This is a genomic window from Winogradskyella tangerina (assembly GCF_003260205.1).
GTDB classification, from domain to species: domain Bacteria; phylum Bacteroidota; class Bacteroidia; order Flavobacteriales; family Flavobacteriaceae; genus Winogradskyella; species Winogradskyella tangerina.
Genome location: NZ_QERF01000008.1, coordinates 173,014 through 230,684, shown reverse-complemented (window position 1 = coordinate 230,684; position 57,671 = coordinate 173,014). Strand labels below are relative to the sequence as shown.

Below are 57,671 nucleotides of genomic sequence, written 5' to 3'. Positions count from 1 at the left end.
TCTTTTTGAGTAAAATTTGTTTCTTCAAGAGCCATAAGAAGTGTCATCTTTCTTCGAGCACCTCTTTTAATATTGGAAGAATTGGAATCTAAAACAGCACTGATATATTTTCGAAAAAGATTCTCATGATCCAAGGCGAGTTTATTATAATAGTCTTGTATTTCAAGTATCTTATCTTGGGTCTTATTGCTTTTTAAGTTTTTGAATAAATTCTCTGGACTTTCCGTACTTAAAGCAAGTCCTGCTTCAGCGGCTAATATGTCAATATTTGAAAAATATCTGTACACGGTAGCTCTAGAAATTCCGGTTTTCTCGGCTATGTCTTCAAGATTGAATTCTAATCCTTTATTGAGGTAATGTTGAGCACTAGCAAGGATTTTATTTCTAGTTTCTAATTTTTGACTTACCCGTCCAGAATTTAAATTTCTTTTATTCATGAGACAAATATCTCATAAAATTTGGTAAGAAAAAAATTTACGCTTATGTTTGTGAGACAAAAATCTCATAAAATGGACGCAAACAAAACAAAATGGGTACTTGGTCACAAGGTAACACCTCATGACACTTCTGGAGATTATGATCTAATGATAGCAGAAACACCTGCAAAAGTTCAGGGTCCACCTCCACATTTGCACAATTCATTTAAGGAATCTTTCCTTATTGTTGAAGGTGAAATGGAGTTTATGGTAAATGGAGATGTAAAGGTCGTTAGGGCAGGAGAATCAGTAGACATTCCGCCTAAAACCTTGCATACCTTTGCCAATAATAGTGAAAAACCATGTAAGTGGATAAATATTCACAGCCCGAAAGGTTTTAGAGATTTTTTCGAGCAGATGGGTGTGCCAGAGCACGAAGAAAATGCCATCGAAAAATCACTTGCTCCAGAGATTATTAATAGAGTGATAGCCCGTGCAGCAGAATTTGATATGATTATCAAAATTTAGCTTGTAGGTAATTAAATCGATCCACTTAAAGGGAAACTAATTATGGAAATAGGCTAGCAGTAGCAAAGAATTATAGCAATTGTTGTAAAGCATTTTTAATTTATTTGTTTCAATATTTTGCATCCCAATTCAATCCAACTTTTAGTTTCTTTTTGAGGGAAAACAACTTCTCCATAAAAACCTTCTCCTTTAATTCCGATTATACATTCTTCTGGAATATTCTTTCCAAACTCTTTTTTAGCGACTTGGAATAAGTCAACTTGATAGTCGTTTAGCAAATGAAATGCAGCAGATAAAACCATACCACGAGGGTCTTCATTTTCGTCTGCTAAGTATTTAATCAGAGCATGTTCTTCAAAAAGAGACCTTTGGTCAGTTACTCCGTCCAAATTATCGTCATCAAGTTCTTCATCGTCAATATCATTAGGCATTCTGGTGATATCATATAATTCTGAAAGTTTTTCGAATGCTATTTCTGCTTTTTCTGTAAGGGTATTGCCTGTCGATTCAATTGCAATGATTAGGTCATTGAGTTGCTTATCTGTATTTATCCAATGTTCAACAAGGTTCTGTTCCATATGTTTGGCGACGGTCTAAAATAACCGTTAGTTACGTGATTAAATTTACTAATTTTCAGCTAAGTACTGACATAAGCAACTCCTGATGGATTTGCTAGAGCCTGCCCTGAGCGCAGTTGAAGGGTAGAGTAGAATAAGTAATAAATTATAGACGTCGATATCCAATGTTTTAATCGTTTGCATTTTATTTTGAGCTTCAATGAAGAAGATTTCTTGGTTTTTGACGCAACCAATTTGTGACAATGGCATCTTAAATTAAAAAGAAGTAAAATGAAAAAAAGTATTCTTATCTGTCTTTCTGTAGTAATATTCTCCTGCGAGGTCGAAAATCTTCCTGAAAGTCTCTCAGAGAGTCCAAGCAGTCAAACCTTTGTTGGTAATGTATTCCTTAGAACACAAGAAGAGGTTGATAATTTCGGTATGTTAGATTATGACGCCATAGATGGTGTATTAATAATTGGTAACCAAGTCGGAGTTCATATTCCAACGGATATAGTTGACTTGCAACCATTATCTCAAATTACTAGTGTTTCTGGTGATTTAGCCGTTAGAACTAATCCTAGTTTAAGTTCTTTGCAAGGCCTTGATAATATAACTTCTGTAGGTGGTGAATTAGAACTATATGACACCAACATTACTGAAATAGAGTTACATCCTAATTTAACTATTGGTGGTTCTATTCAAGTTTGGGAAAATCACAATTTACAGAGTTCAGATTATTTTCAAAATATAACTTCTATAAATGGTCTATTAAGGATTGGAGATGGTCAATTCAGCACATTAGGATTTTCAAATCTGACATCTATTAGTGGGGCATTAATACTAAGTTCAACTTCTCTGACAACGTTATCGGAATTTAGTAATTTAAATTCGATTGGATCTGGATTGATTATTGAAAACAATCATTTACTAATGAATTTAAATGGTCTGGAAGGGATAACTAACATTGATGGGAATTTTGTAATAACCACAAATAATTCCTTACAGTCGTTAGAAGGACTAAGTAATAATTTAACGTCATTAGCCAATTTATCAATTAGTTGCAACCCGTCGCTAACGGCATTGAGTGGTTTGGAAAATCTGACATCGGTAAATAATTTATCAATTAGATGCAACCCGTCTTTAACGTCATTAGACGGTTTGGAAAACCTGTCATTGGCAAACGACATTTATATTGGGGTAAATTCCTCGGGAGCCATAACTCCAAGTCAGGATTTGCTGACTGATTTTTGCGCTTTAAATAATCTCATTTTGAATGGAAGTTATGACAGTTTGAATATTGATAATAACGCATATAATCCATCAGCAGAAGATATTATTAATGGTAACTGCAGTCAATAAATACTTTTAATCCAATTAATTCTATTGAAGTATATTTCTGTTAGTGTTAAGGGTTGCCTAACTATGAAGTAACCATATCACGTCTATTCCCATTATATAGATACGTCTAAAAATCCATATAATTTCATTTAATTATCAATGCTAACGGACTTTTAAAATAATTAAACGAGTCAACACAAAACTCCAAACGATAAGGAACAGGATATAGGCTAAGCCAAATGGTTAAATTCTGATATTCATAAATATATGAGTGTGCATAAGGCTTCATAATTTTTAAAAAAATAGACCCAATTAAATAAATTGAAAAAAAATCAAAAAAAATATACAACCTATTGATTTTTGATTTTATTTTGCACCTCGAAACGATACATATCGTTTTAGCTGAACATAATGAACCGTGTTTTTACGTTCGGGTTTTTGAAAATTAGGAAGTCAAATTCAAAAACAGCTTATGGTGTAAGCATCCGAAATTTAAAGCTAACTTCCGATGTCTTTTCAAGCCAACATTTGTATGGCTTTTTACCAACTACCCAAAATCAAATTCGAATTTGATATAAGCGATTATTTGAGTATTGCTAAGAGGATTACGGCGTAATCTTTCTTACCATAATTAACATTTAATCTTTATCAAATATTCGAAAATGAATACTAAATACATTGATTTAATCAATCAAACCTTTGATTTCCCTCAAGAGGAATTCACCCTTAATGATAACAATTTAAAGTTTCATGATGTTGATCTTATGAAATTGATCGCACAATATGGAGCACCTCTTAAATTCACTTATTTACCTCAAATTTCAAATAACATCCAACGTGCAAAAGGATGGTTTGCTGAGTCCATGAGGAAGTCAAATTATAAGGCCAACTATAACTATTGTTATTGCACCAAAAGCTCTCACTTTAAACATGTATTGGATGAGGCTTTAAAAAATGATATTCATATTGAGACCTCATCGGCCTTCGATATTAATATTATTGAAAACCTGAAGGGCGACAACAAAATAACCAACAAAACCTTCATAATTTGTAATGGTTTTAAGCGCGAACAATACATTACTAATATTGCACGGCTTATCAATAATGGACATGAAAATTGTATTCCAATTATTGACAACTATGAAGAATTAAACTTACTGACTTCCGAAATTAATAAGAAGTTCAAAGTAGGCATTAGAATTGCTTCCGAGGAGGAGCCAAAGTTTGAATTCTATACCTCACGTTTGGGTATTGGCTATAAAAACATCGTTCAATTCTATAAAGATCAAATTCAAAACAATCCTCAAGTAGAGTTGAAAATGCTTCATTTCTTCATCAACACAGGAATTAGAGATAACGCCTATTATTGGAATGAGCTTTTAAAATGTTTGAAAGTCTACATCAGTCTGAAAAAGATTTGTCCAACCCTCGATAGCTTGAATATAGGAGGCGGCTTTCCAATAAAAAACTCACTTGCCTTTGACTTTGATTACCAATATATGGTTGAGGAGATCATTAATCAGATCAAAACGGCTTGTGATGAAGCACATATAGATGTGCCGCATATTTTTACTGAGTTTGGAAGTTTTACAGTAGGTGAGAGTGGAGGCGCTATTTATAAGATCTTATATCAAAAGCAACAAAATGATAGAGAGAAATGGAATATGATCAATTCATCATTCATGACAACGCTTCCAGATTCTTGGTCTATCAATAAGCGCTTTATAATGCTTCCGATCAACAGATGGAATACAACTTATGAAAGAGTGATGTTAGGTGGTTTAACCTGTGATAGTGATGATTATTACAACAGCGAACAACATATAAACGCCATCTATTTACCAAAGTATAATAAGGACAATTCGCTTTATATCGGCTTTTTTAACACTGGCGCTTATCAAGAGACCATTGGTGGTTTTGGCGGCTTACAGCATTGTTTAATTCCAGCACCAAAACATATACTCATCGATAAAGATGAGCATGGTGAAATTAAAACTAAAGTGTTCAGCGAGCAACAAACGAGTGAGGCCTTACTATCCATACTAGGTTACCACAAAAACCAAAATAATAAAGAGATCAATAACATCTATAAAGAAACAGCTAACGTATAAGTGTAGCTAAAATTAAAATTAAAAATGAATACTAAAACTTATGCAGGTATCCCTGCAGAATACGCAAGATTAGATAAAGCTAATATTGTTTTAATACCTGTACCTTTTGATGGTACAAGCACTTGGCAAAAAGGTGCTGACAAAGGCCCTCAGGCATTTTTGGAAGCTTCAGAAAATATGGAACTTTATGATATTGAAACTGAAACAGAAGTTTATAAACAAGGTATTTTCTTAGCGAATGCGGTTACAGAAAATAGCACACCTGAAGCAATGGTTAATGCTGTTCATTCTGTGGTTAAGGAATATATAAAGAAGAAGAAATTTGTAACCATTTTTGGTGGTGAACATTCCATTTCCATTGGTACCATTAGAGCATTTAATGAGTGCTTTAATGATTTGACTGTTTTGCATATCGATGCGCATGCTGATCTACGCAAGAGTTATGAAGGCACCCCATATAATCACGCATGTGCGGTTTATGAGGCGAGTCAGACCACCAATTTAATTCAAGTGGGAATCCGTTCTATGGATGCCAAAGAATTAACGGTAATGGATAAAGAAAATGTATTTTTTGCCCACGATATGGCAATAGATGATAATTGGATGGATGATGCTATAGATAGCATGACCAATAACGTCTTTATCACATTCGATCTAGACGCACTAGATCCGTCCATTATGCCAAGTACCGGAACACCTGAGCCTGGCGGTTTATTGTGGTATGAAACCTTAGAGTTTTTACGTCGTGTTTTTGAGGAGAAAAATGTTGTAGGATTTGATATTGTAGAACTTTGTCCAAACCCAAATGAAAAATCTTCAGATTTTCTGGCGGCGAAACTATACTACAAAATGTTGAGTTATAAATTCATGGACCTCAATGAAGATGACAATTACCATGATGAAGAATTAGAATTAAACAACGTAGGTAATAACTTTAAATATAACGAAGATGACGACTACTAAGGGAGCCATTTCAAACTTTATTGAAAATTATTATTTGCATTTTAATGCAGCTGCTTTAGTAGACGCTGCTAAAGGTTATGAAGCCCAACTCGAAGGTGGTGCAAAGATGTTAGTTTCCCTAGCAGGAGCAATGAGTACTGCAGAATTAGGGAAAATATTTGCAGAAATGATTCGTCAAGATAAGGTTCATATTATTTCTTGTACTGGAGCAAATCTTGAAGAGGATATCATGAATTTAGTGGCACATTCGCATTACAAACGTGTACCTAACTATAGAGATTTAACACCTCAGCAAGAATGGGATTTGTTAGAGCAAGGTTTAAACCGTGTTACTGATACTTGTATCCCTGAGGAAGAAGCATTCAGACGTTTGCAGCAGCATATATATAAAATCTGGAATGACGCAGAAGCCAATGGCGAGCGTTATTTTCCTCACGAATTTATGTATAAAATGTTATTGTCTGGTGTGTTAGAGGAATACTACGAGATCAATCTGAAGGATTCATGGATGTATGCGGCGGCTGAAAAGAACTTGCCTATTGTTTGTCCGGGATGGGAAGATAGTACGATGGGGAATATTTTCGCCAGCTATGTACTTAAAGGCGATTTGAAAGCAAGTACCATGAAATCAGGTATAGAATACATGACATTCTTGGCGGATTGGTACACTATGAATTCTAAAAAGGGAATAGGGTTTTTTCAAATCGGTGGCGGTATAGCTGGCGATTTCCCGATCTGTGTTGTGCCAATGTTATATCAAGATATGGAACGTACAGATACGCCTTTTTGGTCGTATTTCTGTCAAATTAGTGATTCTACCACAAGTTATGGTTCGTATTCAGGAGCCGTACCTAATGAGAAAATCACTTGGGGTAAATTAGATATAGATACACCAAAGTTCATTATTGAAAGTGATGCCACAATCGTCGCGCCATTAATTTTCGCTTATTTATTAGACATGTAATTATGAAAAATAAGAGTAATCAAAATTTGAAAAGAGTCATTGTTGATTTCAAAAAATTAACACCAGAGATATTGGCCTTAGTAGTGGATAAATTTCCAGATGGCTACGGCGATAATGATATCATTACCTTCAGAAATGCGCAAGGCGAACTTATTGATGCTGTAGAGATTATAACGGAAGACACCAAATATCTCGTTAAGGTAAGCGCAAGATTAGAAAGGGTGATGATAGATTATGATGAGGATGATTATGAAGATTATGATGACGATGATCCTGAAGCAGTGAAAGACCCTTTTGATGAAGACAATCCAAGTGATGAAGACCTTGAATAAAATGAAATCTATTGAGACCGACGAATTCTATGATAATTATATGCAATTTATGCTGAACGAATTTGAAGCAATTGAGTTTGAAGTTGAAGGAAACGGGGATATTTTAAATTTAAAACACCAAAATCACAAATAGAGATGAAAACACCGTTTCACCTAGCATTGCCCTGCGAAGATATTGATATTACAAAGGATTTCTATGTATTTACCTTAGGAGCGAAATCTGGAAGAAGTTCAGATAACTGGATTGATATAAATCTATTTGGACACCAAATTACATTTACAAAAGTTGGTGATTTTGAATTCAATTATAAGAATTATCGTTTTGGCGAACACATTTTACCATCATTTCATTTCGGTGTAATTGTGGATACGGAAACATGGGGTAAAACCTATTCTCGTTTGCTTTCAAAAAATCTTGAAGTCACTACAGAAGCGACATTTTTAGAGCATAAGATCGGAGAACATTTATCTTTTTTTATTACCGATCCTAATGGCTATAAAATAGAATTAAAGAGTTTTAAAAATATCAACGAAATTTTCGAAACCTAAGCCATGTATAACGTTGTTGCCTATCAAATTGCGAGCGGTCTTCATATAGGCCGTTGCAAGCAACTTCTTAATTATGATCTGAAATTTCAGGATAGTGATGAGTTGTTTTATCAAACGGATAAAGCATCGTATATCTACGTGTTTCAGTTTGGAATGGTGAGTTTCTTCAACATAGAGGAAACCGAGATTAAAAGCATCATTGAAAATCTAAAGATGGCTTCTGCAAACTACTTTTCAGAAAAACTTTCCGAAGAGGTCACAGTAGAGGTAAGACCAAATACCACGAAGGTTGAGTTTAATAACATCATACTTCCGGAGTTAGATGATGAAATGATTCGTTTAGTTATGCTTAACGTGTCACAATCAGTGGCTTTAAATCGATATGGGGAGATTACAGAAGAATTACTAACTGAAACAAATCAGCATACTAAATATCTTGAAATTAATGGTAAGCTAGATATTTCAGGAAATAAGTTGAAACGTTTTATTGGTAAAGCATTGAATATTAAGAATGGTATATTAGAAAATCTATACATTTTTGATTCACCTGAAATTACCTGGGAAAATGAAGCCTTAAGCAACCTTAATAATAGTTTAAAGCTTGCTTTTGACTTAAAAGATCGCTACCGACGTATTTACGAACGCATAGAGATTATAAAAGAGAACTTAGAGCTGTTCAAAGATATTATGGAACATCGCGAGAGCAGCAGATTAGAATGGATTATCATCATTCTTATCCTTGTTGAGGTCATAGACCTATTTATTTTAAAGTTTGTATAGCCAATAAAAACAGAACTTTTAAGCCAAACCACGGTTACTATCAAAATTTGATAGTACTAAAAGCAACGGACTTGAGGTGGCAAAACATCCGATTAATCTAATAGACAACAATTAAAATTTTAAGAAAAATGAAAATATTTAGCATTGTTATTTTAGCATTGGTAACCATAGTAAGTAGTGATTTTAAACAAGAGACAAAATTACTAACGGCGACTTATGACGGGTTTGAAGATGGTATTTTTTACTTCACAGATAGTGTGGATGAAGATGAAACCTACGAATTTGAAAAAATTGAAGACGGTGTTTTAAAAACATTCGATTTGAAGGACAAGAAATTTGAGGGTAAAACTTTCAATATTTCTTATACCATCGAAACAAAAACTGATGAAACAGAAGATGAATATGAAATCTGGACCATCGTAAAATTAGAATTGGTTAAGTAGAAGATCTGAGATGGATGATGAAGGTTGATTAATGTTTGCAATTGATTGATTGAACGAAAAGGAGAGCAAAAAAGGCTCTCCTTTTTTATTTTTAATACTGAAATTCAAATAGTTAGGTTTCAATTTTTAGTAGAAAATAGAGTTATTGAAAATGAAATAAAAACGTTAAACTCTGTTAATGATTTGCATTTTTTAAAGGAAAATTTATTTTTAAGTTATGCAAAAAATCTATCTATCGTCATTTGTTTTCTAGGCTCTGCCTATTCTGTTCTTCGTACGCGATATTTAGTTCTATTTCATCACATTTCTTATCAACTATTATTTAAATAGATCATTCTATTCAATTAAATCAATAAAATTCATAATTATGAACAAAAACAATTATTTAAATCAAGCATTAAAGTGGGTCAATAAAAAACAAACAACAAACTTAAGGGCAAAACTTGAAGGCTATGAAGATCCTAAGGTATTTCGAAGTAAATCCAACAACGAGGAATTTCAAGCGGATTTCTCATTCATCACTCCAAAGGGAGCAAAACACTTCACGGATGTTGCTCTAAAAAACGAAAACCCCAGAAAGACGGTCGTTAAGTGGAAAATACTAAGTTTTATGGCCTCAATGAAAAAAGGCAAATTACATTTATTAGCACCGCGAGGGCATAAGGCTTTTACCGAGCGAATTGTAAAACGTCATAATATCAACGCCGTAATTCATTCAATTTAAAAAATCAAAGACCATAATAATCATGAAAATTGTTAGTATTAAGAGAAAAACAACAACAGAAAATTATTTCAGCCGACCTATGGGTAAACTCACTGCCCGGGTAACCTACATTAAAAGATACTTTTTTGGAGTCCCGATTAAAACGCTTCACAAATATCGAGAAACCTATTATGGCGAAGTGAAAGACTGTAAGGATTGTCACTTATTTATTTAATGACTTTAGTCTAAAGCATAGCCATCTGTAAGAAACGAAAAGGATTTATTGGCATAATTGCCAATCATAACAGCTTGAATTAAAGGTTTAATCTCTTCAGATTTTGCACTAACTTCAACAATGAAGTTTGCACCATTTCCACCAGAGTCATCCTCCTTTTCAATAACATAATTTACGGTTGCCATTGGAGGAAGATTGATGGTATAGTCTATAAACTTTTGTACAAGATTTCCGTTTGTATTGTAGTATTCAATTTTACTTATGAAAAGCGAATCGGTTAAATGAGTGTTTCTTATGCTTAAGGTTGCTGATAAAAGTTGCTTAGGATTTTGAGCATCCACATAAATATCTGAATAAATTGGCACATAAAATCTTTGATTGTAATTAAGGGCATCTTCTTCAGGGACAGAAGTAGCTTCGAGAGCCTTCAACTCGTCCTTACCTTCAGTGTCCAAATTTGGATTTTTATCTATACATGATGATAGGACTACGATTAATACAAATAATAGATTTCTTGTCTGTCTCATTTTAAATTCAAGTTTGGAATTGATTATAAAGATAAATAAATGATCCTAGTTAGGACCAAATGCGCTTTTGAAATATAATGAAGAACATCCAGATGTTAAGGTGTTCAAAAAATAGTTAAACCTTGTTAATCTTTTGGATTTTTGAGATATAGCTTTATATTAAAATTATGACATTACAACTATAAACGAAAGAAAAAGTGTTCTAGGTATCCTAGCTTAGATTTAATGTCTACACTCATTTTGAGTGACTATCTCATAACTAAAATCAATTACATAGAAATTAAATAATTCTGGCAAACCGCTTCGGTTATGTTAGGATTTAAGATGAGCTTACACCGTGAAACAATAGTTTAATAAAATAATAAAACCATAGACCTTGAGACAATTAAAAATAACTAAACAGATTACCAACCGAGAAACGGAGTCATTGAATAAGTATTTGCAGGAAGTAAGCAATCTAGAAATGATTACCGCCGATGAAGAGGTAGAACTTGCCCAACGAATTAAAAAAGGTGATGAAAAAGCACTGCATAAATTGGTCACTGCCAATTTGAGATTTGTGGTGTCCGTTGCCAAACAATATCAAAATAGAGGCTTAAGGTTAACAGATCTAATTAATGAAGGAAATATTGGATTGGTAAAAGCGGCCAGGCGTTTCGATGAAACTAGAGGATTCAAGTTTATATCCTATGCCGTTTGGTGGATACGTCAGTCTATTTTGAAAGCCATTGGTGAGCACTCCAGAACGGTTAGATTGCCGGTTAACAAAAATGCTGCAATAAATAAAGTGCTTAGTGCAAGAAGCCTTTTAGAACAAGAGTTTGAACGTGAACCATCGCCTGAAGAGCTTGCTCAGGCTACAGATTTGAGTAAAAATGAAATAAAAGGTGCTATTAAGCATGCGCGTCGTGCAATATCGATTGATGCGCCTTTATCAAGTGATAATGACGACTTTAATCTTCAGAGTGTACTAAACACTGACGACTCACCAAAACCAGATGCCAACTTAATAAAGGATTCGCTTCAAACTGAGATAAGCAGAAGCTTAAATTTACTGACTTCAAGACAATCTGCGGTGCTTCAACTTAATTTTGGCTTAGACGGTTATAGGGCAATGTCATTGTCGGAGATTGGTGATTTATTCAATCTTTCTAGAGAGCGGGTGAGGCAAATAAGAGATAAAGCATTGAACAAATTAAGAATAAAAGCATTGCATCAAAATTTAATTCCATTTTTAGGCTAAAATGGAATGGCTTCAGACAGAATGAACACCATAAAAATCACTTTATCTAGTCAACATTCATCTATTAATGTTAAGCCATTCTTAAAAACGTTAAACCCTGTTAATCTTTTGGAATTCTGATAGATAAGTGTATCTTTTACATATGACATCAAAACAATCTACAATAGAAAACGTGTTCTAGGCATCTTAGCCTAAACACTATGTCTGCACTCTTTTCGGGTGCCAAAAATCAAAAATTAAATTATGAATTGATCTATCCTAAACATTTGGGATAGCTTACAATTCTATTCGTTAAACAATTAAAACAAAAATAATATGGAAACTAAAGAAATAAAGAAAAACATAAAAACAAAAAAATTAGGATTCACCTTAGAAGAAGGATCAGAACTGGTAACTGGATTAAAACATTTATTAGCCAACTACCAAATGTTTTACCATAAGTTGAGAAACTTCCATTGGAATGTAGAAGGACCAGATTTTTTCGAACTACACGAGGAATTTGAAAATGAATATACCACGGTAGCGGCAAGTATCGATACCATAGCAGAACGTATGAGAATTTTCAACATTAAGCCAATGCTATCCTTAAAAGATATTTCAAGCATTGCAACAATTAATGATATTGAAAAACCATTATCCGCAACGGCCATGGTAAGTGAAATACTCAAAGACTACGAACTATTGCATGATGGTTTATTGAATGTGTTAAATATCTCCTTGAACATAGGAGACAATGCCACCGAACAAATGGTGACCGATTTTATGAGACGTATCGAGAAGAGAAACTGGATGTTTACTTCATGGTGTAAATAATAGATCGGATTCAATAAATAATTAATCAAATAAAATAATTGCAATGGAACAAGAAATAGGAACAACAACAAGCGCAGTCACAACTAAATTGGAGTCTTGGTTAGATACTCTGGTATCTAACCTCCCAAATTTGGGAATTGCACTTATCGTAATGGTGCTGAGTTATTTTATGTCGAGACTAGTATATAATGTGGTATTGAAACTAGTCTATAAGAGAATAAATCAAACAGCCGTAACGAAACTCATTGCCAGAGTTTCATCAGTAACAATTGTAATTGCTGGTTTATTTTTGGCATTAAGTGCACTCAATTTGAGTCAGACTGTTAGAGGCTTGCTTACAGGTGCTGGTATTTCTGGTATAGTGATTGGTTTGGCACTTCAAGGAACTCTGTCTAATACTATTGCCGGTATCGTATTATCATTTAGAAAGAATATACGCTACGGCAATTGGATCAATACCAACGGATATGAGGGTGAAGTGGTCGACATAGCTTTGAATTACTTAACCTTAAAAGAAGCGGACAATAACGTTGTTATTATTCCTAACAAGTCAATTATTGATAAACCATTCAAAAACTTTTCACTGACCAAAAAAATGCGTGTCTCCATTGAGTGTGGCGTTGGTTATAATTCTGATCTCGAAAATGTAAAAGAGGTCACCTTAAACGTAATCAACACACTTTATAATCAGGATGACATTGATGAAACTGCAGAGTTTTATTATACTGAGTATGGAGATAGTAGTATCAATTTCTTAGCGCGGTTTTGGGTTTATGGTGAAAATGGTTTAGCAAAACTAAGGGCAAAAAGCGACGTTATAATTGCTCTTAAAAAGGCATTTGACAAGGAAGGAATTAATATTCCATTCCCTATCAGAACGCTCGATATTGATAAGAATACCTTATCAGTACTCAATAAAGAGTTAGAAGTTTTTAGTCATAATTAATATGGTTAAAGATTGATTTTTTGATTGATTGTTTTTGAAGAAAAGCCACCGAATAGGTGGCTTTTTTCTATTTAAAAATTTCTGAATCGTAGACCATGCAGATAAAATTCTATGTAGAGACCTATAAATCCAAAACACTTTGGTTATATTTAAAAGGAAAAATCAACCACTATGGCTCGTTTTATAAAGGATCGCTCTGATACCAAAGGTCTTGCTCCAGGAACCCTCGTTTTTATCGGAACACAAAAAATGGAGAGTCCGATTGTTCAGGTTATGGATTATGACAAGAAAAAGCTCATCGAAAAAGACCTGTCTTCTGTTTCAGAGATCGAACCCAATATTACCCAAGAAGGCGTTACTTGGTTAAATATCTGTGGCTTGCATGAGATTCAATTAATAAAGGAGTTTGGAGATATTTTTACCATTCCTCCTTTACTACTCGAAGATATTCTTAATACAGATCAACGACCAACCTTTGAATGCTACGATAATTTTGATGTGTTTATCATAAAGATGATAAGGTTTGATGAGTCGAAAAAAATAATTATTGCTGAACAGATCACTCTCATTTTAGGGAAACATTTCGTAGTTACCATACAAGAGCGTAAAGGCGATGTTTTTGAGCCTGTAAGAGAACGTATAAGAAATAATAAAGGCAGAGTGCGACTCAATGATAATGATTATCTAGTCTATGCGTTAATGGACGCTATCGCTGATAATTATACGATAGCTATCGAAACCCTTGGAAGAAGAATCGATGAGTTGGAAGACCGAATATTTAAGACCCAAGAAAAGGGACTGGCGCAGGAAATATACAACCTCAAAACCGAGCTCAATTACTTAAGAAAAACAGTTCGACCTGTAAAAGATGTGATCATTGGCTATTTAAAATCTGAAAGCACACTATTTCAAGAGAAGAACAAAGTTTTTCTTCAGGATCTTAGTGATTTGGTTACCATGTCTTCAGAAGCCATTGAATTATATAATAATCTGGTCTCCGATCAGCTAAATATTTATAATACCAATATGAGTAATTCACTCAATAATGTCATGAAGGTGCTCACAATTTTTGCATCTATATTTATACCATTGACTTTCCTAGCAGGCATTTATGGGATGAATTTTAAATATATACCAGAACTTGAATATCCGTACGCATATCCTATTTTTTGGGTATTGGTAATACTTATTGGAGGTGGATTATTAATTTATTTCAAAAGGAAAAAATGGCTGTAAGGGCTATATAAAATAATAGAAGACATGTGCGTCGATTGTCGAGATTAATACTGACAATATCTATTTCTAGAATATAGGATAGAAAGAAATGTCAATGCTTAAAATTCCATTTCTCAACCAATACCGAACCTTTAAGGATGAAGGTATCGAAATACCTTGCACACATTTATCAATTTATATTGGTGAAGTAACATAACCCCTTCCAGTTGTAAAATCATTGATAAAGCGTAATAATTGTAAAAATCGAAAAGAGCGGAATTTTATTTCCGCTCTTTTCTTCCCTAACTGGAAATCAAATTAATGATCTCCTGATTAACTAAAGCTGGGCATTAAATAATGCCGCTATTAAAAATAAAGACAATTAATCTTAATTAATAACCGTATTTTGGGTATTCTTATACACTTACGAAAAAGTAAATAAGGTGGTTTTATAAATTTTGAATTTTTTTTCGGAAGAATTAAAAGTTGTGATGCATACTAAACTGTAACTGACCTTTTTGCCAGTTGACGGTAGTTTGCTCCATCCATCCGATTTGAAATCTAATATTTTCGTTCAGAACATAGCCGAGACCTAAATAGGTTCTATTTCGATCAAAGAATTGTACATTTTGATTATCACCAATTTGGCGCTCACCATTGATGAATATTTCATTATAAAATGCAAAATAGGTGGTCTTCGGACTTAAAGAAGTACCTTTTAACGGAATGTTTACAAACAAATTGTAACGATATCTTGTTCTAAAATCTTGGTTTTCTACAAACCGCTGCTCGTATCTAATTCTATGGGTGAGAAGTAGTTTTTTCCAAAGTGTTTGTCCGAATAGTGCTTCTTGGTAAATTCTATTTTCTGATACCGGAGCATCTAATTCTTCACCGAACCGACCAGTGGTAATATTTGCATAACCGAGTGTGAATTTAACATTAGCCTCTTTAGGTCTATAGGTTAATCCTGTACGCAGAAGTAATTGTTCTCTATCACCCAAGCCTCGCCAATCACGATATTGATAATCTCCTTGAATTCCCCATTGTGACTCGTTAAAATCGGCATTAAAGAAATACATATACCAGGCACCAAGTTGATCTTCATCAGGACCCTGTGCTGTTATAATATTAGAAATGCCGAAGCAGAAAACAAAAAGTAAAATAGTGTTCTTCATGTAATTAATAAGTTAAAACCCATCTCCAATCTAGAAGTTGGGTATTTGTAATTTTATTTTGACGTTCTATAATTAAAGATTCAAAATTATAGAATATTATGAATTCTTCTGGAATAAATTACTTCGCCGGTGTATAAGGCAATGAGGACTGATGTGCAACGGTTCTTAATTTCCCAGTCTTATCTTTCACATAAGCAAAGGTATATTCAATTTTAATTGCTGTCAGATCAGATTGAATATGCCCAATAATCTGATTAATAAAAATTTTTTAAAACCCCCTCGTAGATTTTTTCGTAGGTAAAACAGAGACACAATAATTAACAAAATCTCAAGTATTATGAAAAAATCAAAATTATTAGTTGCAGCGGCAGTTTTAGGCATCGCCACTTTCGTTGCAATTGCAGCAGATCATATTGATGCTCCTGCTGTTCAAGGTGGTACAAGTGATATCACTGATTTCTATGCCTTTCAAGGTGAAAACACGTCTAACATCGCTTTTGTAGCAAATGTTCAAGGCCTTTTAGCTGCCGGCAACGACAGTCAAAATGCAACCTTCGATGAAAATGTACTCATCGAGTTCAACATCGATAACACTGGTGACAATGTTGAGGATTTAGTTATCCAGGCTATTGCACAAGATGGTAAAATGTATGTTTTCGGACCAACGGCTCCTGCTCAAACAGGAATTAACAGTACCATTGTTACCAATGCTGCTTCGCAACTCGAGGTAGACATTACACCTTACGGACAATCTGCAATTACTGCTTCGTCTGGTGGAATGATGGCTTTTGCTGGGCCGAGAGATGATCCATTTTTTATGGACTTTGCGCAGTACAGTCAGATCATATCAGGTAATGCTACAAGTTTTAACAACCCAGGCGCCGATACTTTTGCCGGAACTAATGTTTTATCAATTGTAATAGAAGTACCAAAATCCATGATTGGAGGTTCAGGTACGATCAACACATGGGTTGAATCAAAAAGAAGATAATAATTAAAAAACAACATTCTCATGAAAATTAATAATATAAAATATTTCGCGATCGTCCTTGGCCTATTAATGGTTACATACAATTGTAGTAATGACGACGATAATACTAATAATGATCCAACTGGCCCAGACTTCACAGGTACATTTGTTCAACAAGATCAAATGGGTAGACCAGCAGTTAATACTGTTTTTGTGTCTTCGGGGATGAAAGACGCCTTTAATCTTACAATACCATCTCAACAGAGTGGAGCGTTTCAAGCCATGTTTCAAAACAATTTACAAGCTTTAAGTCCGGCATACGCCAATCCAGGTGATACCAATGCATTAGGATTAGATGCCGCTGCATTTACAGGTCTTTTAGCTACGGATGTACTAAATGTATCCTTGGATGGAACAACAACCTTTTTTGATGGTACAAATGTTTTAACTGGAAGAGCCTTGGCTGATGATGTTATTACAGTTGAATTACTTCTGATTTTTGGAGGCGAAGATTTTTCTGAAAATCCTGGATTATCTAACGATAATGTAGATGCTAATGATAAAGCGTTTTTAACGTCCTTCCCATATCTGGCCACACCTTGGTAAGATACTGAACCCAATTTCTGAAGTAAGGTAACCGCCTTACTTCAGAATACTTTTTAATCACAAAAAAACTCAATATTATGAAATTAAAATATAGCTTCCCCTTACTCGTACTCCTGATTTTTTGCAGTTGCAAAGAGCGTTCGTTAACAGATCAGAGTGACTATGCAGTCTACCTAAATGAAGATGCTAATACTTCAAACTTAATGGAGGACGTAACATTTTGGACAAACAAACTTGAAGCAAACCCTGAACAGTTTCCGTACTTGGCTAAACGCGCTAATGTGTATACAAAATTGTTCGACGCTACTGGGAATATTTCCTATTTGAAAAAAGCCGAACAAGATCTTACAGAGACCATTGCCTTAACAGATAATAAAATGCCTTCCTACCAAAAGCAATTAGCTGCTAATTATATTTCACAGCATCGGTTTAAGGAAGCCTTGCAATTATTAAAAATGGCTGAAGCTAACGGAGAAAATCTTTCAGGCACTAAAAAGATGTTATTCGATGTTCATCTAGAACTGGGTAATTTCATGATAGCCAATACATATTTAAACCAAATAAAAAATAATAAAGATTTCGATTATCTAATTCGCCTTGCAAAATGGGAGGATCATAACGGTAATTTGGAAGGTGCTATTTTAAATATGGAAAGCGCCTTGGCAATTGCTGAACGTTCAAATCTTAAAGGGATTAAACAATGGTCGTACACCAATCTAGCAGATTTTTATGGTCACGCAGGACAGATAGAAAAATCCTATAATTATTATTTAAAGGCTTTGGCATTAGATCCAAATGACGCTTACGCCAAAAAGGGAATCGCATGGATTCTGTATTCACATGAAAAAAATACAGAAGAAGCTCTAAAAATTTTAGACCATATTTCAAGCTATTATCAATCACCAGATCATGCTCTTTTAAAAGCAGAAATCGCGGAGTTTTCGAATGACCTGAATCTAAAGAACAAATCCTTGATCAATTTCAAATCAGAATTAAGAAATAAGGCATATGGAGCCATGTATAATAAACATAAAGTTCTTATTTATACCGATGAATTCTTGCTGCCAGAACAGGCTTTAGAAATTGCAAAGCTCGAAGTTGAACAACGTCCTACGCCACAGTCTTACGACCTTTTGGCATGGAGCTATTTTAAACTCGGAGATGTTGAAAAAGCGAATGCAATTATTGAAGAGCATGTAGATGGCAAGACCTCAGAACCAGATGTGCTATATCACATCGCTGAGGTATACAAATCGATGGGAAAAAATGAAAAAGTAAAAGAATTAAAGAATGAGTTGGTTGCAAGTCTCTATGAACTTGGACCTACCATGGCTCCAAAAATCAATCAACTCTAATGAAAAAATTTGTCAAATTATTTATTTGTGTTTGTGGGATGTTTCAAATTTTACAAGCACAAAATGTGAACGGTGTTGTTCTAAATGAAATAGAGCAACCTCTTGAAGCGGTTTATGTCTATAATTTAAATTCGAAAAGCCACGCCCATACTTCTGAGAATGGCGTATTTAATATTGAAAAAACCGAGATTGGTGATTCGTTGAGAGTAGGTCTTTTAGGTTATAAAACACAGATAATTACCGTAACTACAGTTGAAATGAACATTATTCTCGAAGAGAAAGTATTTCAACTCGATGAAATGGTAATCAATGAGGAACTAGATCCGATAAGCACAATTGCGAGATTAGATCTCAATGTTACGCCGGTAAATTCATCTCAAGATGTTTTACGCAAAGTACCAGGACTATTTATTGGTCAACATGCGGGTGGAGGAAAGGCTGAACAGATATTTTTAAGGGGGTTCGACGTTGATCACGGTACAGACGTAACTATTGGCGTTGATGGAATGCCTGTAAATATGGTTTCGCACGCCCATGGACAGGGTTATAGTGATTTGCATTTTGTAATACCCGAGACCATCAATAAAATCGATTTTGGTAAAGGCGCTTATTATGCAGCAGAAGGTGATTTTAATACTGCGGGTTATTTTAATTTTAATACCAAAGACTATATTAATTCCTCTAGTATTTCAGTAACTGCAGGACAGTTTAATACCTTAAGAACGGTTGGGCTTTTTGATCTTTTGGAGACGGCTAAAAACAAAAATGCTTATCTCGCTTTTGAATACATTGCTACGGACGGACCTTTTGATTCGCCACAGAATTTCAATCGACTTAATCTGTTTGGAAAATATGTGATGTATGCACCAGAGCGCGATAAGTTGACCTTAACAGCTTCGCATTTTACAAGTAGATGGGATGCTTCAGGGCAAATTCCGCAGCGCGAAGTTGATAATGGAAATATTACAAGATTTGGTGCCATTGACGATACTGAAGGTGGGAATACCCAACGAACTAATTTCAAAGTCGGCTATAATAAAACCCTTGATGAACACACCAATTTATCAGCGAATGCATATTATTCAAATTATGCTTTCGAGCTGTATTCAAATTTTACGTTTTTCTTGGAAGACCCAGTTAATGGAGATCAAATTAGACAAAAGGAGAATCGACATATTTTCGGCGCTAATTCAGAAATAAACTATGCGTCATTTTTGGGTGAAACTGAATTTGATCTTACTGCTGGAGGAGGAATTAGACACGATATTATTAACGATGTTGAATTATCAAAAACACGAAACAGGTCTGAAACACTTCAAAATATACAACTTGGAGATATCAATCAGACTAATGTTAATGCCTATGTAAATACATCTTTTGAAATAGGGGATTTTAAAATAGCTCCGGCACTGCGATTAGATTATTTTAAGTTTTTATACAATGATCAGTTGCAAACCAATTACGAAACCCAGTCAGAAACTAAAAGCATTATTAGTCCGAAGTTGAATTTCTTTTATAATGTACAGCAGAATCTTCAATTATACTTAAAATCTGGATTAGGATTTCACTCCAACGACGCAAGGGTAGTAGTCGCCAACAATGGTGAGGATATATTACCGCGATCATATGGTGCAGACCTAGGAACAATCTGGAAGCCAAGCTCAAAATTGGTTATCAATTCGGCATTATGGTATTTATTCCTCGAGCAAGAATTTGTTTATGTAGGTGATGCTGGTATCGTTGAGCCAAGTGGACGTACAAGACGCTATGGGATTGATTTAGGGCTGCGCTATCAAATTAATGACTGGCTATTTTTTGATGCCGATGGAACCTATACTCATGCAAGAAGTATTGATGATCCAAGTGGTGAGGATTTTATCCCTTTAGCTCCTGATTTTACACTTACAAGTGGCTTATCTATAACTGATTGGAATGGTTTTTCGGGAGGATTGCGTGTTCGATATTTAGATGATAGACCTGCAAATGAAGATAATTCTATTGTTGCTGAAGGTTACTTTATAACGGACTTTAACCTTAATTATAAATTGAAAAATATTACGCTAGGTTTTACAATTGAGAATCTATTTGATGTTGCTTGGAATGAAACCCAATTTGCAACGGAATCGCGCTTGCAAAATGAGGTGGCTCCTGTTGAAGAAATTCATTTTACTCCTGGGACACCATTTTTTATAAGAGCGTCTATACAATATAATTTTTAGGGTGTCAACCATTTAATTTGATGGGAAGAAAAATTAGATGAGTTGACTGGGTGCTAGCAAAAAAGGTAAACAAGTGATTTCAGTTTACCATTATCATAATTGATTGTGATATTTTTTGAGTTTTTTTGTTAGTTAAATACCCGCACAATTTGTGCGGGTATTTTTATATCGTTATTTCTGATCACTATAGATCAAGTGATCTAAGGCTATTTAAATGAAATATAAAATTAAGGGGTAGAGGCTACAACTCCAAGTGTATAGAGTTGTTCCATGGTTGGGCTTTGGCTTCCGCCTTCTGGTTCTAAAGTAATACCAAAAGCTTCACTATCGTTTGCGTTGGAAATCGCAAATATTTTGTTGTCGTCTGTATTAAAATCATCGATTGTTCCTAAACTTGTAGGAGTTAGCGGATTTAAAGTTAATGACCATACTTGCCATACTTTTCCGGCCGGCGCATCTGGCAGACCTTCACCATCTAAATAAATAGTATTATCGGCTTTGTTCCAATATACTTTGGCGTAAGTAGAAGCAAAATCTCCTTGACCGCCAAGCGGAACAGAAATGATGTCTTTATCACGAATGGCATCGAGTAAATTTTTAGTATTTGCCAGATTATTTCTAGCCGCTTCAATTTCGATTTCTAGCAATTGTTTTTCAGTAGAAACCGTTTGAATTTCTTCTTCAAGCTGATTTTTCGTGTTTAAGGTCCAGATTAACCCACCGAGTAATAGAATTGAGGCTGCCCAACCCGTGTAAGAGATCCAATTTGGTTTTCTTGGTTTCAAATCAATGACTTTTCCATCATCTTCATTGAGCTTGCCTTTAAAGGAATCAAAGTCAATAGAATGTGGTGATACAGATGCCGTTAATTTAACGACAGCCGCTTCAATTTCTAACACTTCTTGAAGTATTTCAGGATGCTTTTGCATTAAGGCATAGATCTCCTGGTTTTCTTGTTCAGAAAGTTTTCCAGCTACGTATAGCTCTAAGATTCCAGATTCTATGTATGCCTTGATATCCATTTTATAATACCATATCCCTTAATTGTTGAATACAGCTTCTATTTCGTGTTTTAATTGTGCCAATGGGCATATTTAATTCTTCAGAAGCTTCTTTTTGAGTAAACCCTTTAAAATAGAGTAGCTCAATAACTTCTTTACATTTTTGGCCGAGGTTAGTAACGAACTTATTAATTCCGATAGCATCTGTTAGATGATCTAAATTATCTCTGCTCATTATTATATTTACGAAATTATCGGCATCAAGGTTTTGTACAGATTGCCTAAATGCTTTAGATCTTATTTTATCGATCGCTGCATTTCTAGCAATATTCAAAATCCAAGTAAAAAAACGGCCTTTAGAAGAATTATATGTATCTGATTTTTGCCAAGCTTTTATGAATACATCTTGCATAAGCTCATCAGCAATATCGTCATCTTTCACGATGTTAAGAACCACACCACGAATACTAGTACCATACATTTGATATAGTTTTTCAAAAGCCTTTTCGTCTTTGGCTTTGAATTGGTTAATAAGACGATCAATGTCGGTCATTAATGCTGTGGTTCCTTGTACTTATCTCGTAAAAGTAACTGATTATAGTGGACCAATCAAGATTATTGAATTAAAATTGATTTGAAATCGAATTTTGAAGTCATGCGAAAAAAATAGAGGACTTCTCGATAAAAATTTAAGATAATTATGGACGATTGAATTGCATTGATTCTGCAATTTTTGAATCTAGATCGCTATATAGATTAGTTGTCGATATGTTGATTGGCATCAGCATATTCCTCGAATATTTCATCTTTTGAAAGGTCGGGATAGTGGTTTTTCTTTTGTTTTCGGTGCGCTTTATAAATGTTATAAAACATCAAATAAAGATAGATCGCAAAAATTATGGCTCCAATAAATAAAAATGCTTTACTCATGACTTCGACCTCCTTTGTCTTATTGCGATTGCGAATAATAAAATTGTTGCCGGCCAATGCGCTGAATATCGCGCCTCGTCGGTCATGCCATAAAGGCCAAGTCCCACAGAATACAGTAAGCAAATAAATGCTAGTAAAATGGGGTACCATTTTAATATAAATGTTTTCATAGTATATTTTTTTGTTCATCTTTAATATAGCAAAAAATGAATAATTCGCAAAATATATACTATTAAATAGGCGTGTATTAACAAATGTTTATTAAAATTAATAAAATATTAAGAATACATCAAAGAATATAAAATGACTGTATTTAGTATTTCGGTGGTTTCTTGAGAAAATGGTTTCTATGATTTTCCTAAAGCATAATTAATGATAAGTTATAGTTCGGACTTGCTTTTGGTTGAGCGTATCGTTTTTAAACATTTGCCGTTCAATCCAATTTCCATGCTCATCAGAATTTAGGTATTTGTATGTTCTTATGCTGTAACGTTTGCCTTTGGAATTTTCATAAAACCCTTTAATGACCCTGTTTTCAGAATCAAAAAATAAACTATCAAGCCCCCGATATTGTCCCTTGCCATTTGAATAGGTCTTAAGAACAGGATTTCCATTTTCGTCTTCTGTTATTGTGGATCTCCAAGTAATTTGATTATCAGAATTCAGAGAGGCTTCAACTTTTCTACCTTCAGAATTTGTATAAACCGTATCTCTACTAGGTTCGGTATCTCCAGCTTCAAAATATTCGGCTCCGATTAGGTTTTTATTGGAATCATACTTCCGATAAAATCTTAATATCGTGTCCTTGTCTTCGCCAAGCCAATAGACGTCTATAGACTTTCCATCTTTATCAAAATTCTCTATAGTACCTGAACTGAATATGACGGAATCATTTCGGAGATCAAAATTTTCTTCTTGAATTTTAGCTATTTCAGGAGCTAAACTTTTAGCTGATTTTAGGTCAGTATTCTTATTCGAATCTTTACAAGAAACGATCTGTATGAGTAATAAAAATATTAACGGAAACTTTTTCATAGTATAATCTTTACTCTATTCTTCAAATCCATTTTTAGACAGAATATCTGAATACCAACTGTAGGGTATGTCGCCCCTTTCGTAGTATTCTTTTACCTCTTCAATACTGCCTTTTTCACCGTAGTCGATTGTAGATTCTAGATTACCATCAATGTCATAATAATTCCAGGTTCCAATCTTTATTCTCCAATCTTTGTAAGTTCCATCTGCTTTAAGATTACCGTTTTCGTAGTATTTTTTAATAGGGCCTTCAACCAAGTTGTTGTTGTAGTTTCCAATTTCTTTATAATTCCCATTTTCGTAATAATTGATCCATTTGCCCTGACCAACACCATCGACAAACTCTTGCCATGACAAATAATTTCCATTCGGATAGGTCGCATATAAGATTCCTGTAAACGGTTCGTCTTCGCCCTTGGCGTAGTATCTATAAACACCATCAGTACTTTTGCCAGTAGCATCGGCCATTGAAACTTCTCGTTTTGTCTCTGTCTCTGACATCGGTAATGTTTTTTGTGCATAGCCTATGGTTGTTAAACAGCATACAAATAAAAGGGTGATTGTTTTAGATAAAGAATTACGAAGTGAAATCATGGTTTTGTTTTTTAAGATTATTTGAAATGATCAAATCTGAAATGAAATACAAAAGGGTTTAGAATTGCCCTATGTTTGTAGTTAACTTTTATTCAGACGAGATATCGTTTCTTGTATATACACATAAAAAGTTGGTTTGGATGAAGTTAGCTTTTTTTTATGCTGTATTCTTAAGATTCTGCGCGTATCTTAATTGATGAATGCTTAATCTGATTTCAAACTGAATAGGGTAGTCTATCCATTCATAATTGCCGTTATATAGTAGTGGTAATCGTATCTTATTTAAACGAATTTCAAATTGTACTTACCACAAATAGCTGTGACCTTCTCCATGTCTGGTGGTCCCGCAGGTAAATCCGCTAATTCTTTAAACATTCCTTCTAAACCAGCAGGAAAAATGCTCAACATGGCTCGCGCTTTTTCTTCTCCAACCACTCTCCATGAATGAGGAACACCTTTAGGACAGAATATCAGATCACCTGCTTGTAAGATGGTGGTTGTTCCATCAACATTCATCTCTACTTGGCCCGACAATACTTGAAAAACTTCATCCTCATTTTCATGTACGTGAGGCGGAATCCCGACACCTGGTACGTTATTCTGCTCAATAAGGGTGTACTGTCCGTTTGTGTCAGCACCTGTCAGTTTAATGTTCTGATTATCGCCCAAAACATTCAACTTGCTTCCTTCGTTATCTTTAACAATTTTGGGTTTTTGTAATTCTGTAACTTCAGATTTTAGGGGTTCATTGTTAACCGCTTCTTTTGATTCGGATTTACAAGCATTGATCATTGGAATAATTGACAATACTCCAACTCCGGCTGCTGTTTTTTTTAAGAAATCTTTACGTTCCATTGTATTGCGTTTTGATGGGTTAGTTTTTAGTGTTGGCTGCGGTTTCGATACGTTGTGATACATGAGTGTCATGCGATCATAACGAACTATCTCTGGGTTTGAATTTAGTACTTTAATTCATAAATCTGATTCTTTCTCCAGTATCAGGGTCTGACAAAAAATACCACAATTGATAATGATTCTTTAATTTATAAATTTCTAAATCTTTTGTGTTATTTGTTTTATTGAAATTCAGCTTAATTTTCTTTGTGCCGTATTGATCAAAGATTTCCCAAGTTCCAGATGAGATTCTGTTGTTAATTTCTCGGTCAAACAGATTTTCGGAATTATTCATTTCAAATTTATTATTAGGCTTAAAAGTCAATACAATACTATCGTTCTTAATTTCTGAAAGATATTCGTATGAAAATTTATCCATTCTCCAAGTTCCAATAATATCATTTAAAGTTACATCTACATTTTTTGTCTCAATATTTGCATCAATCGGTTCCATAAATTGGCAAGATGTAAATCCTAGAATTAAAGGTATTAAAATCCAATAAGGTCTTTTCATTTGAATTTTAAGTTGGTTGTTAGTTCGGCTTTAGCTTTGGTATTGTTAGCTTGAAACCACGTTGTTTAAAGTTACACAAATTTTAGTAGGTGGAGAGTAGGAGTGCTGGGTTATGGTTGTTGTTGTTGTTGTTGTTGTTGGTAGTGGTATTTTAATAATCTTATTTGTCTTTAGCGAAATCCATAATCTTCATAATTTCATTTAGTTCATATGCGATTAAGTCTTTTTCTATTTTCGTAATTTCATCCACAACTTCTGGAATAGGGTTTAAGTTCTCTAAATAATGACTCAATAACGGAAATATAAATGGATTGATATTACCAATAAATAATTTTTTCATTTGAGCAATATCGTTACTTTCTAGATTATTAGTTTTTAATACATTTTCGATTAACTCTAAAACAATATTAATTCTCTCAACAGATTTAATTATGGTTTTTCTGTTTAAATCAACTAATTCCTTAATTCGATTTAAGTTGTCATTTTCCTTTAATTTATCCAAGTTTGAAACAAATTTTTCAATACTTACATTGACAGCTGTATTCGTTTCAGTTTTATTGGTTGGATTGTAGGTTAATTCATCAATAACTTTGTTCAAATAATCAAGTTGTTTGAATAAAATTGTTGTTATCCGATTTGTTTTAAATTCTAATCTTGTTTCTTCTAATTCTTGTCTTTGATAATTTAGTTCCTTTTGTTGTATTAATATCGAAATTATAATACCAAAAAGTGCTAGACCGGAAAATAGCGCATTAATAGCACCAAACATATCTCCCAATGTTCCTCTTGATTCATTGTCAAAATTTAAGTAAATTAGAATACCTGAAATTGCCCAAAGAAGGATTATTAGTAAAATACCGAGGATTATATTTCTTCTGTTTATTTTCATTTCACTTCACATTAAACACAACGGTCTGGCTACACGCAGAATCCCAAAGGATATTGCGCATAGGTTTTGGTGGCAATAGTTATTTTAAATCGAAGGATAGTCTATTCCTTCATCTTTCCATGTCTTTAATTTCATGTTATAGTTATTCCCATTTGAATCTGTCATTTGGTTAATGTATTTAATTAAATCTTGAACAGAGTTTGGATGAGAGCTTGCTATCAAAATCCCAATGTCAGGTTTTAAACCGTCAATGATACAACCATCCCAATACATTTTTAGTTGGTATAAATCTTGAACACTTGTAAATTCTTTTTTCCCTTCATAAATTACTAAACCATCATTTGTTTTTTGATACAGATCAATCCGTATTCTTTCTTTGATTTCTTTAAAAACATTTTGTTCGGTGGTTATGGTTTTAGGGTCAGGAAGTTGACGGTTTTTTAAATCTTTTAATTTTTCAAATAAGTCTACTTCGTGGTCTATGTCTTTTGTGCTTTTTGGTGGTTCTGGAATATAGCTTCTAATCCAGCCGAATAAATCTTCTAACTTCTTGTCCCCTTTTCTAATACCATTTTTGGAAGTTCTTGTTGTTGGTAGTGATTGGATTTCATCAGAAATTAAGTTAACCTTGATTAATAAGTAGTTGTAACTATTGTGTTTTTCAATTCCCCAAATTTCTTTAAAAATGTTAGTTGCTATTACTCTTCCGTTTAGTCTTATTTCAACTCCTGAGGTTGACATATTGCGCTTATAGTATTTTCTGTGTTCAGAATCACGCATTGCGCCAAATTCATACTGAACCGTAACATCATTATTGTCTAATTTGATTTTGGTTGTACCTTTTGAAGGGTTAATATATCTTTCAAAGTCAGGTTCTACGGATTTTACATTTTTATTTTTTTGCGTACCATGAATGTCTGTATAAACAATTGAAATATTTGCAATATCATCTTTTATCAAATTTGAGTAAGTAAATCCTACGTCTTCAATCAAAAATTCTACTCTTTTTTCAAATCCGAAATTTCCAGAATGTCCTTCCGTAACCGTCTTAAATAAGTTTTCATCACATGTAAAAGCCATATATGTTCCTGAACCGTTCAATTGACCAGGCCATGGGGTATCTGTTACGTTTATTTCAAAAGCCTCAAAATCCTCAAACTTATATGAAGCTTTAATTTTAGTATATAATCCTTTTTCGGATTGCTCTTTGTTTCTTGAGCAAATTTCCCATGTATTATTATCAGGGTTTGCTGTAGCTAATGCATGTTTAAATCCAAAACCATGCTCGTTCATTGGTGAATCTTTGGCATCTTGTGCTCCTAATGAAAATGCAGAATCTAAATTTTTGAAGCCTGTTCCAGAATCTTCAATTGAAAAGAAGACCTTTTTATTTGGTAGTTCCTTAATACAGATTACAATGTTTTTAATAATTGGATTATTTCCTTTAAAATTTGAAATGGAATTATCTAAAAATTCATTCAATATTTGTGACATTGAGTCGAAATGACCACCTAAACCTCTCCAAATAATATTTCCTTCAGGTTTATTGTTTATTATTCTTTTATTCATTTTTTTCTATTTATTGCCAACCATTGAATACACGCAATACGCTTATCCTAAGGATGTTTATACCTTTAAAAATACACATTATATTGAAAATGTGAGCTGTAGACTAATGGAAAGATTATTTTATACCCAATTACCATTCGTCGACACTTATCTGCCATCCGTCTACACTAAATACCGATCAATCGATACGAAATAACAATTCTCACTTTGTAAAACTAACTTTGTCATTTAAAATTAGCTGCCAAGGAATGAAGAATTTAAACATACTATTAATTGAAGATGATATGATCGAGGTAATGAAACTCAGTCGTGCCAAGAAATCACTTCAATTAGAACACAATATTATTGAGGCCAATAATGGGGAAGAGGCACTTCAAATACTTGAAGACAAAAGCAACCTTCCTGATATTATTTTATTAGACCTTAATATGCCAAAGATCAACGGCATTGAATTTCTAAAAATCCTTAAAGCCGATGATCAGCTGAGATATATCCCAACTATTGTACTGACCACGTCAAGCAATCAACGCGATCTTTTAGAATGCTACAAGATTGGTATTGCTGGTTATGTTTTAAAACCTTTAAAATATGAGGATTATGTTTCGAAAATTGAGAAATTATTATCATATTGGAGTGTTAATGAATTAATATCAGTATAATGAAGGGTGTTATTTTTACCGAATTCCTCGAGTTAGTCGAAGAAAAGTTTGGTTTCGAAATGGTAGATCAGATCATTTCGCAATCTGAATTGGCATCGGGAGGTGTATATACCGCCGTTGGTACCTACGAGTTTTCGGAGATGCTTCAGTTATTAACGCACCTTAGTGAAAATACAAATATTAGTGCCGATGATCTGTTATTAGTTTATGCGGAACATTTGTTTAAAGTTTTGGTGAGTTCGTATCCCCAACTTGTTGAGCATTACAAGGACCCGATGAGTCTACTAGCCTCCATTGAAAATCATATTCATGTTGAGGTTCAGAAAATATATCCCGAAGCCCAATTACCTACTTTCGATCTAGAAGAACGCACAGATGATAAAATGGTTATGGTTTATAAATCTGAAAGAGCACTGTATATGCTGGGTAAGGGTTTAATGTTAGAAACCTTTAAACTGTTCGATGTACCTGTGCAGATCGATTATGAAAAGCTCAACGACAACGGTACAGAAGTTCGGTTTTTCATTGAGAAAGCATGAGCCAGAAAGACGTAGAAATTCTAAAAAGAGCATTAGAACGCGAACGTGCTTCACGTAAAGCCGCGGAGAAAATTCTTGAAGAAAAATCTGCTGAGCTTTTTGAGGTCAATAAACAGCTCGAAGCAACAAATGCTGAACTGACCGTCCTTTATAATAAAACCTCTTCTCAGCTTCAGGGTGTATTTGAGAACATCGTAGATGCCTATGTTATTATGGATCTGTGGGGTAATATTCTCAAAATGAACGAAGCTGCAGTGACACTGTTGGGTTTCGAAAATATTCATGATGAAGGAAATCTTACGGCTTTAGTTGATCCAACTGAAGTTGAAAAGGTTGAACCGGCCTTCAAACAATTATTTGAATCCGGATCTATCACAGATTTCAAAATTAAGATTAGAACCAAGCAAAACAAAGCTAAGCTAGTTCATATAAATGCCAGCATCGTTTACGAAGATGGTAAACCGGTTGCTGCGCAAGGTATTGTTAGGGATATTACTTTAGAAAGCGAATATCAGCGCGCTATTGAGACGGAGCGCGAAAAGTACAGGCGCATAATTGCCAATATGAACCTTGGTCTCGTGGAGGTTAATAACGACGATGTTATTCAGATGGTGAATCAGAGTTTTGTTGAAATGTCGGGTTATGATGAAGATGAACTTATTGGAAACAAAGGAGGCGAGCTCTTAATAGCAGACAAATCTTCGGATGTTATAAAGCAAGAAAATCAGAAACGACTTGAAGGACAATCTAATTCTTATGAGCTGGTAGTGAAAAACAAAACCGGTGACATTAGATATTGGCTCATAAGTGGAGCACCAAATTATGATTTGAAAGGCAACGTTATCGGTTCCATTGGGATTCATCTAGATATTACCGAATTCAAAAATTTACAGTTTCAGAAAGAGAAACTTCTTGAAAAGCTCGAAAGGAGTAATGAAGAACTTCAAGAATACGCACATATCGTTTCACACGATTTAAAATCACCGTTGCGCAGTATAGATGCTCTTGTGCAGTGGATTAAGGAAGATAATAAAGGTGAGTTTGATGACGCTACAACACAAAATTTTGAACTTATTGAGACCACTCTAGAAAAGATGGAGCAGCTCATTTCTGATGTGTTAGAGTATTCGAGCATAACAGCAGATTTAAAGGATCGCTCTAGCATAGATCTCAATGCCCTTGTTGAAGATCTGAAACAAATTCTTTTTGTACCAGAGCATATCAGTATTAATATTTTGAATAAGCTACCTACTATTGAAGGCGATAAAACCAAGCTTCAGCAATTGTTTCAAAATCTCATCAGTAACGCCATAAAATTCAATGACAAGGAAAACGGCCTAATTGAAATTGATGTAGAAGAGCAAAAGTCGTATTATCAGTTTTCAATTAAGGATAATGGTGTAGGTATAGAAAAGAAACACCACGAGAAAATATTCAAAATATTTCACGCCTTGAATAAGAGTAAAGAATCCACAGGTATAGGTTTATCAATCGTAAAAAAGATAGTAGATTTATACAAAGGTGAGATCTGGCTTAGTTCAACGCCTAATGAGGGCACTACATTTTTCTTCACCATCAAAAAATAGATCATGGAACAACCTAACCTATCTTATATTGAAAGTATGTCTGGTGGAGATAAGGACTTTGAGCAAAAATTAATTGATATAATTCAGAAAGAATTTCCTGAGGAAAAAGATATTTACTTCAAAAATATCACAGCAAATAATTTTAAAGAAGCTGCGGAGAACGTACATAAACTTAAACATAAAATTAGTATTTTAGGACTCGTTAACAGTTATGAATCGGCCGTCCAATTTGAGCATAACCTCTTGGAAGGCAGTAAGGAAGGGCAAAACGAATTTGAAGCCATTTTACAAAACATGACTGATTTTTTAAAGACGTTATAAACCTATTTTATGAATTGTATTATTATCGACGACGAAGCTACCGCCAGAGCTATTATTTCGCAATTATGTAGTAATGTACCCAGCTTAACAGTTTTAGATGAATTTCCTAACGCAATTCAGGCCATAAAATATTTAAACCAGAATGAGATTGATCTCATTTTTCTCGATATCCATATGCCAGACTTCACAGGATTTGATTTTATTGAAACCATAAAGAATCCTCCTAAAATTGTTTTAACAACGTCTGACGCCAATTTCGCTATTCAAGCTTTTGAGTACGATTGTATTGTTGATTATTTGGTAAAGCCCATTACACCAGAACGCTTTCAAAAAGCCATTCAGAAAGCAGAATCCTCTCCAGTGAGTGCCACCTCTTCGAATGCATCAGAGCACGTTGAAACTACTTCAGGTAACGACCTCTATGTGAATATCGATCGTCGTTTAATAAAAATAGATATACCTAGTATTTATTTGGTTGAAGCCAAAGGTGATTATATTCTCATAAAAACGGAAGATAAAAATTATACTGTGCATTCAACCTTAAAGAAAATCGAAGAAAAGCTACCGGATAGTTTATTTCTGAAAATACACCGTTCTTATATCATCAACGTTCAGAAGATCATAGATATCGAGGATAATAGTGTATTAATTAAAAAGGATGTAATTCCGGTAAGTCGATCTAACCGACCTGAATTAATGAAGCGATTAAACTTGCTTTAAACCACTAATCGATCAAATTTTACCAACCACCGTTTCCTTAGGTTTACTCATCGAATTTGAGATTTTCGAAGGTCTAATCCGATATATATTTGTATCAGATTCATAGAGTAGGTTTAAAAATTGAATTAATAGCAACTTGAGGTATTAGATATTCTGATGCCTCTTTTTTTTTGCAAAAGAATTCGTTAAATCCATTCATCGACAGTTAACCACCATCCGTCGTTAGTAGAATTATGACAATCGAAAATCTCAAAAAATAGTTGGTTTACAGAATAGATTTGTCTCAGAAATTAAAAATGAGACCGTATGAAATCCCAACTTTACAATGTTAAGAATGCACTACTACTTATTTTGTTTTATACCTTAAGTTTTAGTGCTAACGCACAAGATGAAGACATTCCTTTCTTATGCGATTACAATGCATATTTATTTCAATACAACGATGTTTTTGCAATAGATCTCGCCTCTGGTAGTTCTTTTCAAGTCGCAACTGATGTGACTCCAGGAAGTATCAATGCAGCAGCTTATAATCCTGCAGACGGATTTATTTGGGGCTCTTTAAGTAGTCCTTCAAGATCCATTGTAAGAATAGGCAAAAACTTTACCGCCACTGTTTACTATGTCCCAGAACTACCTTCAAATAATAGATATATAGGCGATATAAGTGCAAATGGTATGTATTACCTAAAGGGAAGCGGAAACACTTATTACAAGATAAATCTGAATCCAGATTCTGTGACACACAGTTATGTAGAGCATGTTGCTACAGAGACGTTGCCACAGAGTTTGAATATTCACGATTGGGCTTTTAATGCTGTAGATGGACAATTATACACGGTGGAGAAAAATTCAAATAAACTTTATAGAATTAATCCAGATAATTCTGAAGTTACCGATTTAGGCGAAGTGCCTATCATGGCTGGAAATAACTACACCTATGGCGCAGTATATTTTGATGCCGATGGAAGGTTTTATGTTTCGTCGAATCAGACAGGAACAATCTATGTTATTCAGGAAGTTCAGAATGTAAATTCATCTGCGGATATGGATTCTAACCTGTTTGCTTTTGGTCCGTCAAGTAACCTTAATGATGGTGCACGATGCCCAACAGCACCAGTACCACAAGAAATCTGTGACAATGGTATTGATGATGATGGAGACGGGTTGACGGATTGTGAAGATCCTTCTTGTTCAGGATATGGAGAATGCGATGTTATTGAACCACCAACCTCTCGTGGAAACGACGGCGGATTAGAAAGTAATAGTCGACTTTCTGAACAAATCAACCAACGTAATTTTAATAGAGCAAAAACAGGTTATACTTTCGACGTTACCACAGCACCAAGAGTGACTCGTGGATTTGAATATGCCCAAAGACATGCTAATAATGGATTTGCGCTTCAAGATTTCATTCCTTTAGAAGTTATTGGTGAAACGGAAGCCATTGAATCAACTCCTTCAGATTTGATTGGTATTACTAATGCCACAGAGATTTTCGCGGTAGATTACATGAATGAAGACACGCCAATAGCTACAGTATTAGCACTCAAAACTGAAGACGGCGTCTACGAACACACCAAATACATTTGTGACCGTTTACTCGGAGCAGAGTTGATTTCGGTGAACACAATTACGATTAATGAACAAGCGTTCATAAAATCGATTATTAAAAATGTTGATGGTACGTATGAATTCGTACTAAGCTTATCGGCCAAATTGATCAATAATGACGAGAACTTTTCTATTGAAAGTCACTGGAATTTAGATCAGTACGAGGCAAATACAACTTTCTATAATTTCCAGATATGGGCGAATACCGTAGATGACCTCTATATTTTGGGCGAAGAAGTACTCAATTTATTAAATATTGAAAAGCCAATTGCGGCGTATAATAATTCTGCACCTCCAACAGTATTTGTTAGAAAAGGACAATACAATAATGGTGCATTAGATCTACAGATTGTAAATACAAATGGTACGCCATCTGTAAACATAGACGCGGGTTACAGAACTACTGAAACTAGCGATTTTGAAACCATGAGTAATACCCTAACCTTAGGAGGGCAATACATCACTGATCTTACGGTGGACACTGGAGGGTTGTTTGATATCGGATTTAGGATTGGTGATGGCATTGCCACACCCGATGATTTGTTCATGTCTGATGGTCCATGGGGAATTGACGATTCTCAGCAAGGCACTACAGTTGGCGTTTATAATGTTACTGAAAATAACTTCAACTTTGAGACGACAGATTACCCTATTGAACGTAATATCGAATTGAGAGCCACTACAAACACCTATGTAGCGGCATATAGAGCACTAACACCACGATTTAAAGCTACAGATCTTAGCGATTATAGCAGCCTGAAATTAAGTGCTTCAGGAACTGGGAATCTAGAGGTTGTGCTAGTGAAACAGGGAATTACCAATTGGGAAGATCAATATAAAATGACCATTGCCCTTAGCAATACGTCACAAGAATTTGTATTGCCATTTGCAGACTTTACAAGTGCTAATGATACTGATCCTATTTTTGATGATGTGGTAACGATGGTCTTTACTATGGCTTCGGAAGATGGCACTTCAGTGACTAAGCTTCTTAATCTCGAAAACTTAAGACTTTCGCAAGACAATGCCTTATCAATTGATGAGTTTGAAACTGAAGCAAATGGTCTAACTGCATATCCGAATCCCGTGAAATCTTCAGCGACCATAGACTTTACTGTCGCTCAGAATGAAACAGTAACCTTCGTTGTGTACGATCAGTTAGGAAAGCAAGTGTATCAAAGATCAATTGAAGCTAGCGCAGGTAAAAATGCCATAGTATTTAACAGAGAAGGTTTAAGTAGTGGCTTGTATTTCTGTAAGGTGTTAAGTAAACAACTATCATATAATCCCCTTAAGTTGATTATAAATTAACCAAAAGGTTATGGTTAATTGGAAAGGGCAAAAGCGAAAGCTTTTGTCTTTTTTTTGTCATTAATAAATGTAATGTCATTCTGAGTGCTAGCGAAGAATCTGTCTCCATTTGCATGAGATTCTTCAGTCATTCTTCTCTTTGAATGACCTTTCATTCCGTAGAATAAAATTAAAGAACTAGGTGACCACTCTACTTTTTCCAAGTCCCGCCATAACGGTAATTCGGATTATTGGGTTTTACTTTAAGCAGGCAACTTTCACAAACAAAGACCCATTTTTTTGGATGCTTATATTGAATCCGATACATAGTCGAAAATTCTTCCTGACAAACTTCACAATACTTAGTTCTCAATGTGTTGGTTTTTCAAGTTTACTAGACGTTTTATTTCGGCTAACTTGTACATCCATTGCTAGTTAATAAGTTCATTTTTTAATGAATTCAAAAGAGCTATAAATTTTTCATCCTTTAACTGTACCTTTTCCTTACCGCTGTTTCTAAACAAAAGCGTGATCTCGCCCCCATTTTCGCTAGTGATGATAATCTTTTCGTTTTCAACGATCTCAATGTTTATGATAAGATAACACGGGATCTTTATTCTTTTCTTGGTTTTGAAATTTTTATCGGTATGAAAAATGAACTTCTTTCTGCGATGACTATAGTAGTCAAATCCATGAATTAATAAACCTGAATCAGAGTGTAAAATATGAAGATCAGAATCAATCAGAAGATGTAATCGAGAAAATTTAACCCTGCCACTTATCTTAATGATTTGCGGGTAGTTTAACTCTAATGACTTGAGGTAGCCGTTAATTAATTGTTGTTTTTTATGAGAACGATAAGCCGAATAACTGATGTAAATAATTATTGCAGCTAATACATAATTGTTTATTTGTCCGTCCATGGTAATTCAACCTCATCCCATAAGATAAAGTAGAACAAAAATAGGAGTTTAATACCTGATATTACGGATTCTGTAACTGAAAGAATTTAATTGAATGTAGGATTCAATAGAGTTTTATAAACTCCACTTAAATCTGAGTCCAATCTCCGTAAAGGTAAATCCGGCGGCCGTGGCAGAAGCAATGTTACTATGAGTCCCATAAACATTCAATAGAGTGCGCTCTGAGAATTTATAACCAAATGCGCCTTGTATTCTATAGGCTGTTTGTTTAGGGTCGTTTTCAATAAACTGATACCCAAAAGCCCCAGTAAGATTGTAAAACCATTGGTTGGGTTTCGCTACAGCTTCATCTTTAATCAGATTGATAAAGACTTCATAGGCATTAAATTTCTCCGGACTAAAGTAAATGCTAGGTAACTGATCTTTAAACGTAATATACTGATAGTTGACTCCAACTTTTACACCAGGTTTTGGTAAAATATTATAATATAAGGACGTAAATAGTAAGTTTCGGGTATTATTATCACTTTGTGAGGTATGCATTAATTGCGTATACCAACCTAAATTAAAATTGGTGCTTAGGTTATAGTTGGCATAAAAATTATTCTGAACCAACTCTCTATCGAGTAAGTCTGCATTAAAGTTTTCGACCTGGCGTTGGTAGCCAATGTCTAATGTCTGTAACTTGAAGGCTTTAATATTTAGCGCAATATTCGCTAGTATTTGATTGTAATCTCTGCTTTCTGCCGTTGCTGATGTTAATCCGGCTAAACCTTTTATAGTGATGTTTGGTAGGATTTGGTAAGCCAACCCAACCGACATATTATTAGATGTTGCATTATTGTCGGTTAATGTATTATTGGTTGTTCTATAGCTATAATTACCTAGAATATTGAGTTTTGTAGATAATGGATAACTTAACGATGTACCAAACATGTAGGCTCTATTGTCACCGTTATCAAAAGTGTGGGACGCTTTACTATCAAGCTGAGGTGAAAAGTTAACATCCATTTGCGCTATGAATTTCACAGCATCTTTTTGGTTGCTATAGAATTTCAAGGTGTTTTCAGCTGAAGTATAAGCTTCGTCATACCTGCCTAGTGCTTTAAGTACATTGGCTTTTCCGAGGTTGCCATCAAAAGAGGTGCTGTCATTAGCAAGGATCTGATTGTAATCTGCAAGACTCTCTTTAAAGTTACTCTTATATATATTTAAAGTTGCTCTTAATGCTAAGACCCAATTTTCATTTGGGTATTCAGCAACTAACGCTTCAATTTTATTTTGAGCAGCTTTAAATTTTTTATTCCATATCAAAGCTTGAACATAGCGTTCAGTGGTTTGTTGTAGTAGAGTTGACTCAGTATTTGTAGTAAGACCGTTGTAAGCCGCTGTACTCAAGTTTAGGGCTTCTTTCTCTTTTCCCTTCAAATGTGAAACTAATGCAAGTCCGTTTAAAGCCAATATTTTATGTTGTGGTTGAAGTCTGTTGTACATAACTTCTGCCTCATCAAACTTCTCCCAAATTAAATAAAGGTTAGCCAAATTCAATAATGTCTCCTTATCATCTCCAAACAATTCCAGATTCTTGATTAATAGAATTTCTGCTTTATCATAGTTTTGCGATTGTTGATTTTGATAGGCATAACCTAAGTAGATGTATTTTTTAGAAGTCATCGCATTCGGGTTGTTAGGTGAAACCTCTAATGCTTTATTTACGTAGCTTAAGGCATTTTCATATTCCTTTAAGTTAGAAAGCGTATTGGCAAAGCCTAAAAGCGCTGCAAAGTTGTTGGGATCTTCTTTTACTAATTCTTTATAATACACCTTTGCCGCCGTGAAGTTTCTATTCCATAGTAATGATTCTCCATAATTTAATTTTACTTCGAAATCATTCGGGTAATCCTTCAAAAGTTGAGTAAATAATTGTTGGGCAGCTTCAGACTTGCCATTTAATCCTATAGCGCGACCATAACAGAGACGAGCGGTTTTGTTTTTAGGATAGTCCTTTAATATGGTTGTAAAGAATTCTTCCGCTTTTGCATAGTCTCCAGTTTCTAAATAGGTAAATCCTTGTTGCATATTTTGAGCGCTTGTTTGTAATACAACAACTAAAAAACAAGTACGTATTAATGATTTCAGGGTCTTCATAACTGTGTCATTTTAACTACTTGCAAGTTACGGACAGGTAGTGCTTCATTCATCTACAGCAAACTACCATCCGTCGAAATAGAACGCTCATACATGGAAATACTGAAGATATTTACGCCAGAATTGAACGAAAAACCATTTAAAACTTATAAAATTATGGCACTTACAATTTCAGAAAACAACGGAATATTTTTAGTAGAAGGTACAATTAATGCTACAACTTCTAAAAATCTTAAAACCCACTGTAAAACCTTATTAAAGGTATGTGGACATGTAACTATCGATATTCAGCAAATTGCTTACATCGACGTGAACGGTTTATTAGCTCTACGCGAATTATATGACTATGCAAAGCAAACTAACACCGCTTTCTTTATAGTCGGTGATGGATGTAAGGAGATCTACGACGAATTTAGATACGCAGCCTAAAAAACTACTTTAAAACAATAGCATCATGCAAGCTTTAGCCCTTTTAAAATCTCGAAAAATAACTCCAGAGCAATTATTCATGTTAAGTGTATTAGTTGTAAATGGAGGCAACTACCTATACAATTTAATACTCGGGCGTATTTTGGGTCCAGAGCAGTTTGCAGATGCCGCAGTACTGATAACTTTTTTATTGGTATTGTCTTTTGTGGCCATGACCTTTCAGTTGGTAACTGCAAAGTTCTCAGTGCTTTTTGAAGAGGCTACCTTTAGCAGTTTTATAAACAAAGTTTATAAGCAAGCTTTTGTGGTAGGATTACTTTTTGGGGCATTGATCGTTGGGTTTGCATCGCAATTGCAACATATTTTTAATACATCGTCATCAAGTATGTTTGTCATATTTGGATGTGGTGTTCCGCTGTATTTTTTAATGAGCGTAAATCGCGGATCTTTTCAAGGTATAAAAGCGTACAAATCATTATCGATCACTTATCAAGGTGAAATGTTAAGCCGATTATTCATAACCCTAGCGATTATTCTAGTATTAGGAATAAAATCTTCATGGGTTATTGCCATCGGAATCCTTTTATCTTTTGTCTTCGGAATGTTTCCATTTAAGGTGAAACAATTCAAACTTGGAAAAGCGTTGCCGTTAGAAAAATCCTATAGCCAACAAATTCGTAGTTTCTTTTTGCTCACCGCATTTTATGAATTAACGCAGATCATTATTAATAACAGCGACATTCTTCTTGTGAAGCATTATTTTGAATCGTATGAAGCCGGATTATACGCATCCCTGGCACTGATAGGACGTATCGTCTATTTCATTACTTGGATGTTTGTAATGTTGCTTTTACCAGCGGTAGTAGAATTGCAAAAGGAAGGTAAAGAAACAGCTCCGGTATTGTTTAAATACGTCGGTTATATTGGTACAATAGCATTGGTAATTGTTTTAGGCTGTTTAATCTGCCCAGAACTTATAATACAGATGTTATTTGGCGATGCCTATTTAAGTATGGCACCTTTACTATGGAAATACGCCATAGCGACATCTATGTTTGCTTTGTCTAATATTTTCGCTTATTACTACTTGTCCTTAGATCAATATATCCCGGTGATCATTTCAGGTGTGTTCGGAATGCTTCAGGTGGTACTCGTTGTGTTTTATCACGATAGTTTGGAGCAAGTGGTTCACATGCAGATCGTTGCAATGGCCCTATTATTAGGGATTCAACTATTATTTTTTAAAGGACAGGCCCTAGTTAGAAAAAGCCTTAATCTAAAGTAAATTACCATTCGTCTACACTTAAAAGTAACCTATCTAAAGACGACCGTTTTTATTCGTTATTAACCCCAAATTTGTAGTGTAAATATTAAAATTATACAATCATGAAATTAGCAATTGTAACAGCATATCCACCAAGTAAAGTCACTTTAAATGAATATGCATACCATTTAGTAAAACAGTTTAGACAGAAGCAAGAAGTTACAGAATTGATCTTGTTAACAGACAGAACAGACGGCGCCAAAGATTTAGAATTTACAGAGGCCGGATGTAAAATCACTGTGAAAGAATGTTGGTCTTTCAATAGTTATAAGAACATTTTTTCTGTAACTAAAGCTATCAATAAAACACAACCAGATTCAGTTTTATTCAACCTTCAGTTTATGAAGTTTGGCGATAAAAAAGTAGCAGCAGCCTTAGGTTTAATGTTACCATTGGTTTGTAAGTTGAAAAGAATTCCGAACGTAGTTTTATTGCACAATATTTTAGAAGAAGTAGATCTTGGTAGTGCAGGATTTACGTCAAACAAATTGATGCAGAAGATCTACGGTTTCATCGGTACTACCTTAACCAAATTGATCTTACAGGCCGATTCAGTGGCGGTAACCATGCAGAAATATGTAGACATTCTTGAAGCTAAATACGGTGCTAAAAATGTGAAATTAATTCCGCATGGAACTTTTGAAATTCCGGCTGAACCCGATTATAATTTACCGAAAGGTCCACTTCAGATTATGACCTTCGGAAAATTTGGAACTTACAAAAAAGTAGAGGGCATGATCGAAGCTGTTGAGATGGTCAGAAAATCTACAGGTTTAGATTTAGAAGTAGTGATTGCAGGAACTGATAATCCAAATGTACCTGGATATTTAGAAAGTGTAAAAGATACATACAGCCATGTGCCTAATGTAAGATTTACGGGTTATGTTGAAGAAGAGGACGTACCTGTAATTTTTAACGAAAGTGCTGTGGTGGTGTTCCCTTATACATCAACGACTGGGAGCTCGGGTGTTTTACATCAGGCAGGAAGTTATGGTAAAGCTGTGGTTATGCCAGACTTGGGAGATCTAGCATTGTTAGTTCAGGATGAAGGTTATAAAGGTGAATTTTTTGAGCCAACAAGTGTTGAAAGTTTAGCCTTAGCCATAGAAGCATTAGTGACTAACGAAGCACATCGCCTAAACATTGCAATGGCAAACTACAAAGCCGCAACTGCACATCCTATGTCTGAAATTGCTCAGATGTACTTAGAAACATTCAAACAAATCATTGATAAAAAACAAGTTGTAAATCCCTTAATTAATAGTGAGACGAAGGAGGTTGTTCTGTAGTTGAAATATGCTTAAAGGAAGGTTTTTTAACGCCTTCTTCGTTTATAAATCCAAAGTGCTTTTGTGCATTTTGACGCCAAGGAAGTCTGCCCACGACTTCCTTTGGTATTTCAGAAAAGTCGTAAAGTGTCCATGACATAAAGGGTAGATCATTCTCGGAAAATATAGATTGCATGGCTTTATGATACTCCGCCTGATCTTCCTCAGAATTCCCGAAGGGATTCCAAATACCGCTGTATGAAGACATGCCATACTCTGTAATTACTACAGGTTTGTTTTTAACTTTTGATTTAAGAGACGTATAGCGTTCATTGAGATCTTCGACCTTCTCATAATAATGAAAGGATACAAAGTCGAGTTGCTCATTCAAAATTGCAGCACTTTCTGCATTAGACCAACCAATCGTAACAGGATGATCAGGATCTTGGGACTTCACTAAAGTGATCATTTTATTTAACCAAGCGGTTACGAGTTCTTTGCCACGATTTTCAAAGTCTAGATCGGGTTCATTCTTAATATCCCATCCCAGCAAGGCATTGTGCGTCTTTAAGGTATTAATAATTGTACTTGCATGCCGCTGTGTGAGTGTCCAGTCTAGAACCGAATAATCTCCGTAGAAGTCAAATAGTGTGATTAAAACCTTTAAGCCTTTGGAGTCAGCCACGTCTAAAACTTGAATTAGTTTATCTAACTTTTCTTCAGAAACGGTAGACTTTCCGAAGTCCTCATAAGGCACAAAAACTCTAATGCTGTTGAGTTGGGCGTCACTGATCACTTGAAAATCTTCAGCAATTATAGTTCTGTCAAAATTATCGCCATACATGTTCCAAGGCGTAGCCTGCGGATAGTAATTTATGCCCTTTATTTCTTCTGGGTTAAATGAAATTGTTGATGCTGAAGGAATATAGGGTTCGCTTTTAACTCTAACCAAATGTCTTATGCGCCAAAATCCGTCTTCTAAAAGCAGCGTTACTTTATAGGTTGACTTTTCGTTGACTTCAGCTACTAACTTTTCACCAGTGAAAATACGTTTAAATTCAATAACATCATGATCAGTAAGAACAGCGATTTGACCATCTTCACTAAAAAACTCGAGTGTCGGGTGATGGGCCAACGTGGTAGCTTCAATAACGGTATTGCTTTCAGAATTGATAGAAATAACGTTTCGAATATTTTCTCTTGCACTTTCGGTATAAAAATCATCAATACCAGTCATTGAGTTTGTCATGAAGGCTACATGTTTTACATACCAAGCATCTAAATAATCTTCTTCGATGGCTTTTAGGTTTTCAGTATCCATCGGGCGACCCTCGTTACGTAATGGAGACCATTGTAATTGTGGTAAATATTGATCTATTTGTTCCACTTCGGTATGAAGCATCGTACTGCGATCAGCGCCTGTATTTAGATATGAAAAAATCGCGGCAACACCATATATCACCAAGGCTATCACAAGTACATAGCTAAATAAAATAACACCACGTAATATGTTTTTATTCGAATTACTCATAGCTTGTATTTTCGAATGATTTTGTGATACCCGCAGCTTCAATTTTTAAGTCGTACTGACCTTTAGTGTAGCGGTCTTTATTCAAAATGAACTTAACATACCCGTCAACACTTTGCTCTATAATCTGATTTTCAATCGCACCATCCTTAGTAATCGTCAATACAACGCGAAGTCCATCAGGTATATACTGATCCATAAAGCTTTGTAGTGGACCGACCGTGATCATTCTGTTAGAGTCAGAGAAGGAAACTTCAAAATCTGTAACAGCTTGTTCAAATTTTATATTAATAGTTTCACTATTTGCCATTCCTTCAATATAGGCCTTAATCGCCCATTGCTCTTCATGATCGGGATGCAAAAGTTTTGCAGTTGCAATTCCATCAATGGTAGCACCCGAAGTCTCTTCAATATTACCATCACTATTGATGATAATGAATGAAACAAATGTGCCGTCACTGACTGTGTTATTGTATCGGTCTTTAATCACTGAAGTCCTAAATGTGGTGATTTGATTACCATCCGCATAGTTGTGGATTCGATCTGCCGAAATTGTAAAATTTGTAGGTATAGCAGGCACTACATTTACATCAAACTCTTTAGAATTGAGATCTAAGCTTTCAGAGTTAATGAGCATACGCCCAGTTTGCTCATAAGAAAACAAATTCTTATAGGTGAAGCCGTGTTTTGTATAGATATCATCGTCTTTGTGATCATCCAAAAATTGATGTTTCACCACCACCTTTGTGCTATCAACAAGCGGATTGTCTAACTCATCTGTAGGAATAGCTACCAACATGGTATAATCGGTTCCTCCAGCTTCGATACTCGGTGGACCTATATACGTCTCGAGCTTATTTATTTCTGATTTAGGTTGAATTAAAATTTGCCCAGAACTTAGTTTCGAAGTTGCATGCAATTCCCAGTTGATTGTGCCAGATTTATCAGTTATTGATTTGGGTATTTCAAATTTAAGGGTGTTACCAACAGTTGGTTGAATGATAACAGAACCGTAACTATTAGAGCAATACATAAAAACATCTGCGCTTCCTTCAAAATTGAAATCTAACGAAACCATGTCGCCTGCCGTATAAGTTGAAGTAGTAGAAATTAGTGTATAACTAGAATTTTTTGTGTCCTGTTTCATACTGAATCCAGATACAAGCAGTACTGCAAGAATGATCGATATGTAAATGGACTTATAAGACATTAGTTAGGATTACCAATATAGGAATTGACTTCGAGTTTTAAATATTTAAAGTTAGGATGCTCTATGGATTGCAAGGTTTCTTTTGAATGATCCGTGATTCTGTCTGAAACAATTTTATCTGAAATAGACGTATTTGGCAAACCATTGACATAGCAGTTACTCATATCGTCATTAATAGTTAGAACAGAATTAGTTTGCAATTGGTATTTGAAGGCTTGTGTTCTTTGCTGACGAATGCCATCTTTTACAAACATATGGTCAACCCACATAAGTTCTTTGTTTTCGTCATAATAGGAAACCAATAATTGTGGAATAGTGACCTCTTCGGTACCACTATTAAATAGATAACCCGAGATAGTCTCATTGTTTAAATCAGAAATTGAAACTGTTGTATTTTTGAATAGATCAGAGCCAGAAACATTACCTGCTGCTTGAAGGTTAAACTTCGTCGGCTGTTCGTCCAGTTCTATCGGTGTAAACTCGTCTGGATTAAATGTTTTTGGAATAGAATCTTTAGTCTTAGACCAGGCGATACCTTCAAAATTTATTCTGAATGCACTTACTTCCTTTGGCATTAATTTGTGCTTAACATGATATTTTGCGTTGTAGGTAGCCAACATTTTATCAGCATCATTATATAATGTACCCTTCAAAACAACATCTGCAGGAACATTATCAATATTTTGAATCTCACCAACTATCGCATAACTCTGATCGGCCTTTACCAATTTAGCACTTAGAATTTCTAAAACAGGCTGTTTAAGAACGTCTTCGTGATAGGTTTGTTCTGTAGTAATGCGTCTTCGGCCTTGATTAAAATATGCGGTTTTATTGCTGGCATAAAGCTGATCAGGAGGTAGGTCGGCCGTGATTTCTTCAGGTTGGAGATACCATTTACCATCAACCTTTACCAGTGTTCTATAGTAGATTTTGTTTATTTTTTCAAGTGGTGTGATCCAATCTGTAGTTACTTTTACGCTAGCTAGGTCTTCAGTTTCACTAATGATTTCTGTAGATATTGCATCGAGTTTCGCATAAGAACTCAGTAAGCCGTCGGTCACTGAAACTTGAAGCATATATTGCGCAATACTCATATCGCTTTCAGGATTAATAAGGCTAAAGGCCTTTTCAAATTCTTTAAAATCTAAAGCATCGTAGTAGGCCAGAATGGCATTTTTAGGTGAATGATGCGACTCATTTTTAATGTAGAATTGATAAATACCAATAAGAATAATGATTGCCATTATAACTGACCAAACATGACTTATTCTTAAAAGTCCTCTCGAAAATTTGCTATAATCATTTTTAAAATTGAAATACTCGGGCAGCGACGTAACTTTAGTTTTCAAACTACTGACCAGCACGGATTGTACATTTAGTAAAAATGCGATGAGAACCGTTAAAAAAGGCACGATTCCCCAAAGTAATTTTTGCCACCTACTGACGTCTTCTTTTGGTAAAATAGACGATAAAGGAGGAACGTTCAATTTTTCCCAAACCATGATGCCATTTTCCAATTGTCGTAAACGTTGCCAACCACAGAAATAAAGAATGGGGTCATAAAACTTATCGTTGGAGAAAATGTATTTCAAATTATATTTTTCGGGTGTCGTTAAAAATTGCTGCAGAGACCCAATACCTTCTACACCTTTAAACTTTGAATTTTCTAAACGCTCAATTGGTCTTGTGGTTAATTCTGGTAAACGCCGCGCAGAATGATAATTTCCATCAACCGATAATGCATTGGTTTGAGCAGCAAGCCAAGCCATTTGATCGCCAAAACCTAAAGTCATATAGCGCCATTGATCGTGTTGATCTTGATTTAGGAAATTGATGATTGGCAACATTTTAATTTTTTGTGGCTGAGATGGTTTGAAATATCCTAGACTCATAGTGAAAATGGTCATAAAAAGAAACAAACCCGCCAAAACTCCACCAGCAATACGATGATAAACGGCACCCAGTTTAGATTGAATAAGTGTCTTTAAATCACCCTCTGCAAATCGATAGGTGAACTCACCAAATAAGGGCAGAGACATTATAGATGCCCATAATGTAAATCGATCTAAGGTGAGAATATTAAATGCCGTTTCACCAAGAACCATTCTCGGAATTGGCGTTGTACCACCAGTTCCTAAAATAAATAGGATGGTAATTGATAGGCCAAAGAATAAATAACGCTTGCTGTAAAATCTATAGAATATATAAGGTAACAGTATCAATAAAATTCCCCAGGGAATTAGAAAGAACACCAATCCGGATGAGGTAATTTCAAGAAAATTATCTCTTGATCCATGAGGAATAGGAACTTGCGTAATTGGGTTATTCTTCGAATTTATCCAATAAGGAAGTATACAGACTATAATGATAAATAACGATGAAAACCCAAAACCTACAATGCGTTTAAGAAGTTTGAAAAAACTCGAAATGAATACTTTTATGGTAACAGCCTTCAAGGACGAAACTTGCTCCTTAGCGTGGTCCATGATTACCATTCCTATCAATGGAAATATGAAAAACACCATACCAAAAATAGGTGTTACGTGGTGTGAAGTTACTGTTACAGCTATCAAAGAAAGTGAGGTTGCGAGATAGCGCCATCTGCCTGTTTTCAACCAATTATAGATCTCGGGTAGGGCATGCATTAAAACTGAAATTCCTATGATGCTTGGGAGCTGTCCGAAAATATGTAAGGTTTCAACAAAAGATGATGAAAATACGGCTAGTATAGCGGCGTAGCCTGCTACAGTTCTGTTGGAGGTTATCAAAAGTGAAAACCTGTAAACGCCTGTTATAAAGAGGATAATACCAATTAGTGCAACGGAAAACAATCCGAATTTTAGTCCACCAATAAAAGACAGTGCTGCAATAGATTGGTGTACTAATGGCGGGTAACTCATCACTGTAAACCCTGTATACCATTTATAGTTCCAAGGTTCAAACCAGCTATTGGCATAATGGTCTGCAAAAAACAAATGAATAAGTGCATCATAGGTAGTTTCTAAGGTGAAGAAAATAGATGTACCATGAAATGCTAATCCTATTAAAAGGGCAGCGATTAAATATTTATTTGAGGCATTTTTCATTTAATTCATTGATAATGTAATCAATACCGTAAAGATATATAATTTAACTTCTGGTACTGATTTTAATCAACTACAGGAAATTACCATTCGTCTACACTAACAGTTCAGTTCATCTAAATTAAAAATTTTAGGACGCCTTCTCGAGTACTTTTGGACTGTAAATAAATTGAAAAACCAATTATTATGAAAGTTTTAGCCATAGATGACCAACAGTTAGTTTTGTTACCATTAGAAAAACGATTAACCAATTTAGGGTATACAGTTCAGATTGAAACTGATGCTAATAAAGGGTTAAACGCATTTGACACTTTTCAACCAGACTTGGTAATTGTAGATATTAATATGCCAAATATTTCTGGGTTCGATATTATAAATCATATTAGAATTACTAGGGCGTCTGAAACACCGATAATGATCTTATCTGGAAATACCTTAGATAATAATATTACCAAAGCTTTTGATTTAGGTGTTAATGATTACATGAAAAAACCATTAAGCCTGAATGAGATCTGTGCTAGGGTAAAACGATTGATAGGAGTACCACAGACAGAATCTTCAAAGGAAGACGAGGATACTATAATGATTCAAAAACGATGCGTAGGTGTTGTGATTCCATGTTATAATGAAGAGGAGCGATTACTAAGTGATGAGTTTTTAAGCTTTGTAAATCAAAATTCAGGATACCACTTATGTTTTGTCAATGACGGAAGTAAGGACAAAACACTCGAAGTATTACACAATCTCCAGAAAGGTAGAGAAGATTTTATCACAGTTTATGATTGCGAAAAAAATGGAGGTAAAGCGGAAGCTGTGAGACTTGGAATGTTACATATGGCAGAGAAAACAGATCTGGATTATATAGGCTTTTTAGATGCAGATTTGTCGACTGATCTATCAGATTTTGATGACTTGGTTAAGACGATGGAAGGGTCTAATTTTAAAATAGTAAGTGGGTCTCGTATATCAAGAATGGGTGCCAATATTACTAAGGAATCTGCTCGAAAAATCATAAGCTTAACCATCAATTTTATTATTCGAAAAATTCTTTCAATGGATTTTAAAGACACACAATGTGGTGCTAAGATTTTTCATAAAGATGTTATTGATATTGCCTTTAAAAAGAAGTTTGTGACCCAATGGATTTTTGATGTTGAAATTTTCAAACGAATGACTATTCATTTTGGCTTAAACCAAGCAAAATCTATGCTTTGTGAGCAACCTCTGAAGCGATGGATACACGCTGATGGTTCAAAATTATCCATGAAAGACTCTGTAAAAATTGTAATGCAATTAGCCCAAATTGCTTGGGTTTACAGAAAAAGAAAAGGTCAGCTAAACTTTGAACTAAATAATGAACTAGAAATCATATAATTAGATTTAGTGTCAATGAAAGTAGGTGTAATAATCATATTTCACAATAACGCTGAGGAAATCAATTCGAAGCGATTAGTCAAAATTATCAAGGCTTCAGAGCAAATTGTAATGTGCTTTGTTGATAACGAAAGTAGAGACAATACATTAGAAAAATTATCGGAGGTTAAAGAGGCTTGTTTCGATAAGGTGTCGATAGTTGAAATAAAAAAGAAAGTTTCTCAAGAGGTGGCTAAACGCGCAGGAGCTCGGTCCATGTTTAACGATTTTGATCTAAAACATATAGGGTTTTTAGATGCTAACGTACTAACAGATTATGACTATGATTTTGATAATATTCTCAGTGCATTAACTGAAAATAAAGATGGAATTATTCAATTTGATAAGGATATCAGAAGTAATCAACGTGTAAAACCAACCTTATTAAAAAGTGTTTTTTCAATTCTGGATTATTTCAAATCTCAAGATTTTTTAAATAACAATAACATACAACAGTCAACGCTTTAAGTATAAACATTAAAACTTAATAGTTAATAAGGCTAATTATTTTGTCACTTAATGGTCTTCAATCAACCTTTTAACTTCTTGGGCACAACCCCAAGAAACTGTAAATCCAGCACCTCCATGGCCGTAATTATGAATGATGCGTCCTTCTCTTTCCACACGAATTTCTGGCCGTCCAGGTCGTAAACCTACATGAACAGACTTAATTTCCACTTGTTCTAATTTGGGTTCAATACGGGTACAGCGTTCAACAATTTCTTTTGTAAGTTCAGGATTAGGTTGGGTATCTTCCTTATCCTTAATGGCAGTACCACCTAACACCAAGCAATCACCTCGGGGCACTACGTAGGCCAAACGATCATCGGACTTTTCAAACGTAAAATCTGCCACTATACAATCAACTTCAGATTGTGGTTTGGCCTTTACAATTTGTCCATGAATTGGATAAAGTGCTTTATCATTTATTAATTCTCTAGACCCTAAGCCAGTGCAATTCACTAGTAGTGCATCACTATTGTTGAACTCGTCTAGACTTTCAACCTTCCTGATCGTGACTTTTCCGTTAAGTGTTTTAAACTTATTGAGCAAAAAGTCCAAGTAAATCTGGGTTTCAGCTAAGGGCACGTTCATTTTATAACCAATCGGAAAGTCGTCTGGAAGTTCTTCTGCGCTAGCCTTTCGTATTTCATTTTCTGGAAGCGCATCGATCCACCAAGCATCTTCTTCGCGCTTAACCAAAACAGTTAAAGTGGTCATGGAAACCCCTGAATTTGCAATACGACTCAGTTTTAAAAATTCAATATAAGAAGCTTTACTCCAAATATTCGCCAAAGCTTTTGGTTTAACTTCATAAGGAAACCAAATTGCAGCAGCCACTGCTGAGGTTGTATGTTCAGGCAGTTGATCCGTAATGATCTCAACATCATAGTTGTTTTCCGACAAGATAATTCCGACGGAAAGTCCGGAAACACCACAGCCAATTATTTTGATTTTTGATTTCACATGAAGGCTTTTAATTACGAAACGACATAGTTTTCTGCAATAGGATTTTTAAAGTTAATAAAATTAGATAATGCATTTTTAAACGTTCTTGATAGCATTATGAAATTGTTTTACTAACAATTACTCAACCTCTTTTTTGAACATTGACTATTCGGTCTGCACTGCCTTAATTACGGCATCGAATGGGTCTAAAACCCGTAAATCTCGAAAATTTCAAATGGCTTTTTTTCCTTTCTAAGGCTAATTTTTCCTCTTGAGTCAACTTCTTTTTTTGATACAACAGCTACCCTCTAATATTGCTTTTGAATTTGAAACACAACGGCTCATGTAATTCCCTAGAGCTAATCAATATCAGATTCAATGAATCTAAATCTAATCAAAAATTGATCTTATGAAAATTAGAAAATTAGTATCCGTTTTCTTCGTGTTAAGTCTGCTAGCTTGTAGCTACGACAGTGAAGATGATTTAATAGACATTTCATCTGATGATACCGGTATCATTTCAGATGATCCCAATGACGATCCAGACCCAGATGGTGAGGTCACCTACAACGATGATATTGCCCCGATTATGCAAAGCAGTTGTGTGAGTTGCCATGGGAGCCCGCCAGTTAATGGAGCGCCTTTTGCTTTAGTTAATTACAATCAGGTAAGTCAAAGAGCTGAAGGTGTTTTAAACAGAATGAGCCTTCAAAATGGCGCACCCGGTGCAATGCCACCTTCAGGGCGATTACCACAAGCGACAATCGATTTGATCGCTGAGTGGATCGATAACGGAAAACCACAGAACTAAATCAATTAATTCAAATACAATAAAAATGAAAAAGGTAAATAGCACACTATTTGTCTTGTTGATCTTACTTTCTTTCAATGTTGGTCATACAGTGCTAGCACAAGGGAAGTACATCGATAAGACCGGAAAAATTGCTTTTGAAGCTTCAGAAGAACTTTTTGAACCTGTAAAGGCGAAGAACGAATCGGTTACAGTCATTCTGAATACTGAGACAGCCGAGATTGCATCTTTAGCTTTAATGAAGAGCTTTAGATTCAAAAATTCCTTAATGGAAGAACACTTTAACGAAAATTACATCGAGTCTGAAACTTACCCAAAAGCGACCTTCAAAGGGAAGTTATTAGACTTTGATCTTTCTGAATTAACTACCGAAGAACAAGACATTGAAGTGGATGGGAAAATTGAATTGCGTGGAAAAGAAAAACAAATTAACACAACACTGAAGATGAAAATATCTGATGATGACGCCATTGTCATTAAAGGAGCCTTTTTTGTCAAACCCGAAGATTTTGATATCGAAATACCAAGTGTGGTAAGAAATAAGATCGCAAAGGAGATTATTGTAAGTCTAGATTTTAAACTCACTAAGCGATGAAAAGGAAAAAGCTAATTATTCTCGCAATCCTTATCGTTGCGCTTATTTCAGCTGCATTTGTATACAATTATGTTTTTAATGGTGAACACAGAAATATTGCCGAAGAGGAAGTAAGCATACAAATTGCTGCCGAGGAAATATTCGCAGAATTTCAGGCTGATGAAACTATTGCAACCTCTAAATATCTAGATAAGGTAGTGGCGATCACTGGAGAAATATCGCTTGTTGAAACTTCCGCACTGAGTTTGAATGATATCATTCAGGTAAGCTTTATTGAAGGTACCATGCCAGATGTAAAACTAAAAAACACCGTTACAGTGAAAGGCCGTTGTGTGGGCTACGATGAGCTCCTCGAGATGGTTAAAATCGATCAAGCCTCAGTAATAACTAACATCAATTAATATGAAAACTTTATTCTTTATCCTTCTAATTTTTCCTGTGGTCGTTTTTGGTCAGGACGACTTGCTGTCAGAAATTGATGTCGATCCTCAGGAAGATTATAAAAGTGCAGCATTCAAAGGACTTAAAATAGTCAATTTTGAATCGACTAAAATGGTATCTAAAAAGGAACTTTATTTTGTGGTTTCGCACAGATTTGGATCTCTAGAAACAGGGATTCAGGACTTCTTTGGATTGGACCAAGCGGTAACACGGCTCAATGTTATTTATGGTATTTCTGACGGCATCAATATTGGTGTTTCTAGGAGTTCATTTCGAAAAATGTATGAATCATCACTAAAACTCAGGCTTGTTCGTGAGCGTAGAGGCGGCTTTCCATTTACTATTGTAAGCTCTAGTAACATTTTAATCAATACCTCTTTGGATGAACAGATTTTACCAGGGCTTGAATTCAAGAATCGACTGGGTTACACAACTCAGTTATTGATTTCAAAGAAATTTAATGAGAATCTTTCACTACAACTTATGCCTACGTTTTTTCACGATAACTATGTGGATTTCGACTCACAGCACAATTCGCAATATGTAATTGGTTTTGGCGGTCGACACAAATTAACGAAGCGTTGGTCTATAAATTTCGACTATGGATTGCATCTTAACCGAGCGGATAATTCGCCATTTAACAATCCGCTTTCAATAGGATTTGACCTTGAAACAGGTGGGCATGTATTTCAATTACATTTTACGAATGCACAACCCATGAATACTAACGGATTTCTTGGTCAGGCTACAGGTGATTGGAGTGACGGTAATATTTTCTTTGGATTTAATTTGTCGAGAGTTTTTTAATATGGAACAGTATCGAGTAGCTGCACCTGTTTCAATGGCTAGAATAGAAATTGAACGAAGTTTTTGTGAAACGTGTTCAAAAGTAATAAGGCAAGAATTAGAAAGCTTAGATGGTATTAAAAACCTAAGGTTGTATCCTAGAGATCTCATGATCACCTTTAATTTTTATAAGGCACAGGATCTTTCAACATTACTCAATAAACTTTCGTTTTTAGGTTATCCCGAGCGAGGCGAAGCGTTGTATGATTATAATGACATAGGGATTTGCAAATGCTAGTTTGGGATTAGTTTTGAGGTTGGGGATAGGCGATACGCGTAATGTGTATCGTCTATTTTTCTGTTTGTTTTTGAATCCAATCCATAAGCTCAACTTTATTAATGCCGTTCCATGTAGACTGTGCTGTTTTCGCTTTTGAAGGTTTGTCTTCAGGCTGTATAACGATCAGTTCTGTATTGTCATTTCCTCTCAGATTTAATTCGGCAATAAACCCAACCATATCCGGTGCATTATTATCATAAAGCGTTCTGTAGTAAGTTTTAAGTCGGTAATTAATGGCTGGTTCTACATAAGCTCTTACAGCGAAGTTCTTAAAATGATCAATATTGTCGTTAATGGCATCAAAATAACTGTATGATGAGAAATCATGATAGCGCTCAGGTGCGGTTTCTGGTGTTCCGTCTAAATAGGTTTCCAACATGTAATTCATAAACTTAGGTTCCCATAAGTCTATCCGGTTTAGTTTAATATCGCGCTGGTGTTGATACCATTTTCTTGTCCAGTCCATCGTAAAATTACAGGGCACAATACCTTTGATATTTAATTGAAAATCGAAATCCCCTTCATTCACGTATTTAATATATCGAAGTGCTCTATGACCCACTAAACTCGGACCAAGAAAGAAAATATTCTCATTTGGTAACGCGTGGGTTTTAAAGGCACTTTTAATGGTTTGATGCACCGACTGCATGGAGGCCTCAGTAAAGAAAAAATCGAGTGGTATTTCCGTGGAAACAGATAGCACAGCAAAGTCTTTATCAGAAGCCAGTTCATAGAGTAGCTTGGCGTTTCTATTCTTTTTGTCAATCCCTGAATCTTCAAGGAAAATCAGAACGCCTTTAGCGGTATTACTTTCAGGAAGCATTAGCGTATAACCACTTTGTATGTATGGTAAAAAGTCTTTATCTCCAGGGCCAATTCTTAAACTGTCGTTTTTAATTGGTTGGTAGTCTTCGACTATGGTTTGTGAATAAACCGACTGAGCAAATAGGCTTATAACAAAAAAAAGTAAAATCTTAAATGATGATGTCATGATGGTTTGTTAGAAGGTGTCAAAAAGTTCGCTGCGTGATTATTCATATTCCGGGATATTCAAACCTAAAATTAGATCTCTATTTGCTGTATAAATGCCGTCCCTCATTTCAAGTTTTATAATCCCCGATCCGCCTCGATCTTTTTGAGAAGACTTTTCACTTTCTGTGAGCAAAGGATCACTTTCAAACAAATAACTATCCAGATAATAAGGTATTGTATGAGGTTCTTTTACATAAATGTGGATGTGTTGAGGCTCTGAAGTTCCTGGGTAGGAGGCAGGTCTAAAGGTATAAAATGTAAATTTACCATCCTTACCAGTTTTTAACCAAGCGCGGTACTGACCGTGCCGTTTTTCCCAGCCAACGGGGTCGTCACTTGGTTGGTATAGTCCGTTACGATCTACATGATATATGTATAAAATGGTATTTTCAGCAGGGGTGCTACCATCCCTTTTATATACCGTTCCGGATATTTTAATTTTAGGTTCATGCTCATTAAACCTTGGTAAAGTATCAACGGCTAGCGGCTGAATGTTTAACTTCTGATAATCCATTAATGCCACACAATCTTCGCAAGGCCCTCCAACTTTGCGTTCTTCTTCATTGGTAACTTGCCCTTTACACGATAAGGTAAACACCACAATGATTAGTACTAGAAAGTGCTTCATAATTTAACGTTCTACGTTCTTTGTTTCCACTTGGCTAGAATATCTTTTTCTCTTCGCATCAACGACCTTTCATTAGTGAGAATATTATCGCGTCTTTCTTGCGAAACTGCTTCAGAGTACCACCATTTTTTAGTGGCTTGAACAGTTTCAGAGAGCGACCTGAAGGTAAGCCCTGCAGCTATCGCTTTGCTGTTATCACTTTTAGACATACCAGCGTACTGCGGTAATTGAATGACCCAAGGTTGAATTCCAATTAAACCATTTTCCTCTAAAAATTTATTGTCGTCAATTTGAATATAATTTACAGCAGAAGTATAATTGGCATGAATACCATGCACGAAGGCATTGGTCGTCATATCAAATCCAGGACCAGATCCGTTATAAATTCCAGCCGCTTTAGTTTCGCATAGACGAATCATCCATTCGGCCAAATCTCTTACATCGATATACTGCACTACCTCAGTGCGACTTCCCGGAATTATAATATCGCCGCCTTTTTCTAATCGTGCTAACCAATAAGGAAAACGGTCTGTTCTGTCACCCGGACCAACAATTAAAGTGGGTCTCACAATTATTGATCTATCTGCTCCAAAGCTTTTGATAGTGGCGGTTTCTGAAGTTGCTTTCATGACACCGTAAGCATATGTGCCTCTTTCACCTTCGTCAATATCATCAGGAATTTCCGTCACCAAGCTGCGTTTTTCTGAGAAATCTTCACCTGTAAAAGGGTAATAAACGCTAATCGAGGAGGTGTACATATAATAACCAACATTATCAACTAATAATTTGGCGGTATCTTCCGTCCATTTAGTTTTACGCCCCGAATTATCAATAACTACATCCCATTTTCGATTCTTTAGGGCTTCAAGGTTATTCTCTCTATCGCCAATAAGTTGTTCTACTTTTGAAAAAAGATCAGCATGAATCTTAGGTACAGTCTTACCTCGTGTAAAAGTCGTTACCTCGTGACCTCTGTTCAATGCATATGAAATTTGATGCGGACCTAAAAAACTGGTACCTCCCAAAATCAGAATTTTTAATTTTTTGTCCTGCTGAATTAATCCACTTGATGCCTCTAAACTGAAGGGGTCTATTAATGAGGTAAGTCCCAATGCCATACTGTTTTTCAAAAATTTCCGTCTACTTTTTCTCATGTCTCTGCGATTTTAAATTAGACTTCATACCGACTCTAAGTTACTATTTTATATGCAAACTATTCAGATTGAAACATTTACGTTCGATTAGTTTTTTGATAGTCTATCTAAAGCATCTTTCGCCTTAGTAATAATTTCTAACTCTTCATCTGTAGGGTCGTCTACATGTTGAATTTCGGGGAATAAGCCACTTGAAAGTTCTCTTGATTGAGATTTGAAATCGTTAATAATGGCCTTGTAAATATTCATAGATTGATCCGTTAGACCAACATTTTCATAGCTCTCCGCGTATTGAAGCATATCTATTCCGAAGTCTTTTTTTTCAATCCAACCTAACTGAAGTAAGCTTCCGCTCAGTTGTGCTTTAATTGCACTGAGATCGGCTTGGTCATTATTCAGATCTTGTTCTTTTACAAATTGAATAAAGTCTTGTAAGCTTTCTCTAAGATTGGGATCGAATCTTATTTCACCAAATAGATTGTTTCGAATGAACGTACTTATTTTAAGAATGATATGTTTAGAAATTTTGAGGTACTTCTCTTTTTTGTCTTTGGGCCAGTCAGAATCTACTAAGAAGTAATAAATCCTGATAGTTTCAAAGAACTCCTCAGGTAGTAAATTTTCATCTAATCTGATTTCTTCTTCACTAAAATCTGAATCCAAATTGATCTTATGCCAAGCCTGCTGGCAGATATAAACGGTGTTTTGTTTTTTAAGTTGAGATTCAATTTCTGCGCTTGCTTTTGAAAAATTTCCTTCGTTTATTAATAATGAGATATCGATTTTTTTCTTTTTGAAAAACATAGAATTAATTAGGTTTTTGATCAGTTGAAACTAGACATTATCCCTTCAACAGATTTCAGCTTTCATAAAAATACGCATAATTATAACTAACATCCTTAAAGGCTTCAGAAATCGAATGAAATGGAAAGATCACATGGAAATTATAAATTTTTATCGTTCTCTTAATATTAATTTGTTTACAAAAAAGCTATCTTTAGAAACTCTCAACATCTCAATTTAGAGCCTTTCCTACAAGCATCATTTATGTGATGAATTTAATGGGAAAAACTAACTATTTAAATTAAAAAGAATAAAACCAACCATCAGATTTCACTTATGAAAAACTTTGCATTAGTTGTTCTGGGTTTGTTACTCAGTTTCAGCACCACAGGTATAGCCCAAAAAAAATCAAAAAAAGACACCGACGACAAAACACCTTTAGAATCCATAAATATTTCAGGATTAAAATGGAGAAATGTCGGACCTGCACTAACATCAGGAAGAATTTCAGATTTTGCATTCAATCCTAATAATCCATTCGAATATTATGTTGCTACATCATCAGGTGGGGTTTGGAAAACAGTTAATTCTGGCGTTACCTATGAGCCTATTTTCGATAGCCAGGGTTCGTACTCCATTGGCTGTGTAACTATGGATCCTAATAACCCTAATGTTATTTGGGTTGGTACTGGCGAGAATAACAATCAACGCTCAGTTGCCTACGGAGATGGTATTTATAAATCAATAGATGGCAGTAAATCTTGGGAACATATGGGTCTTAAAAATTCGGAACACATTGGTAAGATCATTGTGCATCCCGATAACTCTGATGTTGTTTATGTCGCTGCCATCGGACCGCTGTGGAGCAAAGGTGGTGATAGAGGTTTATACAAAACCGAAGATGGCGGAAAAACCTGGAATTCGATCATTGAAGTAGATGAGCATACTGGCGTCAATGATGTTGTTATGGATCCTAGAGATCCTGAAGTACTTTATGCTTCAACGCTTCAACGACGACGCCATGTATATACTTATGTAGGTGGTGGTCCAGGATCGGCTATGCACAAAAGTGTTGATGGAGGAAAAACCTGGACGAAAATCAATAAAGGGTTACCCAACGTAGAATTAGGTAGAATCGGTTTAGCTATTTCGCCTGCCAATCCAGAAATTATATATGCAA

57 protein-coding genes and 2 pseudogenes (2 of these 59 only partly in view) are annotated in these 57,671 nt (G+C 35.0%); 36 read left to right on the top strand and 23 right to left on the bottom strand.

The genetic code is table 11. The features are described from left to right. On the bottom strand, positions 1 to 437 hold the 5' portion of the coding sequence (locus DDY94_RS12790) for a TetR/AcrR family transcriptional regulator (protein WP_111684572.1). 157 nt of this gene lie to the left of the window's left edge; only the first 437 of its 594 coding nucleotides appear in the window; its start codon is at positions 435 to 437; its stop codon lies off the left edge, out of view. Positions 438 to 509: 72 nt separating this feature from the next. Here DDY94_RS12790 and DDY94_RS12785 point away from each other — a divergent pair, with 72 nt between their 5' ends. Further along, positions 510 to 944, top strand: a complete 435-nt coding sequence (locus DDY94_RS12785) for a cupin domain-containing protein (protein ID WP_111684570.1) — start codon at positions 510 to 512, stop codon at positions 942 to 944. A gap of 95 nt (positions 945 to 1,039) precedes the next feature. Here the strand turns inward: DDY94_RS12785 and DDY94_RS12780 are convergent, their stop codons facing one another. Continuing rightward, positions 1,040 to 1,522 (bottom strand): hypothetical protein, encoded by a 483-nt coding sequence (locus DDY94_RS12780; protein WP_111684568.1) that lies wholly within the window; start codon positions 1,520 to 1,522, stop codon positions 1,040 to 1,042. 270 nt (positions 1,523 to 1,792) lie between these two features. Here DDY94_RS12780 and DDY94_RS12775 point away from each other — a divergent pair, with 270 nt between their 5' ends. From DDY94_RS12775 to DDY94_RS12730, 10 genes are all read left to right on the top strand, one after another. Beyond that, positions 1,793 to 2,863, top strand: a complete 1,071-nt coding sequence (locus DDY94_RS12775; RefSeq protein ID WP_111684566.1) for a hypothetical protein — start codon at positions 1,793 to 1,795, stop codon at positions 2,861 to 2,863. 641 nt (positions 2,864 to 3,504) lie between these two features. Further along, the gene (locus DDY94_RS12770; RefSeq protein ID WP_111684564.1) at positions 3,505 to 4,953 is read left to right on the top strand and encodes an arginine decarboxylase; all 1,449 of its coding nucleotides are present in this window, start codon (positions 3,505 to 3,507) and stop codon (positions 4,951 to 4,953) included. A gap of 24 nt (positions 4,954 to 4,977) precedes the next feature. Beyond that, positions 4,978 to 5,916, top strand: coding sequence for an agmatinase (gene speB / locus DDY94_RS12765; protein ID WP_111684562.1), 939 nt, complete (start codon positions 4,978 to 4,980; stop codon positions 5,914 to 5,916). Further along, entirely contained in the window at positions 5,903 to 6,880 is a 978-nt protein-coding gene (locus tag DDY94_RS12760) for a deoxyhypusine synthase family protein (RefSeq protein ID WP_111684560.1), read from the top strand. Before speB ends, DDY94_RS12760 begins: the two co-directional genes overlap by 14 nt. A 2-nt stretch (positions 6,881 to 6,882) precedes the next feature. Further along, positions 6,883 to 7,212: a hypothetical protein gene (locus DDY94_RS12755; RefSeq protein WP_111684558.1), complete on the top strand. Its 330-nt coding sequence runs from the start codon at positions 6,883 to 6,885 to the stop codon at positions 7,210 to 7,212. Next, positions 7,178 to 7,345, top strand: a complete 168-nt coding sequence (locus DDY94_RS16140; RefSeq protein WP_157957323.1) for a hypothetical protein — start codon at positions 7,178 to 7,180, stop codon at positions 7,343 to 7,345. Before DDY94_RS12755 ends, DDY94_RS16140 begins: the two co-directional genes overlap by 35 nt. Before the next feature lie 2 nt (positions 7,346 to 7,347). Then, positions 7,348 to 7,761: a VOC family protein gene (locus tag DDY94_RS12750; protein ID WP_111684556.1), complete on the top strand. Its 414-nt coding sequence runs from the start codon at positions 7,348 to 7,350 to the stop codon at positions 7,759 to 7,761. Positions 7,762 to 7,764: 3 nt separating this feature from the next. Continuing rightward, positions 7,765 to 8,541 (top strand): RMD1 family protein, encoded by a 777-nt coding sequence (locus DDY94_RS12745; RefSeq protein ID WP_111684554.1) that lies wholly within the window; start codon positions 7,765 to 7,767, stop codon positions 8,539 to 8,541. Between the two features lie 128 nt (positions 8,542 to 8,669). Further along, positions 8,670 to 8,984, top strand: a complete 315-nt coding sequence (locus tag DDY94_RS12740; protein ID WP_111684552.1) for a hypothetical protein — start codon at positions 8,670 to 8,672, stop codon at positions 8,982 to 8,984. A 367-nt stretch (positions 8,985 to 9,351) separates the two neighbouring features. Continuing rightward, positions 9,352 to 9,708: a hypothetical protein gene (locus DDY94_RS12730; RefSeq protein WP_111684548.1), complete on the top strand. Its 357-nt coding sequence runs from the start codon at positions 9,352 to 9,354 to the stop codon at positions 9,706 to 9,708. Positions 9,709 to 9,927: 219 nt separating this feature from the next. Here DDY94_RS12730 and DDY94_RS12720 read toward each other — a convergent pair whose 3' ends face one another. Beyond that, on the bottom strand, positions 9,928 to 10,449 hold the full coding sequence (locus tag DDY94_RS12720; RefSeq protein WP_111684544.1) for a DUF3124 domain-containing protein: 522 nt from the start codon (positions 10,447 to 10,449) through the stop codon (positions 9,928 to 9,930). Positions 10,450 to 10,825: 376 nt separating this feature from the next. Between DDY94_RS12720 and DDY94_RS12715 the strand changes: the two genes are divergently transcribed. From DDY94_RS12715 to corA, 4 genes are all read left to right on the top strand, one after another. Next, positions 10,826 to 11,692 (top strand): sigma-70 family RNA polymerase sigma factor, encoded by an 867-nt coding sequence (locus DDY94_RS12715; RefSeq protein ID WP_111684542.1) that lies wholly within the window; start codon positions 10,826 to 10,828, stop codon positions 11,690 to 11,692. 315 nt (positions 11,693 to 12,007) lie between these two features. Then, positions 12,008 to 12,505, top strand: a complete 498-nt coding sequence (locus DDY94_RS12710; RefSeq protein ID WP_111684540.1) for a Dps family protein — start codon at positions 12,008 to 12,010, stop codon at positions 12,503 to 12,505. Between the two features lie 43 nt (positions 12,506 to 12,548). Continuing rightward, positions 12,549 to 13,451, top strand: a complete 903-nt coding sequence (locus tag DDY94_RS12705; RefSeq protein ID WP_111684538.1) for a mechanosensitive ion channel family protein — start codon at positions 12,549 to 12,551, stop codon at positions 13,449 to 13,451. Between the two features lie 171 nt (positions 13,452 to 13,622). Further along, a complete protein-coding gene (corA, locus tag DDY94_RS12700; protein ID WP_111684536.1) occupies positions 13,623 to 14,687 on the top strand; it encodes a magnesium/cobalt transporter CorA in 1,065 nt (354 codons plus the stop codon). A 458-nt stretch (positions 14,688 to 15,145) separates the two neighbouring features. Here the strand turns inward: corA and DDY94_RS12695 are convergent, their stop codons facing one another. Continuing rightward, the gene (locus tag DDY94_RS12695) at positions 15,146 to 15,844 is read right to left on the bottom strand and encodes a DUF2490 domain-containing protein (RefSeq protein ID WP_111684534.1); all 699 of its coding nucleotides are present in this window, start codon (positions 15,842 to 15,844) and stop codon (positions 15,146 to 15,148) included. A gap of 337 nt (positions 15,845 to 16,181) precedes the next feature. Here DDY94_RS12695 and DDY94_RS16350 point away from each other — a divergent pair. From DDY94_RS16350 to DDY94_RS12670, 4 genes and pseudogenes are all read left to right on the top strand, one after another. Next, positions 16,182 to 16,457 (top strand): annotated as a pseudogene (locus DDY94_RS16350) (DUF4331 family protein); the annotation flags it as partial. Between the two features lie 33 nt (positions 16,458 to 16,490). Then, a pseudogene (locus DDY94_RS16280) lies at positions 16,491 to 17,420 on the top strand (DUF4331 family protein). 77 nt (positions 17,421 to 17,497) lie between these two features. Next, positions 17,498 to 18,775, top strand: a complete 1,278-nt coding sequence (locus DDY94_RS12675; protein ID WP_111684528.1) for a tetratricopeptide repeat protein — start codon at positions 17,498 to 17,500, stop codon at positions 18,773 to 18,775. Beyond that, entirely contained in the window at positions 18,775 to 20,994 is a 2,220-nt protein-coding gene (locus tag DDY94_RS12670; RefSeq protein WP_111684526.1) for a TonB-dependent receptor, read from the top strand. Before DDY94_RS12675 ends, DDY94_RS12670 begins: the two co-directional genes overlap by 1 nt. A 227-nt stretch (positions 20,995 to 21,221) precedes the next feature. Here DDY94_RS12670 and DDY94_RS12665 read toward each other — a convergent pair whose 3' ends face one another. The 9 genes from DDY94_RS12665 to DDY94_RS12630 form a co-directional block, all read right to left on the bottom strand. Continuing rightward, positions 21,222 to 22,016 carry an anti-sigma factor gene (locus DDY94_RS12665; RefSeq protein WP_111684524.1) on the bottom strand — a complete coding sequence of 265 codons (795 nt, stop codon included), beginning with the start codon at positions 22,014 to 22,016 and terminating at the stop codon, positions 21,222 to 21,224. A 1-nt stretch (position 22,017) separates the two neighbouring features. Next, positions 22,018 to 22,548 (bottom strand): RNA polymerase sigma factor, encoded by a 531-nt coding sequence (locus tag DDY94_RS12660; protein ID WP_111684521.1) that lies wholly within the window; start codon positions 22,546 to 22,548, stop codon positions 22,018 to 22,020. Between the two features lie 203 nt (positions 22,549 to 22,751). Continuing rightward, positions 22,752 to 22,925: a hypothetical protein gene (locus DDY94_RS16135; protein ID WP_157957322.1), complete on the bottom strand. Its 174-nt coding sequence runs from the start codon at positions 22,923 to 22,925 to the stop codon at positions 22,752 to 22,754. Positions 22,926 to 23,294: 369 nt separating this feature from the next. Further along, positions 23,295 to 23,960: a hypothetical protein gene (locus tag DDY94_RS12655; protein ID WP_111684519.1), complete on the bottom strand. Its 666-nt coding sequence runs from the start codon at positions 23,958 to 23,960 to the stop codon at positions 23,295 to 23,297. Between the two features lie 15 nt (positions 23,961 to 23,975). Then, positions 23,976 to 24,461: a toxin-antitoxin system YwqK family antitoxin gene (locus DDY94_RS12650; protein WP_157957321.1), complete on the bottom strand. Its 486-nt coding sequence runs from the start codon at positions 24,459 to 24,461 to the stop codon at positions 23,976 to 23,978. 375 nt (positions 24,462 to 24,836) lie between these two features. Beyond that, entirely contained in the window at positions 24,837 to 25,409 is a 573-nt protein-coding gene (locus DDY94_RS12645) for a cupin domain-containing protein (protein ID WP_111684634.1), read from the bottom strand. A gap of 112 nt (positions 25,410 to 25,521) precedes the next feature. Continuing rightward, positions 25,522 to 25,962, bottom strand: coding sequence for a hypothetical protein (locus DDY94_RS12640; RefSeq protein ID WP_157957320.1), 441 nt, complete (start codon positions 25,960 to 25,962; stop codon positions 25,522 to 25,524). Positions 25,963 to 26,122: 160 nt separating this feature from the next. After that, positions 26,123 to 26,851 (bottom strand): hypothetical protein, encoded by a 729-nt coding sequence (locus tag DDY94_RS12635; RefSeq protein WP_111684514.1) that lies wholly within the window; start codon positions 26,849 to 26,851, stop codon positions 26,123 to 26,125. Between the two features lie 84 nt (positions 26,852 to 26,935). Next, positions 26,936 to 28,420 carry a sensor histidine kinase gene (locus DDY94_RS12630; protein ID WP_111684512.1) on the bottom strand — a complete coding sequence of 495 codons (1,485 nt, stop codon included), beginning with the start codon at positions 28,418 to 28,420 and terminating at the stop codon, positions 26,936 to 26,938. Between the two features lie 248 nt (positions 28,421 to 28,668). Here DDY94_RS12630 and DDY94_RS12625 point away from each other — a divergent pair, with 248 nt between their 5' ends. The 6 genes from DDY94_RS12625 (at position 28,669) to DDY94_RS12600 (ending at position 35,167) form a co-directional block, all read left to right on the top strand. Continuing rightward, positions 28,669 to 29,079: a response regulator gene (locus DDY94_RS12625; protein ID WP_111684510.1), complete on the top strand. Its 411-nt coding sequence runs from the start codon at positions 28,669 to 28,671 to the stop codon at positions 29,077 to 29,079. After that, positions 29,079 to 29,618: a heme NO-binding domain-containing protein gene (locus DDY94_RS12620; protein ID WP_111684508.1), complete on the top strand. Its 540-nt coding sequence runs from the start codon at positions 29,079 to 29,081 to the stop codon at positions 29,616 to 29,618. Before DDY94_RS12625 ends, DDY94_RS12620 begins: the two co-directional genes overlap by 1 nt. Then, positions 29,615 to 31,204 carry a sensor histidine kinase gene (locus DDY94_RS12615; protein WP_111684506.1) on the top strand — a complete coding sequence of 530 codons (1,590 nt, stop codon included), beginning with the start codon at positions 29,615 to 29,617 and terminating at the stop codon, positions 31,202 to 31,204. The genes DDY94_RS12620 and DDY94_RS12615 overlap by 4 nt, the downstream gene beginning before the upstream one ends. A gap of 3 nt (positions 31,205 to 31,207) precedes the next feature. Next, a complete protein-coding gene (locus DDY94_RS12610) occupies positions 31,208 to 31,525 on the top strand; it encodes an Hpt domain-containing protein (protein WP_198658955.1) in 318 nt (105 codons plus the stop codon). 9 nt (positions 31,526 to 31,534) lie between these two features. Continuing rightward, complete coding sequence (locus DDY94_RS12605; protein WP_111684504.1) at positions 31,535 to 32,245, top strand: LytR/AlgR family response regulator transcription factor; 711 nt, start codon at positions 31,535 to 31,537, stop codon at positions 32,243 to 32,245. 306 nt (positions 32,246 to 32,551) lie between these two features. Next, positions 32,552 to 35,167: a DUF6923 family protein gene (locus tag DDY94_RS12600; protein ID WP_111684502.1), complete on the top strand. Its 2,616-nt coding sequence runs from the start codon at positions 32,552 to 32,554 to the stop codon at positions 35,165 to 35,167. Between the two features lie 410 nt (positions 35,168 to 35,577). On the opposite strand, the gene DDY94_RS12590 is transcribed toward DDY94_RS12600, so the two are convergent. Further along, positions 35,578 to 36,069: a hypothetical protein gene (locus DDY94_RS12590; protein WP_111684498.1), complete on the bottom strand. Its 492-nt coding sequence runs from the start codon at positions 36,067 to 36,069 to the stop codon at positions 35,578 to 35,580. 114 nt (positions 36,070 to 36,183) lie between these two features. Beyond that, entirely contained in the window at positions 36,184 to 38,217 is a 2,034-nt protein-coding gene (locus tag DDY94_RS12585; RefSeq protein WP_111684496.1) for a tetratricopeptide repeat protein, read from the bottom strand. Between the two features lie 93 nt (positions 38,218 to 38,310). On the opposite strand from DDY94_RS12585, the gene DDY94_RS12580 reads away from it, so the two are divergent. The 3 genes from DDY94_RS12580 to DDY94_RS12570 all read left to right on the top strand — a co-directional run bounded on the left by DDY94_RS12580 (position 38,311) and on the right by DDY94_RS12570 (position 41,259). Next, entirely contained in the window at positions 38,311 to 38,646 is a 336-nt protein-coding gene (locus tag DDY94_RS12580) for an STAS domain-containing protein (RefSeq protein WP_111684495.1), read from the top strand. Positions 38,647 to 38,671: 25 nt separating this feature from the next. Further along, positions 38,672 to 39,931 (top strand): oligosaccharide flippase family protein, encoded by a 1,260-nt coding sequence (locus tag DDY94_RS12575; protein ID WP_111684493.1) that lies wholly within the window; start codon positions 38,672 to 38,674, stop codon positions 39,929 to 39,931. Positions 39,932 to 40,032: 101 nt separating this feature from the next. Beyond that, complete coding sequence (locus DDY94_RS12570) at positions 40,033 to 41,259, top strand: glycosyltransferase (RefSeq protein ID WP_111684491.1); 1,227 nt, start codon at positions 40,033 to 40,035, stop codon at positions 41,257 to 41,259. Here the strand turns inward: DDY94_RS12570 and DDY94_RS12565 are convergent. Genes DDY94_RS12565 through DDY94_RS12555 form a run of 3 tightly spaced genes read right to left on the bottom strand, consistent with a single transcriptional unit; the run spans position 41,228 to position 47,062 of the window. Next, complete coding sequence (locus DDY94_RS12565) at positions 41,228 to 42,769, bottom strand: cellulase family glycosylhydrolase (RefSeq protein WP_111684489.1); 1,542 nt, start codon at positions 42,767 to 42,769, stop codon at positions 41,228 to 41,230. The genes DDY94_RS12570 and DDY94_RS12565 overlap by 32 nt on opposite strands. Then, positions 42,762 to 43,976 carry a hypothetical protein gene (locus DDY94_RS12560; RefSeq protein WP_111684487.1) on the bottom strand — a complete coding sequence of 405 codons (1,215 nt, stop codon included), beginning with the start codon at positions 43,974 to 43,976 and terminating at the stop codon, positions 42,762 to 42,764. Before DDY94_RS12560 ends, DDY94_RS12565 begins: the two co-directional genes overlap by 8 nt. Beyond that, on the bottom strand, positions 43,976 to 47,062 hold the full coding sequence (locus tag DDY94_RS12555) for a hypothetical protein (protein WP_111684485.1): 3,087 nt from the start codon (positions 47,060 to 47,062) through the stop codon (positions 43,976 to 43,978). Before DDY94_RS12555 ends, DDY94_RS12560 begins: the two co-directional genes overlap by 1 nt. Before the next feature lie 183 nt (positions 47,063 to 47,245). Between DDY94_RS12555 and DDY94_RS12550 the strand changes: the two genes are divergently transcribed. Further along, positions 47,246 to 48,433 carry a response regulator gene (locus DDY94_RS12550; RefSeq protein ID WP_111684483.1) on the top strand — a complete coding sequence of 396 codons (1,188 nt, stop codon included), beginning with the start codon at positions 47,246 to 47,248 and terminating at the stop codon, positions 48,431 to 48,433. Positions 48,434 to 48,448: 15 nt separating this feature from the next. Then, positions 48,449 to 48,940, top strand: coding sequence for a glycosyltransferase (locus DDY94_RS12545; protein WP_111684481.1), 492 nt, complete (start codon positions 48,449 to 48,451; stop codon positions 48,938 to 48,940). Between the two features lie 48 nt (positions 48,941 to 48,988). Here the strand turns inward: DDY94_RS12545 and DDY94_RS12540 are convergent, their stop codons facing one another. Beyond that, positions 48,989 to 49,939: an FAD-dependent oxidoreductase gene (locus DDY94_RS12540; RefSeq protein ID WP_157957319.1), complete on the bottom strand. Its 951-nt coding sequence runs from the start codon at positions 49,937 to 49,939 to the stop codon at positions 48,989 to 48,991. A gap of 391 nt (positions 49,940 to 50,330) precedes the next feature. On the opposite strand from DDY94_RS12540, the gene DDY94_RS12535 reads away from it, so the two are divergent. From DDY94_RS12535 to DDY94_RS12515, 5 genes are read left to right on the top strand one after another with little or no spacing between them, the layout of a single operon-like run. Beyond that, entirely contained in the window at positions 50,331 to 50,732 is a 402-nt protein-coding gene (locus DDY94_RS12535; RefSeq protein ID WP_111684477.1) for a c-type cytochrome, read from the top strand. Positions 50,733 to 50,757: 25 nt separating this feature from the next. Further along, positions 50,758 to 51,327 (top strand): YceI family protein, encoded by a 570-nt coding sequence (locus DDY94_RS12530; RefSeq protein WP_111684475.1) that lies wholly within the window; start codon positions 50,758 to 50,760, stop codon positions 51,325 to 51,327. Next, positions 51,324 to 51,728 (top strand): OB-fold protein, encoded by a 405-nt coding sequence (locus DDY94_RS12525; RefSeq protein WP_111684472.1) that lies wholly within the window; start codon positions 51,324 to 51,326, stop codon positions 51,726 to 51,728. The genes DDY94_RS12530 and DDY94_RS12525 overlap by 4 nt, the downstream gene beginning before the upstream one ends. A 1-nt stretch (position 51,729) precedes the next feature. Continuing rightward, entirely contained in the window at positions 51,730 to 52,575 is an 846-nt protein-coding gene (locus DDY94_RS12520) for a DUF5777 family beta-barrel protein (protein WP_111684471.1), read from the top strand. A gap of 1 nt (position 52,576) precedes the next feature. After that, positions 52,577 to 52,852, top strand: coding sequence for a hypothetical protein (locus DDY94_RS12515; protein ID WP_111684469.1), 276 nt, complete (start codon positions 52,577 to 52,579; stop codon positions 52,850 to 52,852). A gap of 52 nt (positions 52,853 to 52,904) precedes the next feature. Here the strand turns inward: DDY94_RS12515 and DDY94_RS12510 are convergent, their stop codons facing one another. From DDY94_RS12510 to DDY94_RS12495, 4 genes are all read right to left on the bottom strand, one after another. Further along, entirely contained in the window at positions 52,905 to 53,885 is a 981-nt protein-coding gene (locus tag DDY94_RS12510; protein ID WP_111684467.1) for a hypothetical protein, read from the bottom strand. A gap of 39 nt (positions 53,886 to 53,924) precedes the next feature. After that, the gene (locus DDY94_RS12505) at positions 53,925 to 54,554 is read right to left on the bottom strand and encodes a peptidase associated/transthyretin-like domain-containing protein (protein ID WP_111684465.1); all 630 of its coding nucleotides are present in this window, start codon (positions 54,552 to 54,554) and stop codon (positions 53,925 to 53,927) included. Between the two features lie 11 nt (positions 54,555 to 54,565). Next, on the bottom strand, positions 54,566 to 55,708 hold the full coding sequence (locus DDY94_RS12500) for an NAD-dependent epimerase/dehydratase family protein (protein WP_111684463.1): 1,143 nt from the start codon (positions 55,706 to 55,708) through the stop codon (positions 54,566 to 54,568). An 87-nt stretch (positions 55,709 to 55,795) separates the two neighbouring features. After that, positions 55,796 to 56,512 carry a hypothetical protein gene (locus DDY94_RS12495; protein ID WP_111684461.1) on the bottom strand — a complete coding sequence of 239 codons (717 nt, stop codon included), beginning with the start codon at positions 56,510 to 56,512 and terminating at the stop codon, positions 55,796 to 55,798. A 315-nt stretch (positions 56,513 to 56,827) separates the two neighbouring features. On the opposite strand from DDY94_RS12495, the gene DDY94_RS12490 reads away from it, so the two are divergent. Next, positions 56,828 to 57,671: the beginning of a glycosyl hydrolase gene (locus tag DDY94_RS12490; protein WP_111684459.1), read on the top strand. It continues 2,447 nt past the right edge of the window; only the first 844 of its 3,291 coding nucleotides appear in the window; its start codon is at positions 56,828 to 56,830; its stop codon lies off the right edge, out of view.

What these genes read in the sequence shown, in the direction of transcription:
- DDY94_RS12555 (WP_111684485.1), bottom strand. Translation starts at nt 47,062, where the DNA reads ATGAAAAATGCCTCAAATAAATATTTAATCGCTGCCCTTTTAATAGGA.
- speB (WP_111684562.1), top strand. Translation starts at nt 4,978, where the DNA reads ATGAATACTAAAACTTATGCAGGTATCCCTGCAGAATACGCAAGATTA.
- DDY94_RS12565 (WP_111684489.1), bottom strand. Translation starts at nt 42,769, where the DNA reads ATGAGTAATTCGAATAAAAACATATTACGTGGTGTTATTTTATTTAGC.
- DDY94_RS16135 (WP_157957322.1), bottom strand. Translation starts at nt 22,925, where the DNA reads ATGAGTAAAGCATTTTTATTTATTGGAGCCATAATTTTTGCGATCTAT.
- DDY94_RS12510 (WP_111684467.1), bottom strand. Translation starts at nt 53,885, where the DNA reads ATGACATCATCATTTAAGATTTTACTTTTTTTTGTTATAAGCCTATTT.
- DDY94_RS12730 (WP_111684548.1), top strand. Translation starts at nt 9,352, where the DNA reads ATGAACAAAAACAATTATTTAAATCAAGCATTAAAGTGGGTCAATAAA.
- DDY94_RS12580 (WP_111684495.1), top strand. Translation starts at nt 38,311, where the DNA reads ATGGAAATACTGAAGATATTTACGCCAGAATTGAACGAAAAACCATTT.
- DDY94_RS12770 (WP_111684564.1), top strand. Translation starts at nt 3,505, where the DNA reads ATGAATACTAAATACATTGATTTAATCAATCAAACCTTTGATTTCCCT.
- DDY94_RS12710 (WP_111684540.1), top strand. Translation starts at nt 12,008, where the DNA reads ATGGAAACTAAAGAAATAAAGAAAAACATAAAAACAAAAAAATTAGGA.
- DDY94_RS12520 (WP_111684471.1), top strand. Translation starts at nt 51,730, where the DNA reads ATGAAAACTTTATTCTTTATCCTTCTAATTTTTCCTGTGGTCGTTTTT.
- DDY94_RS12615 (WP_111684506.1), top strand. Translation starts at nt 29,615, where the DNA reads ATGAGCCAGAAAGACGTAGAAATTCTAAAAAGAGCATTAGAACGCGAA.
- DDY94_RS12500 (WP_111684463.1), bottom strand. Translation starts at nt 55,708, where the DNA reads ATGAGAAAAAGTAGACGGAAATTTTTGAAAAACAGTATGGCATTGGGA.
- DDY94_RS12760 (WP_111684560.1), top strand. Translation starts at nt 5,903, where the DNA reads ATGACGACTACTAAGGGAGCCATTTCAAACTTTATTGAAAATTATTAT.
- DDY94_RS12585 (WP_111684496.1), bottom strand. Translation starts at nt 38,217, where the DNA reads ATGAAGACCCTGAAATCATTAATACGTACTTGTTTTTTAGTTGTTGTA.
- DDY94_RS16140 (WP_157957323.1), top strand. Translation starts at nt 7,178, where the DNA reads ATGAAGACAATCCAAGTGATGAAGACCTTGAATAAAATGAAATCTATT.
- DDY94_RS12610 (WP_198658955.1), top strand. Translation starts at nt 31,208, where the DNA reads ATGGAACAACCTAACCTATCTTATATTGAAAGTATGTCTGGTGGAGAT.
- DDY94_RS12625 (WP_111684510.1), top strand. Translation starts at nt 28,669, where the DNA reads ATGAAGAATTTAAACATACTATTAATTGAAGATGATATGATCGAGGTA.
- DDY94_RS12655 (WP_111684519.1), bottom strand. Translation starts at nt 23,960, where the DNA reads ATGAAAAAGTTTCCGTTAATATTTTTATTACTCATACAGATCGTTTCT.
- DDY94_RS12535 (WP_111684477.1), top strand. Translation starts at nt 50,331, where the DNA reads ATGAAAATTAGAAAATTAGTATCCGTTTTCTTCGTGTTAAGTCTGCTA.
- DDY94_RS12525 (WP_111684472.1), top strand. Translation starts at nt 51,324, where the DNA reads ATGAAAAGGAAAAAGCTAATTATTCTCGCAATCCTTATCGTTGCGCTT.
- DDY94_RS12600 (WP_111684502.1), top strand. Translation starts at nt 32,552, where the DNA reads ATGAAATCCCAACTTTACAATGTTAAGAATGCACTACTACTTATTTTG.
- DDY94_RS12755 (WP_111684558.1), top strand. Translation starts at nt 6,883, where the DNA reads ATGAAAAATAAGAGTAATCAAAATTTGAAAAGAGTCATTGTTGATTTC.
- DDY94_RS12605 (WP_111684504.1), top strand. Translation starts at nt 31,535, where the DNA reads ATGAATTGTATTATTATCGACGACGAAGCTACCGCCAGAGCTATTATT.
- DDY94_RS12620 (WP_111684508.1), top strand. Translation starts at nt 29,079, where the DNA reads ATGAAGGGTGTTATTTTTACCGAATTCCTCGAGTTAGTCGAAGAAAAG.
- DDY94_RS12750 (WP_111684556.1), top strand. Translation starts at nt 7,348, where the DNA reads ATGAAAACACCGTTTCACCTAGCATTGCCCTGCGAAGATATTGATATT.
- DDY94_RS12645 (WP_111684634.1), bottom strand. Translation starts at nt 25,409, where the DNA reads ATGGAACGTAAAGATTTCTTAAAAAAAACAGCAGCCGGAGTTGGAGTA.
- DDY94_RS12670 (WP_111684526.1), top strand. Translation starts at nt 18,775, where the DNA reads ATGAAAAAATTTGTCAAATTATTTATTTGTGTTTGTGGGATGTTTCAA.
- DDY94_RS12545 (WP_111684481.1), top strand. Translation starts at nt 48,449, where the DNA reads ATGAAAGTAGGTGTAATAATCATATTTCACAATAACGCTGAGGAAATC.
- DDY94_RS12635 (WP_111684514.1), bottom strand. Translation starts at nt 26,851, where the DNA reads ATGAAAATAAACAGAAGAAATATAATCCTCGGTATTTTACTAATAATC.
- DDY94_RS12675 (WP_111684528.1), top strand. Translation starts at nt 17,498, where the DNA reads ATGAAATTAAAATATAGCTTCCCCTTACTCGTACTCCTGATTTTTTGC.
- DDY94_RS12740 (WP_111684552.1), top strand. Translation starts at nt 8,670, where the DNA reads ATGAAAATATTTAGCATTGTTATTTTAGCATTGGTAACCATAGTAAGT.
- DDY94_RS12720 (WP_111684544.1), bottom strand. Translation starts at nt 10,449, where the DNA reads ATGAGACAGACAAGAAATCTATTATTTGTATTAATCGTAGTCCTATCA.
- DDY94_RS12650 (WP_157957321.1), bottom strand. Translation starts at nt 24,461, where the DNA reads ATGTCAGAGACAGAGACAAAACGAGAAGTTTCAATGGCCGATGCTACT.
- DDY94_RS12495 (WP_111684461.1), bottom strand. Translation starts at nt 56,512, where the DNA reads ATGTTTTTCAAAAAGAAAAAAATCGATATCTCATTATTAATAAACGAA.
- DDY94_RS12665 (WP_111684524.1), bottom strand. Translation starts at nt 22,016, where the DNA reads ATGGATATCAAGGCATACATAGAATCTGGAATCTTAGAGCTATACGTA.
- DDY94_RS12505 (WP_111684465.1), bottom strand. Translation starts at nt 54,554, where the DNA reads ATGAAGCACTTTCTAGTACTAATCATTGTGGTGTTTACCTTATCGTGT.
- DDY94_RS12575 (WP_111684493.1), top strand. Translation starts at nt 38,672, where the DNA reads ATGCAAGCTTTAGCCCTTTTAAAATCTCGAAAAATAACTCCAGAGCAA.
- DDY94_RS12630 (WP_111684512.1), bottom strand. Translation starts at nt 28,420, where the DNA reads ATGAATAAAAGAATAATAAACAATAAACCTGAAGGAAATATTATTTGG.
- DDY94_RS12515 (WP_111684469.1), top strand. Translation starts at nt 52,577, where the DNA reads ATGGAACAGTATCGAGTAGCTGCACCTGTTTCAATGGCTAGAATAGAA.
- DDY94_RS12695 (WP_111684534.1), bottom strand. Translation starts at nt 15,844, where the DNA reads ATGAAGAACACTATTTTACTTTTTGTTTTCTGCTTCGGCATTTCTAAT.
- DDY94_RS12780 (WP_111684568.1), bottom strand. Translation starts at nt 1,522, where the DNA reads ATGGAACAGAACCTTGTTGAACATTGGATAAATACAGATAAGCAACTC.
- DDY94_RS12550 (WP_111684483.1), top strand. Translation starts at nt 47,246, where the DNA reads ATGAAAGTTTTAGCCATAGATGACCAACAGTTAGTTTTGTTACCATTA.
- DDY94_RS12775 (WP_111684566.1), top strand. Translation starts at nt 1,793, where the DNA reads ATGAAAAAAAGTATTCTTATCTGTCTTTCTGTAGTAATATTCTCCTGC.
- DDY94_RS12560 (WP_111684487.1), bottom strand. Translation starts at nt 43,976, where the DNA reads ATGTCTTATAAGTCCATTTACATATCGATCATTCTTGCAGTACTGCTT.
- DDY94_RS12570 (WP_111684491.1), top strand. Translation starts at nt 40,033, where the DNA reads ATGAAATTAGCAATTGTAACAGCATATCCACCAAGTAAAGTCACTTTA.
- DDY94_RS12590 (WP_111684498.1), bottom strand. Translation starts at nt 36,069, where the DNA reads ATGGACGGACAAATAAACAATTATGTATTAGCTGCAATAATTATTTAC.
- corA (WP_111684536.1), top strand. Translation starts at nt 13,623, where the DNA reads ATGGCTCGTTTTATAAAGGATCGCTCTGATACCAAAGGTCTTGCTCCA.
- DDY94_RS12705 (WP_111684538.1), top strand. Translation starts at nt 12,549, where the DNA reads ATGGAACAAGAAATAGGAACAACAACAAGCGCAGTCACAACTAAATTG.
- DDY94_RS12785 (WP_111684570.1), top strand. Translation starts at nt 510, where the DNA reads ATGGACGCAAACAAAACAAAATGGGTACTTGGTCACAAGGTAACACCT.
- DDY94_RS12660 (WP_111684521.1), bottom strand. Translation starts at nt 22,548, where the DNA reads ATGACCGACATTGATCGTCTTATTAACCAATTCAAAGCCAAAGACGAA.
- DDY94_RS12745 (WP_111684554.1), top strand. Translation starts at nt 7,765, where the DNA reads ATGTATAACGTTGTTGCCTATCAAATTGCGAGCGGTCTTCATATAGGC.
- DDY94_RS12530 (WP_111684475.1), top strand. Translation starts at nt 50,758, where the DNA reads ATGAAAAAGGTAAATAGCACACTATTTGTCTTGTTGATCTTACTTTCT.
- DDY94_RS12640 (WP_157957320.1), bottom strand. Translation starts at nt 25,962, where the DNA reads ATGAAAAGACCTTATTGGATTTTAATACCTTTAATTCTAGGATTTACA.